39 protein-coding genes and 1 pseudogene are annotated in these 51,371 nt (G+C 73.1%); 16 read left to right on the forward strand and 24 right to left on the reverse strand.

Going from position 1 to position 51,371, the window contains the following annotated elements:
• The first annotated feature begins 478 nt into the window (after positions 1 to 478).
• Together ACZ4XD_RS30710 and ptsP are read left to right on the forward strand one after the other, a co-directional pair.
• A complete protein-coding gene (locus tag ACZ4XD_RS30710) occupies positions 479 to 928 on the forward strand; it encodes a PTS sugar transporter subunit IIA (RefSeq protein WP_018090628.1) in 450 nt (149 codons plus the stop codon).
• Between the two features lie 79 nt (positions 929 to 1,007).
• Complete coding sequence (ptsP, locus tag ACZ4XD_RS30715) at positions 1,008 to 2,678, forward strand: phosphoenolpyruvate--protein phosphotransferase (protein ID WP_468047414.1); 1,671 nt, start codon at positions 1,008 to 1,010, stop codon at positions 2,676 to 2,678.
• 88 nt (positions 2,679 to 2,766) lie between these two features.
• On the opposite strand, the gene ACZ4XD_RS30720 is transcribed toward ptsP, so the two are convergent.
• The gene (locus ACZ4XD_RS30720; RefSeq protein ID WP_468047416.1) at positions 2,767 to 3,684 is read right to left on the reverse strand and encodes a hypothetical protein; all 918 of its coding nucleotides are present in this window, start codon (positions 3,682 to 3,684) and stop codon (positions 2,767 to 2,769) included.
• 146 nt (positions 3,685 to 3,830) lie between these two features.
• Entirely contained in the window at positions 3,831 to 5,861 is a 2,031-nt protein-coding gene (locus tag ACZ4XD_RS30725) for an acetoacetate--CoA ligase (RefSeq protein ID WP_468047484.1), read from the reverse strand.
• A gap of 386 nt (positions 5,862 to 6,247) precedes the next feature.
• Here ACZ4XD_RS30725 and ACZ4XD_RS30730 point away from each other — a divergent pair, with 386 nt between their 5' ends.
• Together ACZ4XD_RS30730 and ACZ4XD_RS30735 are read left to right on the forward strand one after the other, a co-directional pair.
• Positions 6,248 to 8,644 (forward strand): glycoside hydrolase family 31 protein, encoded by a 2,397-nt coding sequence (locus ACZ4XD_RS30730; protein WP_468047418.1) that lies wholly within the window; start codon positions 6,248 to 6,250, stop codon positions 8,642 to 8,644.
• A gap of 58 nt (positions 8,645 to 8,702) precedes the next feature.
• Complete coding sequence (locus ACZ4XD_RS30735; RefSeq protein WP_468047420.1) at positions 8,703 to 9,509, forward strand: M15 family metallopeptidase; 807 nt, start codon at positions 8,703 to 8,705, stop codon at positions 9,507 to 9,509.
• Positions 9,510 to 9,832: 323 nt separating this feature from the next.
• Here the strand turns inward: ACZ4XD_RS30735 and ACZ4XD_RS30740 are convergent, their stop codons facing one another.
• From ACZ4XD_RS30740 to ACZ4XD_RS30755, 4 genes are all read right to left on the reverse strand, one after another.
• The gene (locus tag ACZ4XD_RS30740) at positions 9,833 to 10,645 is read right to left on the reverse strand and encodes an ABC transporter permease (RefSeq protein WP_468047422.1); all 813 of its coding nucleotides are present in this window, start codon (positions 10,643 to 10,645) and stop codon (positions 9,833 to 9,835) included.
• 23 nt (positions 10,646 to 10,668) lie between these two features.
• A complete protein-coding gene (locus ACZ4XD_RS30745; RefSeq protein WP_468047424.1) occupies positions 10,669 to 11,517 on the reverse strand; it encodes an ABC transporter permease in 849 nt (282 codons plus the stop codon).
• Positions 11,518 to 11,530: 13 nt separating this feature from the next.
• Positions 11,531 to 12,709 (reverse strand): ABC transporter substrate-binding protein, encoded by a 1,179-nt coding sequence (locus ACZ4XD_RS30750; RefSeq protein WP_468047426.1) that lies wholly within the window; start codon positions 12,707 to 12,709, stop codon positions 11,531 to 11,533.
• Positions 12,710 to 12,823: 114 nt separating this feature from the next.
• Positions 12,824 to 13,936, reverse strand: a complete 1,113-nt coding sequence (locus tag ACZ4XD_RS30755) for an ABC transporter ATP-binding protein (protein ID WP_468047428.1) — start codon at positions 13,934 to 13,936, stop codon at positions 12,824 to 12,826.
• 195 nt (positions 13,937 to 14,131) lie between these two features.
• On the opposite strand from ACZ4XD_RS30755, the pseudogene ACZ4XD_RS30760 reads away from it, so the two are divergent.
• The 4 genes and pseudogenes from ACZ4XD_RS30760 to glpK form a co-directional block, all read left to right on the forward strand.
• Positions 14,132 to 14,563, forward strand: a pseudogene (locus tag ACZ4XD_RS30760) (Zn-ribbon domain-containing OB-fold protein); the annotation flags it as partial.
• A 249-nt stretch (positions 14,564 to 14,812) separates the two neighbouring features.
• The gene (locus ACZ4XD_RS30765; RefSeq protein WP_468047486.1) at positions 14,813 to 15,991 is read left to right on the forward strand and encodes a lipid-transfer protein; all 1,179 of its coding nucleotides are present in this window, start codon (positions 14,813 to 14,815) and stop codon (positions 15,989 to 15,991) included.
• A gap of 354 nt (positions 15,992 to 16,345) precedes the next feature.
• Complete coding sequence (locus ACZ4XD_RS30770) at positions 16,346 to 17,113, forward strand: MIP/aquaporin family protein (RefSeq protein WP_468047430.1); 768 nt, start codon at positions 16,346 to 16,348, stop codon at positions 17,111 to 17,113.
• 78 nt (positions 17,114 to 17,191) lie between these two features.
• On the forward strand, positions 17,192 to 18,730 hold the full coding sequence (glpK, locus tag ACZ4XD_RS30775; RefSeq protein ID WP_468047432.1) for a glycerol kinase GlpK: 1,539 nt from the start codon (positions 17,192 to 17,194) through the stop codon (positions 18,728 to 18,730).
• A 66-nt stretch (positions 18,731 to 18,796) separates the two neighbouring features.
• Here the strand turns inward: glpK and ACZ4XD_RS30780 are convergent, their stop codons facing one another.
• The 3 genes from ACZ4XD_RS30780 to ACZ4XD_RS30790 all read right to left on the reverse strand — a co-directional run bounded on the left by ACZ4XD_RS30780 (position 18,797) and on the right by ACZ4XD_RS30790 (position 21,159).
• Complete coding sequence (locus ACZ4XD_RS30780; protein WP_432146160.1) at positions 18,797 to 19,408, reverse strand: GTP-binding protein; 612 nt, start codon at positions 19,406 to 19,408, stop codon at positions 18,797 to 18,799.
• Between the two features lie 209 nt (positions 19,409 to 19,617).
• Complete coding sequence (locus ACZ4XD_RS30785; RefSeq protein ID WP_468047435.1) at positions 19,618 to 20,229, reverse strand: TetR/AcrR family transcriptional regulator; 612 nt, start codon at positions 20,227 to 20,229, stop codon at positions 19,618 to 19,620.
• 60 nt (positions 20,230 to 20,289) lie between these two features.
• The gene (locus ACZ4XD_RS30790; RefSeq protein ID WP_468047437.1) at positions 20,290 to 21,159 is read right to left on the reverse strand and encodes an alpha/beta fold hydrolase; all 870 of its coding nucleotides are present in this window, start codon (positions 21,157 to 21,159) and stop codon (positions 20,290 to 20,292) included.
• A gap of 214 nt (positions 21,160 to 21,373) precedes the next feature.
• On the opposite strand from ACZ4XD_RS30790, the gene ACZ4XD_RS30795 reads away from it, so the two are divergent.
• Both ACZ4XD_RS30795 and ACZ4XD_RS30800 read left to right on the forward strand, forming a co-directional pair.
• On the forward strand, positions 21,374 to 22,198 hold the full coding sequence (locus ACZ4XD_RS30795) for a PP2C family protein-serine/threonine phosphatase (protein ID WP_468047439.1): 825 nt from the start codon (positions 21,374 to 21,376) through the stop codon (positions 22,196 to 22,198).
• A 28-nt stretch (positions 22,199 to 22,226) separates the two neighbouring features.
• Positions 22,227 to 23,228 carry an MASE1 domain-containing protein gene (locus ACZ4XD_RS30800; RefSeq protein ID WP_468047441.1) on the forward strand — a complete coding sequence of 334 codons (1,002 nt, stop codon included), beginning with the start codon at positions 22,227 to 22,229 and terminating at the stop codon, positions 23,226 to 23,228.
• 13 nt (positions 23,229 to 23,241) lie between these two features.
• On the opposite strand, the gene ACZ4XD_RS30805 is transcribed toward ACZ4XD_RS30800, so the two are convergent.
• The 3 genes from ACZ4XD_RS30805 to ACZ4XD_RS30815 form a co-directional block, all read right to left on the reverse strand.
• Positions 23,242 to 23,655, reverse strand: coding sequence for a DUF742 domain-containing protein (locus tag ACZ4XD_RS30805; protein ID WP_468047443.1), 414 nt, complete (start codon positions 23,653 to 23,655; stop codon positions 23,242 to 23,244).
• An 84-nt stretch (positions 23,656 to 23,739) separates the two neighbouring features.
• Positions 23,740 to 24,180 carry a roadblock/LC7 domain-containing protein gene (locus ACZ4XD_RS30810; RefSeq protein WP_423608363.1) on the reverse strand — a complete coding sequence of 147 codons (441 nt, stop codon included), beginning with the start codon at positions 24,178 to 24,180 and terminating at the stop codon, positions 23,740 to 23,742.
• Entirely contained in the window at positions 24,177 to 27,014 is a 2,838-nt protein-coding gene (locus ACZ4XD_RS30815) for a sensor histidine kinase (protein WP_468047446.1), read from the reverse strand. Before ACZ4XD_RS30815 ends, ACZ4XD_RS30810 begins: the two co-directional genes overlap by 4 nt.
• Positions 27,015 to 27,328: 314 nt before the next feature.
• Here ACZ4XD_RS30815 and ACZ4XD_RS30820 point away from each other — a divergent pair, with 314 nt between their 5' ends.
• Entirely contained in the window at positions 27,329 to 27,772 is a 444-nt protein-coding gene (locus ACZ4XD_RS30820) for a hypothetical protein (RefSeq protein WP_468047488.1), read from the forward strand.
• An 11-nt stretch (positions 27,773 to 27,783) separates the two neighbouring features.
• Here ACZ4XD_RS30820 and ACZ4XD_RS30825 read toward each other — a convergent pair whose 3' ends face one another.
• On the reverse strand, positions 27,784 to 28,113 hold the full coding sequence (locus ACZ4XD_RS30825) for a bifunctional 3-phenylpropionate/cinnamic acid dioxygenase ferredoxin subunit (RefSeq protein ID WP_042160182.1): 330 nt from the start codon (positions 28,111 to 28,113) through the stop codon (positions 27,784 to 27,786).
• Positions 28,114 to 28,273: 160 nt separating this feature from the next.
• Here ACZ4XD_RS30825 and ACZ4XD_RS30830 point away from each other — a divergent pair, with 160 nt between their 5' ends.
• Both ACZ4XD_RS30830 and ACZ4XD_RS30835 read left to right on the forward strand, forming a co-directional pair.
• Complete coding sequence (locus tag ACZ4XD_RS30830; RefSeq protein ID WP_468047448.1) at positions 28,274 to 29,080, forward strand: IclR family transcriptional regulator; 807 nt, start codon at positions 28,274 to 28,276, stop codon at positions 29,078 to 29,080.
• Positions 29,081 to 29,309: 229 nt separating this feature from the next.
• Positions 29,310 to 30,395, forward strand: a complete 1,086-nt coding sequence (locus ACZ4XD_RS30835) for an S-(hydroxymethyl)mycothiol dehydrogenase (protein ID WP_468047450.1) — start codon at positions 29,310 to 29,312, stop codon at positions 30,393 to 30,395.
• Positions 30,396 to 30,422: 27 nt separating this feature from the next.
• On the opposite strand, the gene ACZ4XD_RS30840 is transcribed toward ACZ4XD_RS30835, so the two are convergent.
• From ACZ4XD_RS30840 to ACZ4XD_RS30870, 7 genes are all read right to left on the reverse strand, one after another.
• Positions 30,423 to 35,102: a coiled-coil domain-containing protein gene (locus ACZ4XD_RS30840; RefSeq protein ID WP_468047452.1), complete on the reverse strand. Its 4,680-nt coding sequence runs from the start codon at positions 35,100 to 35,102 to the stop codon at positions 30,423 to 30,425.
• A 316-nt stretch (positions 35,103 to 35,418) separates the two neighbouring features.
• Entirely contained in the window at positions 35,419 to 36,504 is a 1,086-nt protein-coding gene (locus ACZ4XD_RS30845) for a hypothetical protein (RefSeq protein WP_468047454.1), read from the reverse strand.
• 136 nt (positions 36,505 to 36,640) lie between these two features.
• Positions 36,641 to 38,164 carry a hypothetical protein gene (locus ACZ4XD_RS30850; protein WP_078886050.1) on the reverse strand — a complete coding sequence of 508 codons (1,524 nt, stop codon included), beginning with the start codon at positions 38,162 to 38,164 and terminating at the stop codon, positions 36,641 to 36,643.
• Positions 38,165 to 38,345: 181 nt separating this feature from the next.
• The gene (pcp, locus tag ACZ4XD_RS30855; RefSeq protein ID WP_468047456.1) at positions 38,346 to 38,990 is read right to left on the reverse strand and encodes a pyroglutamyl-peptidase I; all 645 of its coding nucleotides are present in this window, start codon (positions 38,988 to 38,990) and stop codon (positions 38,346 to 38,348) included.
• Positions 38,991 to 39,079: 89 nt separating this feature from the next.
• The gene (locus ACZ4XD_RS30860) at positions 39,080 to 40,048 is read right to left on the reverse strand and encodes a DUF979 domain-containing protein (protein ID WP_468047458.1); all 969 of its coding nucleotides are present in this window, start codon (positions 40,046 to 40,048) and stop codon (positions 39,080 to 39,082) included.
• Entirely contained in the window at positions 40,045 to 40,755 is a 711-nt protein-coding gene (locus ACZ4XD_RS30865) for a DUF969 domain-containing protein (protein ID WP_468047460.1), read from the reverse strand. Before ACZ4XD_RS30865 ends, ACZ4XD_RS30860 begins: the two co-directional genes overlap by 4 nt.
• A gap of 158 nt (positions 40,756 to 40,913) precedes the next feature.
• Positions 40,914 to 41,657, reverse strand: a complete 744-nt coding sequence (locus ACZ4XD_RS30870; RefSeq protein WP_468047462.1) for a GntR family transcriptional regulator — start codon at positions 41,655 to 41,657, stop codon at positions 40,914 to 40,916.
• 198 nt (positions 41,658 to 41,855) lie between these two features.
• Here ACZ4XD_RS30870 and ACZ4XD_RS30875 point away from each other — a divergent pair, with 198 nt between their 5' ends.
• Genes ACZ4XD_RS30875 through ACZ4XD_RS30885 form a run of 3 tightly spaced genes read left to right on the forward strand, consistent with a single transcriptional unit; the run spans position 41,856 to position 44,136 of the window.
• Positions 41,856 to 42,656: a LamB/YcsF family protein gene (locus ACZ4XD_RS30875; protein WP_468047464.1), complete on the forward strand. Its 801-nt coding sequence runs from the start codon at positions 41,856 to 41,858 to the stop codon at positions 42,654 to 42,656.
• Entirely contained in the window at positions 42,653 to 43,273 is a 621-nt protein-coding gene (gene pxpB / locus ACZ4XD_RS30880; protein WP_468047466.1) for a 5-oxoprolinase subunit PxpB, read from the forward strand. Before ACZ4XD_RS30875 ends, pxpB begins: the two co-directional genes overlap by 4 nt.
• The gene (locus ACZ4XD_RS30885; protein WP_468047468.1) at positions 43,273 to 44,136 is read left to right on the forward strand and encodes a 5-oxoprolinase subunit C family protein; all 864 of its coding nucleotides are present in this window, start codon (positions 43,273 to 43,275) and stop codon (positions 44,134 to 44,136) included. The genes pxpB and ACZ4XD_RS30885 overlap by 1 nt, the downstream gene beginning before the upstream one ends.
• Before the next feature lie 26 nt (positions 44,137 to 44,162).
• On the opposite strand, the gene ACZ4XD_RS30890 is transcribed toward ACZ4XD_RS30885, so the two are convergent.
• From ACZ4XD_RS30890 to ACZ4XD_RS30905, 4 genes are read right to left on the reverse strand one after another with little or no spacing between them, the layout of a single operon-like run.
• Complete coding sequence (locus ACZ4XD_RS30890; protein ID WP_468047470.1) at positions 44,163 to 47,777, reverse strand: hydantoinase B/oxoprolinase family protein; 3,615 nt, start codon at positions 47,775 to 47,777, stop codon at positions 44,163 to 44,165.
• Positions 47,774 to 48,733: an SGNH/GDSL hydrolase family protein gene (locus ACZ4XD_RS30895; RefSeq protein ID WP_468047490.1), complete on the reverse strand. Its 960-nt coding sequence runs from the start codon at positions 48,731 to 48,733 to the stop codon at positions 47,774 to 47,776. Before ACZ4XD_RS30895 ends, ACZ4XD_RS30890 begins: the two co-directional genes overlap by 4 nt.
• Complete coding sequence (locus tag ACZ4XD_RS30900) at positions 48,730 to 49,959, reverse strand: glycosyltransferase (protein ID WP_468047472.1); 1,230 nt, start codon at positions 49,957 to 49,959, stop codon at positions 48,730 to 48,732. Before ACZ4XD_RS30900 ends, ACZ4XD_RS30895 begins: the two co-directional genes overlap by 4 nt.
• On the reverse strand, positions 49,956 to 51,083 hold the full coding sequence (locus tag ACZ4XD_RS30905; RefSeq protein ID WP_468047474.1) for a glycosyltransferase family 4 protein: 1,128 nt from the start codon (positions 51,081 to 51,083) through the stop codon (positions 49,956 to 49,958). Before ACZ4XD_RS30905 ends, ACZ4XD_RS30900 begins: the two co-directional genes overlap by 4 nt.
• Positions 51,084 to 51,371: the final 288 nt, after the last annotated feature.

Below are 51,371 nucleotides of genomic sequence, written 5' to 3' on the forward strand. Positions count from 1 at the left end.
CTCATCTCCATGATGGAGACGGGGTATCAACATATCTGGCGTTGACTTTTGGCACGCTGTTGAGTTCTCAAGGAACGGACGCTTCCTTTGTGCCTTATCGGTTCTGATTGACTCAGTACCGGGCTCTCCGGGCGCTTCCCTTCGGTGTTTCACACTCTATCAGGTCCTTTTCCCGCTTTCGAACCGCTGCTTTTCTGCAAGCATGCAGAAAGCGCAATTCTTGAGTCGCGATCAAGACGCTAGGAGTGCCGCCCACCTCAACCCGACGCGTTGATTGCGTCCTGGCTGTCCGGGGCAGGTGTCAGACAGTACAGCTCTGGTGTGGGCGAGGCAAATCGATTCAGCGGGACTCGCGGACGGCAACCGGCGTCTCTCATGCGGAACCGTCAGTTCTTATGACTTACGCTTCTGAACGGTGCGCCGTCCAGGACAGGTAGTGACGGCGGCCTGATGAATCTCCACCCCTGGGAGGCTTCCCATGACCACCGTGACGTCCCCTCTTGCCGGACGCGCCATCGGACTCGCGGCTGTGCCCGACCCGGTGTTCTCCGGAGCGATGGTGGGTCCCGGTACCGCCATCGATCCGGTGCGTGAGCCGTCCGCCGCTGTTTCGCCCGTGGACGGTGTCCTTGTATCGCTGCACCCGCACGCGTTCGTCGTCGTCGACTCGGAGGGGCACGGGGTGCTCACCCATCTCGGTATCGACACCGTGCAGCTCAATGGCGAGGGCTTCGAGCTGCTCGTGAACAAGGGCGACACCGTGACCCGCGGCCAGGAGGTCGTGCGCTGGAACCCGGCGGCCGTGGAGCAGGCCGGGAAGTCGCCGGTGTGCCCGGTCGTCGCGCTGGAGGCCACTGCGGACTCGCTCGGCGAGGTGCGCGAGGACGGCGACGTCAAGGCGGGCGACCAGCTCTTCTCCTGGCAGTAGCCGGCGGGGCTCGGCCCCACGGCAGGTACGACATTCATCGAGGCGGCCGCGGCCGTCGCATCAACCGGAGACGGGTGCAATGGAGACAACGCTGCGAGGCGTCGGCGTCAGCCACGGTGTGGCGATCGGCGAGGTGCGGCACATGGGTACGGCGGTTCTCGAGCCGCCGGCCAAGCAGATTCCGGCGGACGAGGCGGAGCGCGAACAGGGGCGTGCCCGTCAGGCCGTGGAGGCTGTCGCTGCTGATCTGATGGCGCGGGGAAACCTGGCGGGCGGTGAGGCGCAGGCCGTGCTGGAGGCACAGGCCATGATGGCGCAGGACCCCGAGCTGATGGCGGATGTCGAGCGGCGGATCGCCGTGGGCAGCACCGCCGAGCGCGGTGTGTATGACGCGTTCGCCGCCTATCGGGCGCTGCTGGCGGGTGCGGGTGAGTACCTCGCGGGCCGGGTGGCCGACCTCGATGACGTGCGGAACCGGATCGTCGCGCGGCTGCTGGGTGTGCCGATGCCGGGTGTGCCGGACAGTGACGAGCCGTATGTGCTGATCGCGCGGGATCTGGCGCCGGCCGACACCGCGCTGCTCGACCCGACGCTGGTGCTCGGGTTCGTGACCGAGGAGGGCGGGCCGACCAGCCACAGCGCGATTCTCGCGCGGGCACTGGGGGTGCCGGCCATCGTGGCGCTGCCCGGCGCGGGTGAGCTCGTCGAGGGCACGGTCATCGCCGTCGACGGCAGCACCGGTGAGGTCTTTGTGGAGCCGGACGCCGAGAAGCGGGCGGCGCTGGAGCAGGCCGCGGCGGAGCGGAAGGCGGCGCTGGCGGCGTCGTCCGGTCCGGGTGCCACCTCCGACGGGCACAAGGTGCCGCTGCTGGCGAATGTCGGCGGGCCCGGTGATGTGGCCGCGGCGGTCGAGGCCGGGGCCGAGGGTGTGGGCCTGTTCCGTACCGAGTTCCTGTTCCTGGACGACAGCAAGAACGCACCGTCCGAGGAGAAGCAGGTCGATGCGTACCGCAAGGTGCTGGAGGCCTTCCCCGAGGGGCGGGTCGTGGTGCGGGTGCTCGACGCCGGTGCCGACAAGCCGCTGGATTTCCTGACGCCGGCCGATGAGCCGAATCCCGCGCTGGGTGTGCGGGGGCTGCGGACGCTGCTCGACCACCCCGACGTGCTGCGTACCCAGCTGACGGCGCTGGCGAAGGCGGCCGAGGGGCTGCCGGTCTACCTTGAGGTCATGGCGCCGATGGTGGCGGACCGGACCGATGCCAAGGCGTTCGCGGATGCGTGCCGGGAGGCCGGGCTCCAGGCGAAGTTCGGGGCGATGGTGGAGATTCCGTCCGCGGCGCTGCGGGCGCGGTCGATTCTGCAGGAGGTCGAGTTCCTTTCGCTGGGGACCAATGACCTGGCGCAGTACACCTTCGCCGCTGACCGCCAGGTCGGTGCCGTCTCGCGGCTGCAGGATCCCTGGCAGCCGGCGCTGCTGGACCTCGTGGCGGCTTCGGCCGAGGCCGCGAAGGCCGAGGGCAAGAGCTGTGGGGTGTGTGGTGAGGCGGCCTCCGATCCGCTGTTGGCGTGTGTGCTGACGGGGCTCGGTGTCACCAGCCTTTCGATGGGTGCGGCGTCGATTCCGTATGTGCGCTCGACGCTGTCGAAGCACACGCTGGCGCAGTGTGAGCGGGCGGCGGCCGCGGCGCGTGCCGCGGACACCGCCGACGATGCGCGGGCCGCCGCGCAGGCGGTGCTCTCCGGGGAGTGACCTCGCGCGGCGCGGTGCGTCGCTCAGGAGTGTTGATGGCCGTCCCGCCCTTTGTGGCGGGGCGGCCATGCTGCTGTGTGCGGGGCGGTCAGCCGTGGTCGTGGGGGTCGGGTGGCGGTGTGAGGGGAAGGCCGGGGGCGTAGTCGACGCCGTGCTCGGGTGGGATCGGCTCGCCGGTGTCGGCGTCGGTGCAGTAGGCGGTGAAGACCTCGGCGGCGCTGAGGGCGCGGGGCCAGGAGTCGCGGAAGGACCAGCCGCGGACCGTGTCGTGGGCGGGGTCGCCGGTGGTGTCGTGGCCGGTGGTGGTGCGGGAGACGATGCCGCCGGGGGTGCGCAGGGCGAAGCCGGCGGCGAGGACCGTGCAGAAGACGAGGGTGTCCGATTCGGCGAGCTGGGGGCGGGCGCCCTCCTGGGCGGTGGCATGCAGCACCGCCAGCAGGGACGGGTCTCCGGCCGCGACGGAGCAGACGAGGTGGTGGGGGCCGCTGCCGAGGGCTTCGAGGAGCTGCTGGAGGGCTTGGGTGGCGCGGGCGAACGCGGCGTGGGCGAGGTCTTCGCCGCACTCCGGGCAGTCGCCGGCGCGAGCCAGGACGGCGGAGGCGTGGTCCCAGGTGGCCTGGCGGTCGGCTTCCTCGACGAGCAGCGGGAGCAGCCGGTTCAGGGGTTCGCCCTGGTAGGTCAATGTGGCGCCGGTGCGGGCGACTTCGGCGGTGTAGCGGCTGCGGCTCTCGGGGCGGTCGGGATCGAGGGCGAGGTCGGCGCAGTATTTCTCGTAGGCGACCGGGTCGAAGAGGCTGAGGGTCGTGAGCACGCCCTGGGAGGCGAGGGTGCGCAGCAGGTTCTCCATCTGCTGGAGGTAGCTGCGGTGGTCGTCGAACGGGAAGGTGCGGTAGCGGCTCATGGCGCGGAAGTCCTGCTCGTCGGCCAGGACGGCGGCGGCGCTGGGGACTTCGCGGCGGAGCTTGCGGCGGGCGGACTGGTCGGTGTACTTGGCTGTGGATGTCATGACTCCCCCTGGTGAGATGTGTCCGGCGCTGAGCGTGGGCCGGCCGGACACCACTTGTCACTGAGAGTAATCGAGGGGTCTGACAATGCGGCCGGGCGCCGGACCGGAGGCCGTGCGGGCCTTCGGCGGTCCGGCGCCGGGCGGGCTTACTGCATACGGTCGGTGGCGCGGTCGCGGGCCACCCGCTCGTAGAAGCGGAGCAGGTCGAGGTTGTCGACGGAGCCGGGGTTGACGGCCTTGTCGAGGGGGGTGCCCTGGAGGAGGCGCTTGACCGGGACCTCGATGCGCTTGCCGGTGAGGGTGTGCGGGACGCCGGGGGCTTCGATGATGTCGTCGGGGACGTGCCGCGGGGAGAGCTGTTCGCGGATGGTGTGCTTGATGCGGTCGCGGAGGGCGTCGTCGAGAGTGGCGCCGGGGGCGAGGTGGACGAAGAGCGGCATCCAGTAGCCGCCGTCGGGGAGTTCCAGGCCGATGACGAGGGACTCGCGGATCTCGGGGAGCCGTTCGACCGCCTCGTAGATGTCGGCGGAGCCCATCCGGACGCCCTGGCGGTTGAGGGTGGAGTCGGAGCGGCCGTGGATGACGACGCTGCCGCGGGGGGTGACGGTGATCCAGTCGCCGTGCCGCCAGACTCCGGGGTACATGTCGAAGTAGCTGTCGTGGTAGCGGGTGCCGTCGGGGTCGTTCCAGAAGCGGGTGGGCATGGACGGCATGGGGTTGGTGACGACGAGTTCGCCGACTTCGCCGATGACCGGTTTGCCCTGCGGGTCCCAGGCTTGCAGGTCGGTGCCGAGGCACGGGGCCTGGAGCTCGCCGATGTGGACGGGGAGGGTGGGGACGGCGCCGGCGAAGCAGCTGCAGACGTCGGTGCCGCCGCTGACGGAGGCGGTCCACAGGTCGGCGCCGCCCTCCGCGAAGGAGTCGTGCAGCCAGCGGAAGCCGTCCGGCGGGAGCGGGGAGCCGGTCGTCGCGACGCAGGTGATGGCGGAGAGGTCGAGGTCGCGGGCCGGGTGGATGCCTGCCTTGCGGCAGGCCATGACGTAGGCGGCCGAGGTGCCGAAGACGGTGGCGCGGGTGGTTTCGGCGACCCGCCACTGGGCCGAGACGTCGGGATGGCCGGGGCTGCCGTCGTAGAGCACGATCGTGGAGCCCACCAGCAGGCCGGCGACGAGGAAGTTCCACATCATCCAGCCGGTGGAGGTGTACCAGAAGAACCGGTCCTCGGGGCCGAGGTCGCAGTGCAGGCCGGTCTGCTTGAGGTGTTCGAGCAGGATGCCGCCCTGGGACTGGACGATGGCCTTGGGCAGGCCGGTGGTGCCGGAGGAGTACAGGACCCACAGCGGGTGGTCGAAGGGGACCTGCTCAAAGACCGGTTCGGTGTCGTTCGAGGTCAGATCCGACCAGTTCACGGCGCCTTCGGGGGCGGGGGTGCCGAGCAGCGGGATGTGGACGACGGCGCGCAGGGTGGGCAGTTCGTTGCGGAGTTCGGCGACGGCGTCGCGGCGGTCGTGTTCCTTGCCGCCGTAGTGGTAGCCGTCGACGGTGAACAGCACGACCGGTTCGATCTGCTGGAAGCGGTCCAGCACGCTGCGGGCGCCGAAGTCGGGGGCGCAGGAGGTCCATACGGCGCCGACCGCGGCGGTGGCGAGGAGCGCGACGACGGCCTGCGGGATGTTGGGGACGTAGGCGCTGACGCGGTCGCCGGGGCGGACGCCGAGGCGGCGGAGTTCGGCGGCCAGCGAGCCGACCTGGGCGCGCAGCTCCGTCCAGGTGACGGGGGTGGGCTCATGGGTCTCGTCGACGTACAGCAGCGCGGGGGCGTCGGCGCGGGCCGGGTCCTCGGCGGCGCGCAGGGCGTGCTCGGCGTAGTTGAGGGTGGCGCCGGGGAACCAGCGGGCGCCGGGCATCGTGCGGTCGGCGAGGACGGTCTCATACGGGGTGGCGAAGCGGACGTCGAACCACTCCGCGGTGGCCTGCCAGAAGGCGGGGAGGTCGCGGACGGACCAGTGGTGCAGGTCGGCGTAGCTCCGCGCGGGGTCGCCGGGGGTGGGGGCGGGTGCGCCGTGGTGCGCGGCCGCCCAGGTGTGGAAGCGGGTGACCTGTGCGCCGGCGATGCGGTCCGGGCCTGGTTGCCAGAGCGGTTCCGGCTGGTGGGCGGACTGCGGTGCGGTGGTCATCATGCGGCTCCCGGGCGATACGCGTGGTGGGCGTCGGGCGCGCACAGCGGTGGGGGTCCCCCGGCCCAATGGGTGGGCGTGTGCGCGTGACACGGCTTGCCTGGACGATGCCATGTGATCGACTTGTGCACCAGGGTGGACTCCCCACATTCGGTGGGTGGCGGATGTGGTGCCGCCATGGGAGCGCGGGGCGGGCGGCGGGCCCCGGCAGGATTCGGCCATTGGGGGCCGTGGCCCCAAGGGGACGCCGTAAGCCTGGTCCTCCGGGGGACGCCGGGACTTTGCGGACACGTCTTGGGCTGAGGGTGGCCGAGCGTGACCCCGCGCAGGTGAACGGCAGTTGAACGGTTCCCCCGCACCTGCCCGTCAATGGCAGGCTGACCGGCATGGACGGGCGGGATCTGGTGCGGTCGGTACGGATGATCAGGGCGGTCGGGCCGGCGCAGGGGCTGCGGTCCGTGCGCTCGGCGTGGCGGGCGCGGAGAGCGGATGCACAGGCGCTGCCGGGGCGCGGAGCGGAACGGGCGCGGGTCCCGGGGGCGGCGCTGAGCGCGGAGCCCCAACCGGGCGGCGGGATGATCCATTTCGCACGGTCGTCGCTGCGGGTGCGGGTGGCCGCGGGCGGCGCGGTGTTCTGCGGCTGGGACGGTGCCGAGCCGGAGCCGTCGTACGCGCTGGCCGGGGCGTGTCCCGAAGTGGATGCGCGGGCGATGCTGGAGCCCGATACGGAGGGCGGCTGGCGGGTGGTCTCCGAGCGGGTCCTGGTGGTGGTGTCCCGGCACGGCGCGGTGGAGGTGCGGACGCCCGGCGGGGCGGTGCTGCGGCGGGAGTTGCCGCCGCGCTGGTGGGACCGGACGGGTGACCAGGGAGCGGACGAGCGCGCCGGGCGGCCGGAGGGGTGCGGCGGCTCGCGCTGGGTGCAGCGCTCGGAGGTGGCGGCCGATGCCCGGTTCTTCGGGCTGGGCGGCCGGGCGCACGGGCCACGCCTGCGGGACGGGGCGTACCGGCTGTGGAACACCGATCCGGGCGGCACGTTCCGGCCGGGCGACGATCCGCTGTCGCTGACCATGCCGGTGCAGCTGGTGGTGGCGGACGCCGGTACGCATCTGGTCTTTCACGACAATTCCTGGGACGGCCGGGTCACGCTGCACGAGGGCACGGAGGGGGCGGGCTCGGGTCATGACCGGCCGGGCACCTGTGAGCTGCGGATGGACGGCGGGCCGCTGCGCTACTGGGTGCTGGCGGGGTCCCCGGCCCGGGTGCTTCAGGTCTGGACGGCGCTGACCGGTGCGCCCGCGCTGCCGCCGCAGTGGGCGCTGGGGTATCAGCACGCCCGTTGGGGTTTCAGCGGGGAGACCGAGGTGCGCCGGGTGGTGGCCGGCTACCAGGAGCGCGAACTCCCGTTGTCCGCCGTCCATTTGGACATCGACCATTACGACCGGCACCGGGTGTTCACGGTCGACCGGCAGCGCTATCCGGATCTTCCGGGGCTGGCACGGGATTTGCGCGCGGACGGGGTGCGCCTGGTGTCGATCGTGGATCCGGCGGTGAAGGCCGAGCCGGGGGACGCGGTGTACGAGGGCGGGGCGGCGGCGGACGCCTTCGTACGGGACGCGCGGGGGCGCGAGGTGCGCGGGGTGGTGTGGCCGGGTGAGTCGGTGTACCCCGACTTCACCGATGCGCGGGTGCGCAAGTGGTGGGGCGCGCTGTACGCGGAGCGGCTGGCCCAGGGCTTCGCGGGGTTCTGGCACGACATGAACGAGCCGGTCTCCTTTGCCGCGTTCGGGGAACGGACCCTGCCGCGCTCGGCACGGCACGCGCTGGAGGGGCGGGGCGGCGACCACCGGGAGGCGCACAACATCTACGGCCTGGCGATGGCCCGGGCCGGCTTCGAGGGGCTGTGTGAACTGCGGTCGTACGAGCGGCCGTTCCTCTTCTCACGTTCGGGCTGGGCCGGGATGCAGCGCTACGGCGGCAGCTGGTCGGGCGATGTGGCGACGGGCTGGCCGGGGCTGCGGGCGTCACTGTCGCTGGTGCTGGGGCTGGGGCTCTGTGGGGTCCCGTACAGCGGCCCCGATATCGGCGGGTACTCCGGGGTGCCGTGCCCCGAGCTGTATCTGCGGTGGTTCCAACTGGGCGCCTATCTGCCGCTGTTCCGTACCCACTCGGCAATCGGGGCGGGGCGGCGGGAGCCCTGGGAATACGGGAGCGAGGTGCTCGGTCATGCCCGTACGGCGCTGCGTGAGCGGCAGCGGCTGCTGCCGTACTTCGAGACGCTGGGGCAGTTGGCCCGGCTGACCGGGGCGCCGTATGTCCGGCCGCTGTGGTGGAGCGCGCCGCGGGACCGGGCACTACGGGACTGCGAGGACGCGTTTCTGCTGGGGGATGCGCTGCTGGTGGCACCGGCGCTGGCGGCGGGGGTGACCCGGCGGCCGGTGCGGCTGCCGCGCGGCCGGTGGTACGACACCGCCACCGGGCGGGCGTACGACGGACCCGGGCAGGTGTGGGTGGAGGCGCCGCTGTCGCGGATTCCGGTGCTGGCGCGGGCCGGTGCGGTGCTGCCTGTGGCGGGGGCGGACGGCGGGACGGAGCTGGAGGTGTGGGCGCCGGTCGCCGGGCGCGGGGGCAGCGGGCTGGTGGTGCCGGACGCCGGCGACGGCTGGCAGCGGCCGACGGTGGAGCGCTTCACCTCGCGACGCACGGGCGACCGGGTGGTCGTGGAACGGCGGGACGGGGGCGCGGTGGGGTATCCGGTGCGGGTGCGGGGGCTGGCGGACGGGTAACGGCTGGGGGCGCGCAGGGGCTTCCCCTCCAGCTGCCGCGGCTGGTAGACGGAGGGCCATGCCGAGACTTGCTGCCGCACTGCGCGGCGTGGCCCTCACTGCCGCCGCCTTGTTGACCGTCGCCGTGGTGCCGTCGCCCGTCGCGGGGGCCGGGGGAGCCCGCCGGCCGGTGTCGTCGTCCGGGATGCCGAAGGAGTTCGTCGCGCTGCGCGAGGTGGATCCCACGATCATCCAGGAGATGCGCTACCCGACCCCGCACAACTTCATGGGGGTGCCGGTGGACGGCTACCGCAGGCCGGTGTGCCTGCTGACGCGGGACGCCGCAACGGCCCTGCACCGGGCCCAGCGCTCCTTCCTCCGGCGCGGACTGTCGCTCAAGGTGTACGACTGCTACCGGCCGCAACGCGCCGTGGACCACTTCGTGCGGTGGGCCAAGGACCTCGGCGACCAGCGGATGAAGGGCGAGTTCTATCCACGCGAGGACAAGACGAAGCTGTTCGACGACGGCTATATCGCGGCCAAGTCCGGTCACAGCAGGGGCAGTACGCTCGATGTGACGCTGGTGCGGCTGCCGGCCCCGCCGACCCGCCCGTATGTGCCGGGCGAGCCGCTGACGTCCTGTTACGGGCCGCAGGCGGCACGGTTCCCGGACAACTCGCTCGACATGGGGACCGGCTTCGACTGCTTCGACACGCTCGCGCACACCCTCGACCCGCGCATCCACGGGCGGCCGCGAGCGAACCGGTTGCTGCTCAAGCACGGGCTGGAGCGGGCCGGCTTCGTGAATCTCCCGGAGGAGTGGTGGCACTTCACCTTCACCCCGGAGACCTTTCCGGACACCTACTTCGATTTTCCCGTGCGGTGACCGGGTGGGGGCCTTACCGGGGGCCCGATCGCCGGGACCGGTCGGCGGGACCGGTCGGCGGGACCGGCCGGGCGGGCCTGTGGTGCACGGCCTGAGGTGCACGGCCTGAGGTGCACGGCCTGGGGCGCACGGCCTGTGGTGCACGGCCTGAGGTGCACGGGCAGCGCCCACGGGCGTCGTCCCAGGTGTGGTCCGGGGCACGGAATCACCCCCGTGGACCCCGTGCCCCGAACCCTGCTGTGAGGGACGCGGGCAGGCCGCGTCCGGTTGCGGGACCGCGAAGTCGTCCGTTCGGCTGATTCACCGGTGTTTCGCCGGTGCCCTCAGAGGCGGCCGCCGGCCGGGTCCGACGAGAGCCGCTGGGCCGCCCGGACGGGGAGCACGGACAGCGCGATGAGCAGCGCGGCCACCACGTTGACGACCGGGGCCTGGTGCGGGCGGGCCAGGTTCTCGTAGATCCAGATCGGGAGGGTCCGAGTGCCCGCGCCCGCCGTGAAGGTGGTCACCACGACCTCGTCGAAGGAGAGCGCGAAGGCCAGCAGGGCCCCGGCGAACAGCGCGGGCCGCAGCGCCGGGAAGGTGACGTGGCGCAGGGTCTGCCAGGGGCCGGCTCCCAGGTCGGCGGAGGCTTCGGCCAGTGACGGGCCGATCCGGCGGAGCCGCGCGGCGACGTTGTTGAAGACGATCACGACGCAGAAGGTCGCATGGCCGACGACGACCGTGAACAGGCCGAAGCCGATCCCCAGCGGCGTCAGGACGGTGCGGAACGCGGCATTGAGGGCGATCCCGGTGACGATGCCGGGCAGCGCGAGGGGCAGCACGATCAGGAACGAGACGGTCTGCCGGCCGAAGAAGCGGTGGCGGTGCACGGCGAAGGCGGCGAGCGAGCCGAGGACCAGGGCCAGGGCGGTGGCCCACAGGCCCGCCTGGAGCGAGGTCCACAGCGCGTCGCGGGCGCCCGCGCTGTGCAGTGCGCGCCGCCACCACTCGCCGGTCAGCGCGCTGGGCGGCCAGGCGAACGAGGGGTCGGCGTTGAGGGAGTTGAGCAGGACCAGGAGCAGCGGGAGGTAGATCAGGGCCAGGCCGGCGGCCGTGACGCAGCCGAGGACGATGCGGGCGGTGCGGGTGAGATGCATCCGGCTGCCTCCTGCGGGACCGGTCAGAGCGAGTCGAGTGCGCCGGCCCGGCGGACCGCGGCCAGGTAGCAGACGACGAGGACGACGGGGACCGCGGACAGCGCCGCGGCGAGCGGCAGATCGAGGGTGACCTGGGAGGCGATGACATTCCCCAGCAGCTGGGTGCGGCCGCCGACGATCTGCACGGTGAGGTAGTCGCCGAGGCTGAGCGAGAAGGTGAAGACCGAGCCGGCCAGGAGCGCCGGGCGGACGGCGGGGGCGACCACGGAGCGCAGCGTGCGCAGGGTGCCCGCACCGAGGTCGGCGGACGCCTCCAGGTGGTGGGCGGGCAGCCGCTCCAGGGCGGCGTGCAGCGGCAGGATCATGTACGGCAGCCAGAGGTAGGCCAGCACGATCACGACGGCGGTCGTGCCGTAACCGGGTCCGTGCAGGCCCAGCGGGGCGAGTGCCGCATTGACGATGCCGTGCTCGCCGAGCATCATCCGCCAGGCGTACGCCTTGACCAGATAGCCGGCCCACAGCGGGGTGAGCACCGCCACCAGCAGGGCACGACGCAGCCGGCCGGTCGCCACCCACGCCATGAAGAAGGCCATGGGCAGCGCGAGCAGGGCGTCGAGGAGCGTGACGGCGACGGCGATGCCGAGGGTGCGCAGCGCGACGGTGCGGTACACGGGGTCGGTGAGGATCTCCCGGAAGTTGTCGGCGGTGAAGGAGTGCACGACGTCCGAGGTGAAGGGGTCGGTGGTCCAGAAGGCCGAGAGGAGGAGGACGGCGAGGGAACCGAGGTAGGCGAGGATCAGCCAGAGGAGGGGCGGGGCGAGGAGTGCGGCGAGCCGGGCCCGGGCGCCCGGCTCGCGTTCGGTGACGGACACCGGCTGCCCCGGCTCAGCCCTTGATCTCCGTCCAGGCACGCGTCCATTGCGCGTAGTCGGTGCACGTGACGTTCTTGCGGCCGTCGAGGCACTGCGGGACGGGGGTGGTCCAGAAGTGGACACGGCGGTAGTAGGCCTCGTCGTCGGCGTGGTAGACGGCGCAGTGGTGGGGGTCGGCGGTCTCCCGGCAGGCCTTGGCGTTGGCGGGTGCCTCGCCGAAGTACTCGGCCACCTGGGCGTTCACCTTCGGTGAGACGATCCAGTTGAGCCACTTGTAGGCGCAGTTGGGGTGGGCGGCCTTGGCGGAGACCATCCAGGTGTCGGACCAGCCGGTCGCCCCCTCCTTGGGGAGGACGGCCTTGACGGCGGCCTTCTGCGCGGTGGCGGTGTTGGCGATGACCTGCCAGGTGGTGCCGATGACGCTGTCGCCGCCCTTGAAGGCCGTGACCTCCTTCTGGTAGTCGCTCCAGTATTCGCCGACGTGCTGCCGCTGTTTCTTCAGCAGGGCCACGGCGGCGTCGAGTTGGGTGCGGTCCAGGGCGTAGGGGTCCTTGATGCCGAGTGCCGGGCGGGTCTTCATGAGGTACAGGGCGGCGTCGGCGATGTAGATCGGGGAGTCGTAGGCGGTGACCTTGCCCGAGTATTTCGGGGCGCCGTCGAAGACGGCCTTCCAGGAGTCGGGGGCCGGGGAGACCTTGTCGGTGCGGTACATCAGCAGATTGGCGCCACGGCCGTGCGGAATGCCGTACATCTTCCCGTTCTTGGAGTTGAACGGGCGCATCTTGAGGCCGCTGAAGATGTCGCGGTAGTTCGGGACCAGACGGGTGTTGACCGGCGCCACGTCCCCCGCGGCGATCAGCCGCAGGGTGGCGTCGCCGGATGCGGACACGGTGTCGTACTGCCCCGTCTTCATCAGCGAGACCATCTCGTCGGAGGTCCCGGCGATCTTCGTGTTGACCTTGCAGCCGGTCTGCTTCTCGAACGGGTGCACCCAGTCGGCCCGGGGATCGTTGGAGCCGTCCTCGGCGTATCCGGCCCAGGCGATGAGGTCGACGCGGCCCTCGCCCTTGCCGACGCTCTTCTGCTCGGCGGCTCTCCCGCCGCCCGTTCCCCCGCCACCGGAGCCGCAGGCCACGGCCAGCAGCAGTACTCCGGCCGCCACAGCGGCCTGCCACGGATTCGCGTTGCGCATGGTGAACTCCCGCTGTCGCACACGGCTGTCGAGCACCGCCAGTATCCGGAAGCTGACCATCTGCCACCAGGGCGCGTCGTCGGCAAACGCATCCGTGCGGTGCCCGACGGCGGTTCAGCCGGGCACCGCCGACGCATCGTCGACGCGCCACAGCAGGTGCACGGCGGCGCCCGGACGGACGGCCGGCGGAAGCGGCGCGGAGTTCAGCCGCAGTGCGGTGAGCCGGTCGTCGCCGCCGTCGAGGTGGACCACGCAGCGGAGGTGGGCGCCGGCGTGCACGATCTCGGCGATCCTGCCGGGCACGCTCCGCTCCCCCGGCCCCGGGGTGCTGTCCGGGCCGTCGGGAGCCGCGATCCGGATCCGTTCGGGGCGGATGCTGTAGGTGCCCGGGGCGCCGACGACGCGGACCGCGGCCGGGCCGCTCAGCAGGTTGGTGGTGCCGACGAATCCCGCGACGAACGCGGTGGCCGGGCGCTCGTAGATCTCCAGCGGCGGGCCGGTCTGCGCGATCCGGCCGCGGTCAAGGATCGCTAGGCGGTCGCTGAGGGTCAGCGCCTCCTCCTGGTCATGGGTGACGAGGAGGAAGGTGACGCCGGTGGCGCGCTGGATGCGCGCCAGTTCGCGCTGCATCTCCTGGCGCAGCTGGAGATCGAGCGCGCCGAGGGGCTCGTCGAGCAGCAGCAGTCCCGGGCCGTCGATCAGCGCGCGGGCCAGGGCGACGCGCTGGCGCTGGCCGCCGGAGAGTTCGGCCGGGCGGCGCGGGCCGTGGTCGTCGAGCCGTACGGTGCGCAGGGCCTCGCGGGCGCGGGCGAGGCGTTCGGACTTGCGCACCCCGGCGACGGTCAGCGCGTAGGCGACGTTCTGTTCGACGGTCATGTGCGGGAAGAGCGCATAGTCCTGGAAGACGGTGTGCACGTCGCGCCGGGCGGGCGGGAGTGCGGTGACCTCGCGACCGGCGAGTTCGATACGGCCCGACGTGGGCCGCTCGAAGCCGGCGATCAGCCGCAGCAGGGTGGTCTTGCCGGAGCCGGAGGGGCCGAGGAGGGAGAAGAACTCCCCCTGGTGGATGGTGAGTTCGGCGTGGTCGACGGCGCACACCGGGCCGAACTCCTTGCGGACGGCGGCGAGCCGTACGGCGGGTGCGGTGGCCGTGCGGACGGGCCGGGCGTCGGTGCGGGCGTCGGTGCGGGCGTCGGCATGGGCGTCAGGGCGGGCGGCTTCAGCCACGGGCGCTCCCCCTCGTGTACGACGTGACCGCCCGGACTGTACCGGGGTTCCGCGCCGGGCCACACCGTGCCACACTCCTGACGTTCCGTCAGTTCTGGGTTTCCGGGAGGGCCGCGAGAGCCGCGCCGCCGGTCCGCGGCCGGCTGGCTCGCCGTTGCCGGCTCGCCGTTCCCGGTCCGCGCTTGGGGAGGGTCCGTGACACGTACGCGGAAGCCGGCGGTGCCGGGGTGGTTCGATCAGGACGCGGCGGACTTCCGGCTGCTGGGTACGCGGTGCCGGGCCTGCGGCGCGGTGTTCTTCCCCCGCGAGGACACCTTCTGCCGCAATCCCGCGTGCGGCGGCGACGAGCTGCTGGAGGTGCCGCTGTCCCGGCACGGCACCGTCTGGTCGTACACCGATGCCCGCTATCGGCCGCCCGCCCCGTACGTCTCCGACCCGGACGCCGCATGGGAGCCCTACCTGCTGGTCGCGGTGGAACTGGCGGAGGAGCGGATGGTGGTCCTCGGGCAAGCCGCGCCCGGCGTCCGCGCCGCGGACCTCACCGTGGGCACGGAGGTCGAGCTGGTGCCGGGGGTGCTCCACGAGGACGAGGAACACACCTGGACGACTTGGCAGTGGCGGGTGGCGGAGGGCGGGCGTGGGGGCGGGGATGGGGGTGAGGGTGGGGCGATGTCCGCGTCGCGAAGGCCGGGTAGGCCCGGGGCGGTGTCCCCTGCCCCGGAAGCGGTAACCGCGTCTCTACACCCGCCCACCCCCCGAAGGGGGGTGGGCGGCGGGGAAAAAACTAACGCCGTGGGTGGGCGGCGGGTAGATAGGCGGCCCCAAGCGTGCCCCGCCCCAGGGGCGGCGAGCGGAAGCAGTCCGAGTGGTGGCGACGTGGCCGTGCTCGGCGCCGGGATGCACCCCTGGGGCAAGTGGGGGCGCAGCTTCGTCGAGTACGGGACGAAGGCGGCCCGGGACGCGCTCGCGGACGCCGGGCTCGACTGGCGCGCCGTGCAGAGCGTGGTCGGGGCGGACACGGTGCGCGGCGGCTACCCCGGGTATGTGGCGGGGGCGACCTTCGCCAAGGCGCTGGGCTGGCAGGGCGCCCGGGTGACCAGCGTCTATGCGGCCTGCGCGTCGGGCGCCCAGGCCATCAACACCGCACGGGCGCAGATCCTTTCGGGGATGGCGGACGTGGCCCTGGTGGTGGGCGCCGACGCCGCGCCCAAGGGGTTCTTCACCCCGGCGGGCGGCGAACGGCCCGATGACCCGGACTGGCTGCGGTTCCGGTTGCTGGGCGCCACCAACCCGGCGTACTTCGGGCTGTACGCGCGCCGCCGGATGGCGCGGTACGGCGACACGGCCGACGACTTCGCGCGGGTCAAGGTGAAGAACTCAGCGGCGGGTGCGGCCAATCCGTACGCCCGCTACCGCAAGGCGGTCACCGTGCAGGAGGTCGCGGCGTCCGCCGTGGTCGCCGATCCACTGCGGCTGCTGGACATCTGCGCCACCTCCGACGGCGCCGCGGCGCTGGTCCTGACCAGCATGGACTTCGCGCGGCGGCACGGCGCCACGGACCCGGTCCGGATCCGTGCGGTCTCCACTGCCACCCCGCACTATCCGCGGACCGTATTGGATCTGCCGGACATCGCCACCGATTCCGCGGCCGCCGTACCGGAGCCGGAGACCGGCTTCCGGGCGTCGATCGCGCGCACCGCGTACGAGGAGGCCGGGATCGGCCCGGAGGATCTCTCACTGGCCGAGGTCTACGACCTGTCCACCGCCCTGGAGTTGGAGTGGTACGAGGATCTGGGGCTGTGCGGCGCCGGTGAGGGCGCCAAGCTGCTGCGGGACGGGGCGACGGCACTGGGCGGGCGGCTGCCGGTCAATGCCAGCGGTGGTCTGGCCTCCTTCGGCGAGGCGGTGCCTGCCCAGGCCCTCGCTCAGGTCTGCGAGCTGACCTGGCAGCTGCGGGGGCAGGCGGGCGCGCGTCAGGTGCCCGGTGCCCGGGTGGGGGTGACCGCCAATCAGGGGCTGTTCGGGCACGGATCGGCCGTGGTCGCCGTGCGGTGAGAGCGGTCGGGCAGTCGGACAGACGAACAGGCGGCAGACCAGCAGACGGGCAGTACCCCTGGCGCCCCGCCCCGCCCCGCCCCGTCCGACCAGGACAGCGTGGCACCCCACAGCTGACGCAATCGTCCGCACCACACGGCCCGCCCCAGTGCACCCGACCGCTCTCCTCAACACCCCCCGCCGCACGCGACCTTGACGCCCCCTCACCACCGGTGAACACTTCCGGATGCCAGTCGGCATCGCCGTACTCAGGCACCCCGGCCGGGTGGCAGCGGCTGTCCGCTGCCCGCCGGTGGCACGCACCCTGCACGGAGGACCGGGGGGACGTCCCCGGGCGAGGGACAAGGAGCCGCCATGTATTCCAATGGGGACATCGTCGTCGGTGAAGTGATCGGCACCGCGATTCTCATTCTTTTCGGCGCCGGTGTCTGCGCCGCCGTCACCCTGCACCATTCCAAGGCGAAGAGCGCCGGCTGGGTCGTGATCGCCTTCGGCTGGGGCATGGCCGTACTGGCCGGTGCCTACACCGCGGCGCCGCTGTCCGGCGGGCATCTCAACCCCGCGGTGACGCTGGGCTCGGCGGTCGCGGGCGGTACCGAGTGGTCTAAGGTGCCGCTGTACGTCCTGGCGCAGATGGTCGGCGCGGTGATCGGAGCCGTACTGGCCTGGGCGCTGTATTACGCGCAGTTCGCCGCCAACGCCGAGCAGAGCAAGGCCCAGCCGACGCTGGGGATCTTCTCCACCGCCCCGGAGATCCGCAAGCCGGCCGCCAACCTGGTGACCGAGATCATCGCGACCATCGGGCTGGTACTGCCGCTGCTGTTCTTCGGTCAGAACAAGGGCATCGGTATCGGCCAGGTCCCCGGCGAGCAGGCCGGGATCTATGGCTCCGGGATCAATGTGCTGCTGGTCGCGCTGCTGGTCGTCGGCATCGGGCTGTCGCTCGGCGGACCCACCGGCTATGCCATCAACCCCGCCCGGGACCTCGGCCCGCGTCTGGTACACGCCCTGCTGCCGATCCCCAACAAGGGTTCCTCCGACTGGGGTTACTCCTGGATACCGGTGGCCGGTCCGCTGATCGGCGCGGTGCTGTCCGGTCTGGTCTTCAACGCGGCGTTCTGACCCGGCCGGGGCGTGGCCACCGGGACCGGCCGGAGCCCCGCTGCATCCACTCACCAGGACTTCAGGAGGCGTGACGGCATGACGGAGCGAACCGGGAAGACCGAGAAGTATGTAGCCGCGATCGATCAGGGCACCACGTCGAGCCGCTGCATCATCTTCGACCACGGCGGGGCGATCGTCGCCGTCGACCAGCGCGAGCACCGGCAGATCTTCCCCAAGCCGGGCTGGGTGGAGCATGACGCCACCGAGATCTGGTCGAAGGTGCAGGCGGTGGTGGCGGGCGCGCTCGCGAAGGCGGGGCTGCGCGCGGACCAGCTCAGTGCCCTGGGCATCACCAACCAGCGGGAGACCACGGTTCTGTGGGACCGGGCCACCGGCCGGCCGGTGCACCACGCGATCGTCTGGCAGGACACCCGTACGTCCCAGCTGTGCGCCGAGCTGGGCGGCGCGGACGGTCAGGACCGCTTCCGTGAGGCCACCGGACTGCCGCTGGCCAGCTACTTCTCCGGGCCGAAGGCCGCCTGGCTGCTGGATGAGGTGCCGGGGCTGCGGGCCCGTGCCGAGCGCGGGGAGATCGCCTTCGGCACCATCGACTCCTGGCTGATCTGGAATCTGACCGGTGGCACCGACGGCGGGGTGCATGTCACGGATGTGACCAACGCGGGCCGCACGATGCTGATGAACCTGTCCACTCTCCAGTGGGATCCGGCGATCCTGTCGGCGATGGACGTGCCGGCCGCGATGCTGCCGGAGATCAGGTCGTCGTCGGAGGTGTACGGCACGGCCGTGGGCCAGCTGCACGGGGTGCCGGTGGCGTCCGCGCTCGGCGACCAGCAGGCGGCCGTCTTCGGCCAGACCTGCTACGGCGTCGGCGAGGCCAAGAACACCTACGGCACCGGCTCGTTCCTGCTGCTGAACACCGGCAACCGGCCGGTCCCGTCCAAGAACGGGCTGCTGACGACCATGGGCTACCAGCTCGGCGGGGAGGCCCCCGTCTACTGCCTGGAGGGGTCCATCGCCATCACCGGCGCCCTGGTGCAGTGGTTCCGCGATCAGCTGGGCCTCATCGCCTCGGCCGACGAGATCGAGGCGCTGGCGGCGAGCGTCCCGGACAACGGCGGGGCGTATGTCGTGCCGGCGTTCTCCGGTCTGTTCGCACCGTATTGGCGCTCCGACGCCCGTGGCGTCATCACCGGTCTGACCGGCTTCGTCACCAAGGCGCATCTGGCGCGCGCCGTCCTGGAGGCGACCAGCTGGCAGACCCGGGAAGTGGTGGACGCCATGTACCAGGACTCGGGTGTGCAGATCACCCAGCTGAAGGTCGACGGCGGGATGACCGCCAACCAGCTGCTGATGCAGCATCAGGCGGATGTGCTGGGGGTGCCGGTGATCCGTCCGGTGATCTCGGAGACCACCTGTCTGGGGGCGGCGTACGCGGCCGGGCTGGCGACCGGTGTCTGGCAGGACCTGGACGAGCTGCGGAGCCACTGGCAGCGGGACACGGAGTGGACGCCGCGGATGGACGGGGCGGCCCGCGACCGCGAGTTCGCCAACTGGCGCAAGGCCGTGGAGCGGAGCTTCGGCTGGCTGGCCGAGGACGGCTCGGCGGCCTCGTAGCGCGGCGGGACCAAGACGTACGGCCGGTGCCCGGACGGCGGGTACCGGCCGTACTTTCCTGCCCGGTCAGGGCAGCGCGGGCTCCCGCCGGCGGGCGCCGGTCCGCATCGCATGCTCGACGACGGCGATCAGCACATCCCGTGCGGAGTCCTTGAGCCGGGCGTCGCACAGCATCACCGGCACCTGGGGGTCGAGGTCCAGGGCGTCCCGTACGGCCTGCGGCGGATAGCGGTCGGCGCCGTCGAAGCAGTTGACCGCGACGGTGAAGGGCAGGCCGCGCCGCTCGAAGTAGTCGATCGCGGCGAAGCTGTCGGCGAGCCGGCGGGTGTCGGCGAGCACCACCGCGCCGAGCGCCCCGCGCGCCAGCTCGTCCCACAGGAACCAGAAGCGGTCCTGGCCCGGGGTGCCGAAGAGATAGAGGACCAGTTCCTCGTTGACGGTGATCCGTCCGAAGTCCATCGCGACGGTGGTGGTGGTCTTGGCCTCCACCCCGTCGAGGTCGTCGACCGGCCGGCCCGCCTCGGTGAGCCGTTCCTCGGTACGCAGCGGTTTGATCTCGCTGACGGCGCCGACCAGGGTGGTCTTACCGACCCCGAAGCCGCCCGCGACCAGGATCTTGAGCGTCACCGGTTCGACGGCGGCGGACCGTCGGCGGCGATCGGAACGCCCGAAGGCCATGGGATTCTTCTCCTGAATTGCCGTGTATACGGGTGGAGGTCACGCTTGGTCCCGAGCCTCGGCGCACGGGCAGCAGGTGCAAGGGAACGGTACAACGTGCTCAGCACGGCGCCCACTTGAGATGTGTCACGCTCGGGACACGCCGTGGGGCAGAGGTCGCCAACCTGCCCAAATGGGCGGTGGAGGCAGCGGCGCGGAGCCGCGGGCGGTCAGCGGGGGCTGAGGACGCCGGGCCGGTCGAGCAGTCCCAGCACGCTCACGAGGCTGGATTCGATGAAGGCGCAGAGCTCGTCCTGGGCGCCGGGCTCCTCGGCGGGCCAGTTGATGACCGCCTCCTCGGCGAACGCCATCCAGGCGCGGGAGGCCAGCGCGAGCCGCGGGGCGTCCGGCATGCCGAGCCGCCGCTGGCCGTCACGCACCCTGCGGGCGAGGGTCTCCCGGGTCGCGCCGACGATGTCGGTGACGGCGGGGTGGCTGCCGGCGGCGCCCCGTACCAGGGCGAGATACACCTGACGGTGTTCCAGGACGTAGGCCACGAAGCCGGCGATGAAGGACCGCATCCAGGCGACCGGCTCCAGTGAGCCGTCCGGTTCCGTCGCGGCGGTGAAGCGGTCGCAGGCGGTGCGGACCACCGCGCGGTAGAAGTCGCGCTTGGAGTCGAAGTAGTGGAAGAGCAGCCCGCGGGAGATCCCGGCCCGGCGGGCGACCTCGTCGGTCGACAGCTCGTCCAGGGAGCGGTCGGCGAGCATCTCCAGACCGATGCCGACCAGCTGCTCCCTGCGCTGGTCGGGCGTGAGGCGGGTGGTTCGCTTGCCGGACATGCCCGCAGTTTACGGCGGCGGGGGGCCGGGACGGCCGCGATGTCCCGGCCCGCCACGGCGTCAGACGTACTGTCCGAGGTGCGCCAGGATCGGCGGCACGACGAGGCCGGGGGCCTCTTCGGGCAGCCAGTGGCTGGCCCCCTCCAGGGCTTCGAAGCGGTACGGGCCGTCCACCCACTCCCCCGTCGACTCGGCCGCGCCACGGCCCAGGGCGACGTCCTCGCTGCCCCACAGGAAGAGGGTGGGGACGGTGATCCGGCCGGCCGGTACCGAGATCACCGACTCGGGGGCGCGGTACCAGTTCAGCGTGGCGGTGAGCGCGCCCGGCGCGGCGAGACGGCGGACGTTGTCGTCCACCAGGGTGGCGGGCACCTTGCCGCCGTACGCGGCGCGCAGCCGGGCCGCGTCATCGGCGAGCAGGGCGGCCTCCGCGGCGCCCTCGCCGCTGCGGAAGAAGCGGACGTAGTCGAGCATGTGGTGCTGGGTGGGGTCCTCGGCGGCGGCGCGGTTGAGCGCGTCCGGGTGCGGAGTGGCCAGCACGGTCAGGGACTTCAGCCGCTCGGGGTGGGCGCCGGCCAGCGCCCAGGCGACCATGCCGCCCCAGTCGTGCGAGACCAGGTGGAAGCGGCCCGCGCCCTGGGAATCGGCGAAGGCCAGGGCGTCGGCGACGAGTTCGGGCACGGCGTAGTCGGCGATCCGGGGCGGGCGGGCGCGCGGGGAGTAGCCTCGCTGGTCGACGGCGACGGCGCGGTAGCCGGCCGTGCCGAGGGCGGTGAGCACGGCGCTCCATGAGTCGGCGAATTCGGGCCAGCCGTGCAGCAGCAGGACGAACTCTCCGTCGGTGGGCCCGCAGGCCAGGGCGTCGTAGGTGTGCGGGCCGACCTGGATCTCCAGGTGGTCGAAGGGTGCCGGGGTCGCGTCCGGGGCCATGGCGGCGGATCTCCTTCTGTTGACAGCTGCTCAATAGGCACCGTACCGCGCCGTTGAGCGTTGCTCGACAAACCTCTCCCGTCATGGCCGGGGCGGGCCGGGTGCCCCTCCCCCGGGCCGCGGCTCGGCCGTCAAGACCCCACCCGTCGGCGGTAATCTGAAACCCAGCAGCGTGTCGCCGTACCGGGGGGCCGTTCCGGAGCGGAAGTGCTGGATGGAGCAACGCCACACCACCCCGACCCCGCCGCCCGACGAGCTGCTGCGCCGCCTCGGCCACCTCACCGGCCAGGTGATGGCACGGATCAAGCTCCAGCAGGCACGGGTGGCGCTGGCCGTGGAACTCCAGCGGCACATGCTGCCGCCCGAGCTGCCGGGACTGCCGGGCCTCCAGACCGCGGCCCGCTACGTACCGGCGCAGACGGGCCTGGACATCGGGGGCGACTGGTACGACGCGTTCGTGCTGCCGGACGGCTCGCTCGGCTTCGCCATCGGCGACGTCCAGGGCCATGACGTCGAGGCCGCCGCCTTCATGGGCATGGTCCGCACCGGCCTGCGCGCCATAGCGGGCGCCACCACCGATCCTGGCGACGTGCTGAGCCGGGCCAACGACCTGCTGGTGTCGATGAGCTCCGATCTGCTGACGACCTGCACCTTTCTGCGCTTCGATCCGGTGGCCGCGGAGCTGGCCGCCGCCCGTGCCGGACATGTACCGGCGATCTGGGGCACCGCCGAGGGAGCGCAGGTGATCCAGGATCCGGGGGGCCTGCCACTGGGCCTCTTTCCCGACGCGGCGTACCCGGTCACCCGCCGCCGGCTGCCGCAGACGGGAGCGTTCGTGCTGGTCACCGACGGGGTGGTGGAAGGGCCGAGCTACCCGATCGAGAAGGGGCTGGCGCGGGTGGCCGCGCTGGTCGGCGCTGCGTACGACGCGGACGCCGATGAGCTGGCCGGCGAGGTGATCGCGGTGGCCGATCTGACCGGGCACCGCGATGACGCCGCCGTGCTCGTCCTGCGCCACAGCGGCGGTCCCTACACCTAGCGGCGGTCCGGCAAGGAGTGGAGGTCCGGTGAGACACACGGAGTGGCTCGGGCGTCATGGCGCCACCGCCGCGTGGATCCTCGGCGTCGCCGCCGTCTACTACGGCAGTGCCGAGCTCGGGCTGCTCCAGGAGCTGGTCCGCGGGCAGGTCACCCCGCTGTGGCCGCCGACCGGTATCGCGCTGACCGCGCTGCTGCTGCTCGGGCCGCGCATCTGGCCGGGGATCGCGCTCGGCGCCTTCCTGGTGAATGTGTCGCTGGGCCCGTCGCCGGCCGTGGTCCTCGCGATCGTCGCGGGCAACACGCTCGGTCCGCTGCTCGCCTACCGGCTGCTGCGCCGGGCGGGGTTCCGCGTCGAGCTGGACCGGCTGCGGGACGCCGTCGCGCTGGTCTTCCTCGGCGCGCTGACCGGGATGCTGGTGAGCGCGACCATTGGCAGCGGCGCTCTGGTGCTCTCCGGGACGCTGCCTGCGGGGGAATTCTGGCCGACATGGGCGGTGTGGTGGACCGGCGACGCGATGGGCGTGCTGGTGATCACGCCGGTGCTGCTGCTCCTCAGCGCCGCCCGATGGCCGGGGTGGGACCGGATCCATCCGCTCCGGTGGCTGGAGGCGGCACTGCTGGTGGCCTGCACCTGCACGGTCACCCTGCTGGCCGTGAGCAGTTCGATGAATCTGCTCTATCTCGTCTCACCGTGTCTGATCTGGGCCGCGTTCCGCTTCCAGCGGGCGGGCGCCGCCCCGTGTGCGCTGCTCGTCTCGACGATCGCGATCGTCGCGGCCGCCGAGGAATGGGGGCCGTTCGCGCACCACGAGCTGCTCACGAACATGGCCACCCTCCAGGCCTTCAACGGGATCACCGCGCTGACCGCGCTGCTGCTCGCGGCGGTCGTCACCGAGCGGCGCAACACCCATGAGGAGATCCGCCGGGTCTGCGCCCAACTGACGGAGGCGCTCTCCCGGCTGGATCCGGGCGCCGTCGTCGAGCAGTGGCCGCCGCCGCGGAAGCGGAACCCGGACGACGACGGCTGAGCCGCCCGGCAGATCACAGCGCGCGCAGGCCCTCGATGACCTCGCGCAGCACCTTCTCGTCCGGCAGCTCGGCGGGCGGCACCGGCCGGCTGACGTGGACCAGCTCCGCATCCAGCAGATCCCCGATCAGGACCCGTACGACGCCGACCGGCAGATCGAGTTCGGCCGCCAGCTCGGCGACCGACAGCGGCTCCTGCCGGCACAACGCGACGATCTCGACATGCTCGGGCGAGAGCATCTGGTCGTCGACGGCCTCCTCCGCGCGGCTCTCGGCGATCACCAGCGCGATCAGATCGAGGCGCCCCTCCGCCGCCGTACGGGTGCGCCCGCGCGTCATGGCGTACGGCCGGACGACCGGGCCCGCGTCGTCGTCGAACCAGCGCGCCGCCTCCCGGTCCCGCGCCGTCCGGCCGTCCTGCTCACTCATGCCGCAACCTCGCCGCGCCCGCGGGGCGCGCATCTCTGCACGAGGAGCCCGCTACCCGCGCTCATGGCGTCACCCTCGTCGTTCTCAGGGGGTCAGGCCGGACCGGGGCGCGGTACCCAGGTGCGTGCCCACGCGCTTGACCAGCAGCGTCATCTCGTACGCGATCAGCCCGACATCGGAGTCCGCATCGGCCAGTACGGCCAGGCAGCTGCCGTCGCCGGCCGCGCTGACGAACAGGAACGCATCGTCCAGTTCGACCATGGTCTGCCGGACCTGGCCCGCGTCGAAGTGCCGGCCGACGCCCTTGGCCAGGCTGTGGAAGCCGGACGCGACCGCGGCCAGATGCTCACCGTCCTCGCGGGTCAGGTCCTTGGAGGCGCCGGTGGCCAGGCCGTCGCTGGAGAGGATGAGTGCCTTGCGGATGGAGCCGACCCGCTCGACCAGTTCGTCCAGAAGCCAGTTCAGCTCGCCGACTCCCTTCGCCGAGACCGGTGCGGTGGAAGCTGCTGCCTTCGGTGCGGTCATGGACCGTCCCCTCCCGATGTGGTTCCTGGTGGTGCTGTGCTGCCCGTGGCGTCGCCGTCGTGATCAACGGTGTCACGGGCGTCCGGGCCTGTGCGGTCCGGGCCTGTGGGGTCCGCGGCCGGGTCCTCGCCCCGCGGCGGTGTGCCGGTCTCGCGCGGGTCCTCGCCGTTGTCGCGCCGGCCGCGCTGCCAGCCGCGCTGGAGCGAGGCCATCTTGGCGCGCACCGCCTCGGCGTCCCGGTCGTCCGCGGCCGGCGCGGTGCCGCGCGCCTCGGCCTGCTCTGCGGAGTCGGCCCTGAGCTGGGGCGCGAGGCTGGCCTGCCGCACCCGGCGGGGCAGACCGGTGGACGTGGTCCGCGCGGGCGTGTCCGGTCCCTCGGCGGGCTGCGGGTCATCGGGCGCCGGGCCCTGGGGCGCGCCGGACGACGACGGCCGGTCCGCGGCCCGCCCGGAGTCCTCGGGGGCGGGGCGATCGGAGCCCTCGGGGGCGGGGCGTTCGGTGTCCCGCTTGCGCTGGGCGTCGCGGTCGTCGACCGTTCTGCCGTGGTCGGAGACCAGCACCGGCGGGCGTCGGCGGCGCGGCAGCGGGGCCGGTCCGCCGGGCGCCTGATCCCGGGTCTGCTGGTGCTGCTCGCCCTCCGGGGCGGGCGGCACGGGGGCGATGCCGCGCGGCGCCGAGGACGATCCGGCCGGTGCGGCGGGGCCCTTCGGGTCGCGGCCGCGTTCCCGCTTCCGGAAGAGGCCGTCCTCAGGGCCCACCTCGTCCGGGCCGAGCGGCGCCTCCAGTTCGACCGGTCCGTCGATGACGGCCGGGTCCCGCTCGCGCTCGGGCCGCGGCACCGGCAGCTGCGCCAGCGCGGCCAACTTGCCCGCCGCGTGCTCCAGTTCGTTGCCGACGGAGGCGCCGGGGGCCGGTTCGTCGTCGTCCCGGCCGCCGTCGGCGGTCTCGGTGAGGAGCGTGCCGGGGAGGAAGACCACGGCGGTGGTGCCGCCGTACGGCGACGGCTGCAAGGAGACCCGCACGTTCTGCCGCTGGGCGAGCCGGCTGACCACGAACAGCCCGAGCCGGTCGGTGTCGGACAGCTCGAACTCGGGGGTCTCGGCGAGCCGGAGATTGGCCTCCAACAGCAGGTCGGGCGCCATGCCCAGACCGCGGTCGTGGATCTCCAGGGTGTAGCCGTTGGCGACCCGCTCGCCCAGCACCTGCACGGCGGTGTGCGGCGGGGAGAAGACCGTGGCGTTCTCCAGGAGTTCGGCGATCAGATGCGTCAGGTCGGACACCGCGGGGCCGTCCACCGCGAGCCGCGGCATCCGGCGCACCTCGATCCGCTCGTAGTCCTCCACCTCGGCGACCGCCGCGCGCACCACGTCCATCAGCTGGATCGGCTTGCGCCACTGCCGGGAGGGGGCCGCGCCGGAGAGGATGACCAGGCCCTCGGCATGCCGGCGCATACGGGTGGTCAGATGGTCGATGCGGAAGAGGTCGGCGAGCTCGTCGGTGTCCTCGGTGCGCCGTTCCATGGCGTCCAGCAGGGTCAGCTGACGGTGCAGCAGGACCTGGCTGCGGCGGGCGAGGTTGACGAACACCTCGGAGACCCCGCGGCGCATCTCGGACTGCTTGACCGCGGCCTCGATCGCGGCCCGCTGGAGGGTGTTGAGCGCCTGGCCGACCTGGCCGGTCTCGTCCTGGCCGAAGACGAGCCGGGGCGCCTCGGTCTCCACATCGATCTGTTCGCCCGCCGCCAGCCGGCGTATGACGCTCGGCAGCCGGACGCCGGAGACGTCATGGGCGGCCTTGCGCAGCCGGATGAGGTCGCGCACATGGCGGCGGCCGATCCGGAACGAGACGACGATCGAGACCAGCACCGCGACAAAGCCGAGGACACCGGCGATGGCGGCCTTGAGCAGGATGTTGGTGGCGACCGGGGCGACCCGCTCCTGGTAGCGGTCGCCGGCGGCCTTGCCCATCCGCTGGAGGTCGCCGAGGACCTTCTTCGCCGCGGTGTTCCAGCGTTCGGCGTTGACCGTCCCCGGTCCGCCCTGGGCGCCGGCGGCGATCACCCGGTCCTCGTAGGACGTCAGCTCGCGGGCCGGTGCGGAGCGCCAGTAGTCCTGGTAGAGGCCGCGGTCCTTCGCGGGCAGCATGGGGAGGCTGGTCTCGTAGAGGACCCGGCGCTCGGCCACCCGGTCGGACAGCGCCCGCAGATCGCGCTTGCTCATGCTGCCGGAGGCGAGCACCGCGGACATCAGGGCGTCCTCGCGGGCGACGGCCTCCCTGGCGCGGGTGACGATGACCAGCGCCCGGCCCTGCTTGTCCATCTCCACGTTCTCCAGGGCGTGGAGCGCGGAGAGGAAGTCATAGCTGGGGTCGACGAGGGAGTTGTAGCCCTCCAGGGCCTCGTCGCGGGAGACGGTGTTGTCCTCGACCTGGGCGCGCAGCGACCCGAGCCCGGACAGGCCCTTGAGGATGCCGCGCATCCGGCGGCCGGTGTCCCCGGTGAGGTCCTCGCGGACGTCACGGGTGCCGGCGTCGGTGCGGAGCCGGGTGACGGCCTCGTCGGTGGCCCGGGACCGTGCCCGCAGCTCACCGAGCGCGTCGGCGCCGCGCCGGTCGGCGAGGTACAGCAGGCTCTGCCGGCGCTCGCGTTGCAGCGCCTGGACGACGTCCTCGACCGGATACCCCAGCTTCTGTACGACGTTGCCGACGTCCAGCAGCTGGTCGGCCTCCCGCCCGGTGAGGTAGGTCATGAACGCCCACATGGACGTCAGGGACACCAACGGTACGAGCAGCAACGCCACGATCTTCCGGCGGACCGACTTCCCGCGAAAGCGCATGGCCTCCCCTACGTCAACCCCGGCGCACGGGGGTGGTGTTCCGTCAACAAACGGCGCGAGCCTACTACTCTCGGGTGACCGAGCCGAAGGCCTCTTCGGAGGTCGGGACGGGTGCGGGGGAGAAATCGTCATGAGTTGTCCGGTGATTCCCGGACAACCCGCCCGTGTTTCCGGGACCGGCCGATGCCATCGGTGTCCGGCGGCAAGCCGGTCGGTTGGCCGGTTTTGCTCTGCCCCCCGGGGAACCCTGAACGCGCCCGGTACGTGACCATGGAAAGGGACGGGGTGCGGCACCAGGGGCGTGTACCGGGGAAATCCGGGCAGCCACCAAGGAGCCGGACACGCGGGGAGAGTGCGGGGAGAGTGACGCGGTCATGGACACCGGCAGACAGCCTTTGTGGCAGGAGGAACCGGCGGCCCGGCCCCGGATGGCGGAGCCGGTACGCACCGCCGCCGTGCGTGCCGTCATCATCGTGGCGCTCACGCTGATCCAGGCCATGGTGGCGTTCCTGAGCACCCTGGCGGGCTCCTGGCTCGCGTTTCCCGCGGTGCTCAGCACGGTCGCCAGCACCGTGGTCGCCACCTGGGGCGTGCTGGATGTCTGGGTGACCCGCCAGGTGTGGGTGCAGCGCAACGGGGTGTGGTCGCAGCCGAGCAGTACGGCCCGGGAGCTGCGCCGCGAGCGGCGCCGGGCCCGGCGCCAGCAACGCCGGGAGACCCGGAAGGCTTCGTCGGGGGTCGACCGCGCGGCCGCGTGACCGACGGGTTTTTACGCCACCGCCTCTTCCCGCACGGCGGGCCGCACATGAATGATGCCGTCCAGGACGTCCACCTGGTGCGTGCGCACCGGCCGGCGGGCGGGCAGGCAGGTCGGGGCCCCGGTGCGCAGGTCGAACAGGGCCGCATGCAGCGGGCATTCGACGAAGCAGCCCTCGACCCAGCCTTCGGAGAGCGAGGCGTCCTGGTGGCTACAGGTGTCATCGACGGCGTAGTAGCCGCCCTCGGCGTGGAAGACGGCGATGGCCGGTGTGGCGTCGTCGATCTCGATCCGGACGGACTCGCCCTCGGGCAGGTCCTCGATACGGCAGACGGGAATCATCTGGCCCCCCTCTCGCTGATCGGTATCATGTGTTCTGAATAACGCACCGCAAAGCGCGATGCGCAACAGAATCCAAGCCGGGGAGCGGGCCGTCAAGGGCTTCCCGGCAGATGCCTTCAGACGTGCCCCGCGGGGCCACCGGGTGGTGACACAAAGACCCATGTCGAAGACTTCCGATACGGCAGACGACCGGTCCGAGGAACGGCGCGGCGGGGCGGGATCCGTCCAGTCCGTGGACCGCGCGGTGAGCGTGCTGGAGATCCTGGCCAAGCTGGGCGAGGCCGGGGTGACCGAGATCAGCGAGGAGTTGGGCGTCCACAAGTCGACCGCGTTCCGGATCCTCGGAGTGCTGGAGAACCGCGGGCTGGTGGAGCAGGAGAGGGAGCGCGGGAAGTACTACCTGGGCGCCGGGGTGCTGCGGCTGGCGGGTGCCGCGGCGATCCGGCTGGACATCTCCCAGGAGGGCCAGCCGGTGTGCCGGGCGCTCGCCGAGGACACCGGGGAGACCGCCAACATCGCGGTGCTGGACGGCGATGCGGCGGTCAACATCATGCAGGCCAGGGGCTCCGCTGCGGTCACCGCGTACAACTGGCTGGGCCGCCGCACCCCGCTGCACGCCACCGCCAGCGGCAAGGTCCTGCTGGCGTATCTGCCGGCCCCGCGCCGGGACACCCTGGTGACCCGCAAGCTGCCGCGGTTCACCGAGCACACCCTGACCACGGCGGCCGGTCTGCGCGAGCAGCTGACCGCGGCACTGGAGGACGGATTCGCCTGCACCAGCGAGGAGTTGGAGATCGGGCTGAACGCGGTGGCGGCGCCGGTACGGGCCCACGACGGCGCGGTGATCGGCGCGATCGGCGTCTCGGGACCGGCGTACCGGATGGAGCGTCAGCTGCTGCCGGAGCTCGCCGAGCGGGCCGCGAAGGCGGCCGCCGACCTCTCCCGCCGGATGGGCTACCCGGGTTGAGCCGGTAGCGGAAAATCCCCCTTGACGTATCCCTGGCGGACTTCCAGCATGTCTCCTATAGCGCAACCAAGCGCACTATAGGCAACACGGCGACGGAGGCGGACCGTCCTCCACCACCGTCCCCGTTCTCAGCACAGCGCACCACTCCAACCCCTCACCGGCATCCGTGCCACCTCACGCGTGCTACCCGCCCTGCCGCCGCCGGCAGGCGCTGTTTTAGGAGTGAGACATGCCGCACGAAGCCCGCGCCGTCGTCGCCCTCAAGAAGGGCGCCCCCGTCGAGGTGCTGCCGATCCGCGTGCCCGACCCCGGTCCGGGCGAAGTGCTCGTGACCGTCCAGGCCTGCGGGGTGTGCCACACCGATCTGCACTATCGCGACGGCGCGATCGGCGACGACTTCCCCTATCTGCTCGGCCACGAGGCGGCCGGCGTCATCGAGGCCGTCGGCCCCGGCGTCACCGAACTCGCGCCCGGCGACTACGTGGTGCTCGCCTGGCGGGCGCCCTGCGGCCGGTGCCGCGCCTGCCGTCGCGCCCGCCCCTGGTACTGCTTCGCCTCCCGTAACGCCGCTCAGCCCATGACCCTGCTGGACGGCACCGAGCTGACGGCGGCCCTGGGCATCGGCGCCTTCGCCGAGAAGACGCTGGTCGCCGCCGGGCAGGCGGTGAAGGTCGATCCGTCGGCGCGCCCGGAGGCCGCCGGGCTGATCGGCTGCGGGGTGATGGCCGGGTACGGCGCGGCGGTGCACACCGGCGGCGTGGGCAGCGGGGACACCGTCGCCGTGATCGGCTGCGGCGGCGTCGGCAACGCCGCCATCGCGGGCGCCTCCCGGGCGGGGGCGCGACGTGTCATCGCCGTGGACCTCGACGACGGCAAGCTGGACGCCGCCGAGCGGTTCGGCGCCACCGACACCGTCAACTCCCGTGGCACGGACCCGGTCGAGGCGGTCCGGGCGCTCACCGGCGGGTACGGCGCCGATGTGGTGATCGACGCGGTGGGCCGCCCGGAGACCTACCGGCAGGCGTTCTACATGCGGGACCTGGCCGGCACGCTGGTCCAGGTCGGCGTGCCCGAGCCGGACATGCGGATCGAGCTGCCGCTCATCGATCTCTTCTCGCGCGGCGGTGCGCTGAAGTCGTCCTGGTACGGCGACTGTCTGCCCAGCCGCGACTTCCCGGTACTGATCGATCTGTTCCTGAGCGGCAAGCTCGATCTGGAACGGTTCATCAGCGAGACCATCGCACTCGACGACATCGAACCGGCCTTCGCCAAGATGCAGCGCGGGGAGGTCCTGCGGTCGGTCGTGGTGGTCTGACCGCCCGCAGGCCCCCTGCGCCGCCGGTCACCCGCCGGCCGGGTCCGCCGGCTCCTCGGGAGCCGGGTCCTCCGGACGGCGGTACATCCGCGTCGCCGTGATCTGTCCGTGCACCGCCTCGCCGGACGGGTCCGGCTGCGGCAGGCCCGGCCGCAGATGCTCCTCGACGCTGATGTACTTCAGCCCGGCCCGCAGATCCGCGTCGTTACGCAGCCGGATGACCAGCGGGAACTCCGCGAGCGCGGTGGTGTCGAACAGGCCGGTGGTGTACAGCAGCTGGACGCCCAGCGCATCGGCGACGGCGCGCTGGAGCTCCAGCAGATAGGTCGCGTTGGCGCGGCCGATGGGGTTGTCCAGGAACAGCGTGCCGGCGTGCCGCTGCTTGTCGCGGCCCCGGTCGTTGCTGCGCAGCGCCGCCATCGTGCAGTAGAGCGCGATGGCGGCGGTCAGCAGCTGGCCGCCGGAGAAGACATCGCCCATCTGCCCGACCGGCACCCGCTCGGCACGCAGCACCGCATCCGGCTTGAGGATCTCCACGGCCACCCCGCGCGGCTGGAGCGCCGCACTGACCCCGCGCAGCAGCAGGGACATCCCGTCCCGCCGCAGGTCGCTGTTCTTCTTCACGGCCGCCCGGGTCGCCTCGTCGATCACCTCGCCGAGCCGCTCGGTGAGCGTGGCCTGGTCGGGGTCCTCGAACCGGATCCGCAGGAACTCCTGCCCGGACCACTCCCCCAGCCCCTCGGGCAGCCGTGACAGCCGCTGGGCGGAGCGCAGCGTCGTCAGCGACGACTCGACCAGCCCGCGCAGCCGGTCGACGATGGAGTCGCGGTTGCGCTCCAGCTGCTCCAGCTCGTCGGTGAGCACCCGCAGCCGGGGCGCGAACGCCTCCGCCCACTTGGCGGCGTGGTCCGGGAGGGCCGAGGCGGGCAGTTCGCGGATCTGCTGCCGGGCGGGGGTGCGGACCTGTTCGTAGCGGGTGGAGTTGGCGTGCCGTACGAGGATGTCGCTCGCCTCGCGCACCGCGGACTCGGCGGTGGACAGATCGGCGGCGCAGCCGCGCAGTGAGCGGCGGGACTCGGCGGCGGCCTGCCGGGCGTCCGCCAGCTGTCCGGCGTACGCCTCGATCCGCCCGTCCGCCGGGTCCTCGGCATCCTGGTGGTCACGGAGCAGATCGCGCAGCAGAGCGGCGGTCTCGTCGAAGCCGCCGGCCGCGTCCTCGGCGGCGCGGTGGCCGCGCAGCAGCTCCTCGTGCCGGTCGCGGGCGGCCGTCAACGCCTCGGTGGCGGTGGCCAGTTCGCCCGCCGCGGTGCGCAGCAGCTCCTTGGCACGGTCGGCGTCCGCGGGCACCAGCTCCTCGGGCAGCTCGGTGTGCGCCTCGCCGTCCGTGGGGGCGAGCCGCTCGGCCTCACCGCGCAGCCGGCCCAGCTGTTCACTGGCCGCCGAGGCACGGGTCTCCAGCATGTGCACCAGCGACTCGGCGCGCGCCGCGGCGGCCTGCCGGGACGGGCCGTCGGCGGCGTCCGGGCTCTCCAGGAGCGCCTCGGCGCGGGTGCGGACCTTGTTGGTGAGACGGTTCAGCTCGGCCAGGGCGGCGCTCTCATCGCCCTCGGCACGGGCCTGTTCGGCACGCAGATCGGCGCCGACGCCGACCTTCTCGTAGAGCTGGGAGGCGGCGCGGTAGGCCTCGCGCAGCGCGGGCAGCGAAGCGCTCGCCCCCTCGGGGGCCTCCCCCAGGTCGTCCGGGACACCCGCGATCTCGGCACGCTCGGCACGCAGCGCGCGGGCGGTACGACGGGCGTCATCGGCGGCGCGCTGGGCCGCCCGGCGGTCCTCGTCGGCGGCCCGCGCGCGGTCCACACACTCCTCGGCACGGGCCTCGAACTCGGCCGCCTCGTCCGCGAGTTCCCGCATCCGGGACTGCCAGGAGGCGCGCTCCCGCAGCCGGTGGGCGAGCCCGGCCAGCAGATCGGCGGCGCGGCGGGCACGCTGCGCGGCCTCCTGGCGCTCGTCGCGCACCCGGGTGGCCTCGGCCGCGGCCTCATCCGTCTCGGCACGCGCGGCACGGGCCTCGGCCAGCTCCGCCGCGGCCTCCTCCGCCGCCGTCCGGGTCTCCTGCGCGGCGGCGGCCAGTTCACCGAGCCGGCCGGCCGGGCAGCCCGTACGCCACGACCCGAGCCGGGCGGCCAGCGCACGGTCCCCGGCGAGCCGGGCGGCCAGCGCCCGGATCTCCTCGTCACGCTCTATGGCGCGCGCCCGCAGCGCCTGGCGCTCCTCGTCGGCGGCGGACTCGTCGTGCATCGCCGGGTTCGGCGGGACGAGGAAGACGCCGGTCTCCCGCTCGTCGGGCGCGGGGGTGGGCGCGAGCAGCGCGGCGGCGGTGCCGACCGCGACGGCCGAGCGCGGCAGCAACGCGGCCTGGGCGAGCACCTCACGGGCCCGCGCATGGGTCTCCGGGTCCGTGATGATCACGCCGTCGACCAGCTCGGGGCGGGCGGCCAGCACCCGGGTGTGGTCGGCGGGGTCGACGGACTGGGCAAGATAGCGCCAGCCCGGCAGCGCGGGCACGCCGTGCTCACCGAGATACTCCACGGCTGCCAGCACATCGGGCCCCGGGGGCAGCAGACCGCCGTCGCCCAGCGCGCCCAGGATCCGGGCGTCGTCGGCCGCGGCCGTACGCAGGTCGAACAGCTGCCGTTCGGCGCCGGCGACGCCCTCCTCCAGCAGCTCGCGCAGCTCGTCGGCGTTGCGGTCCAGCTCCTCGGCGGTCAGCGGGCCCGCGGTGGGACGGCGTGCGGCGCCCGGGTCCGTACCGGACGTGGCCGTACGGGGGCCGGGCACGGACTTGGCCTCGGACTGCGGGAGGCCGAGGAGGTCGGCGAGCCGCTGCTCGGCGCCGATGGACTCGGCGGCCCGGCGCTCGGCCTCGTAGGCGCGCTCGGCGGCCTCGGCGGCGTCCTCGGCACGGGCCGCCGCCAGCTCGGCGGTGGAGTGCCGGGCGGTGGCCGCACGGGCGCGGTCGGTGGCCTGCCCGGCGGTTTCGCGGGCCGAGTCCCAGGCCTCGACGGCGGTCTTCTCCGCGTCCGAGGCGGCGAGCGCGGCACGGGCCGGGTCGGCGTCGGGGGCACTGTCGTCCAGCCAGCCGGCCCGGACGGCCTCGGCGGTCTCCTCGGCGACCTCGGAGAGCCGCTGCTTGAGGTGCTCGGCCTCGCTGCGGGCGCGCTGGGCGTGGGTGGCGGCGCTGGTGGCGTCGCGGTGTGCCGACTCGCCGGCCTCCTGGAGGGCGGCGGAGCGTTCCTCCTCCTCATTGGCGACCCGTTCACCGGCCTCGGCCGCCGTGTGCAGCGCGCGGACCAGGTCGGCGGCGGCGGTGGCACGGGCGGCGAGCGCGGGCGCGGCGTCCCGCTCGGCCTCACGGATGGCGGCGGCGACCCGGGCGGAGCGGTCCGCGGCGGCACGGTGCCGCAGTGCGGTCTCGGCGGCCTGCCAGGCGCTGTGCAGCGTACGGGCGTCGTTGAGCTCCCGGCGCTGGGCGGCGGCGCCCTTCTCCGCGGCGGCCAGCGCCAGCGAGGCGTGCCGGTAGGCGAGTTCGGCGGAGACCAGGGAGCGGCGCTCGCGGACCCGCTCGGCGTCGGTGACGCGGTGTGCGGCGGCGGCGACCTGCTCGGCGAGTTCGGCGGCGCGGCCGCGCTCCTCGGTGCCCCTGGCGTGCAGCCGCTGGGCGAGGCCGCGGGTGCGGCGCTCGGCTCCCGCATGCACCTCGCGGGCGCGTTCACGCTGCTCGGCGGCGTCGGCGATGCGCGAGAGCAGATCGAGGGAGCCGGCCGTGAAGTCCCGTTCGGCGGTGAGTTCGGCGCGCCGGCCGAGCTTGTGGGCGAAGCCGTGCACCAGATCGGCGAGCCCGTCGGTGTCGCGGGTGTCCGTGACGGCACGCAGCAGCAGGTCGGTGAAGTCCGAGTCGTTCTTGACCGCGAAGAGGCCGGCCGCCTCACCCTCGTCGGCGTTCATCTCCCGCTGGTAACGGAAGAGCTCCGGGTCCAGGCCCAGCTCACCGAGGTGCTCGTTCCAGCGCTCGTGGATCTCTTCCCAGACGACATCCAGATTGGGGTAGTTCTTCCCGGCCTCGGTGAGGATGTCGCGGAAGCCCTTCATCGTACGGCGGCGGCCCTGGGCGCCGGAGCTGCCCTCGCCGCTCTCCTGACGCGGGCGGACGACGGTGGCCTCGGCGACCGGGAGCGAATCCAGGCTCATACCGGGGCCGGGCCGGAAGCTGTACCACGCCTCGGCGAACTTCCGCGGGTCGTTGGAGACCTGCCGCCCACGCCACTCGCTGACCTTGCCGACGACCACGCTCTCGCCGGTGAGGACGTGCTGCCACTCCAGGGCGACATGGCCGCAGTCGTCGGCGAGCAGGAACTTGCGCAGCACGCCGGAGCTGGCGCCGCCCAGGGTGTTGCGGTGGCCGGGCAACATCACCGAGAAGATCAGCTTGAGCAGGACGGACTTGCCGCCGCCGTTCTCCAGGAAGAGCACGCCCGCGGGCGCCGGCCGGCGCGGCGGGCCGACCGGTTCGTCCTCGAAGAAGTCCGCCTGGGCCGGGGCCGGTTGGGGTACGGGCGCACCGACTCCGCGCAGGTCCATGACGGTGTTGGCATAGCGCGCACCGGCGGGCCCGATGGAGTAGAGGCGGACCCGGGACAGCTCGTACATGGCGGACTCTCGTTGTCGTGGTCGGGAGGGGCGGGAAGGCGGGGAGGGGCAGGAAGGGGCGGGAGGGGCAGGGAGGTCAGGGAGGGCGGGCAGGTCGGCGAGGGCGGGAGGGGCGGCGGCGCTCCCCCGCCCCCTCCCCCTCTCCCCCTTCGGGGGAGGGGGCGGGGGTGGGTTCGGGGGTGGGGGGAGCCTCGGTCGTGCGACGGTCGGGGATCGGTTCGGGAGTAGGGGAAGCCTCGGTCGTGCGGCGGTCGGGGGCGGAATGATCACCAGGCGGTCCGGACGGCCGCCGGGGCATCAGCAGTCGAATGCCCCCTCAGCCCGAGTGGAACGGCAGTCCGGCGTCGGCGACCAGGGCGAGGTCGTCGGTGTCCTCGCCCGGCAGCAGGGCGGCGCTGCCGTCGGTGACGGGGACGATGCCCAGCTCCAGGAGTTCGGCCATGGCGGCGCTACCGGCCATGTCACGGACCTGGAGCTGATAGCGGGCGGTGGTGCGGTAGGCGCCGCCGGCGTCGTCACCGGTGCGCTGGAGGAAGCCGGAGTCGACGAGGAAGGTGACGGCCTTGGCGATGATGCCGGTGGTCGAACCGGCCAGCCGTCGGGCGTCCTTGGTGGCGCCGGTCGCACTGCGCCGGGCGTAGATGCGCCAGGCGGACTCCAGGCCGGGGGCGTCGGTGGCCGGGTCGGTGTTCTCGCCCTCCTGTTCGGCACGCTCCTCCAGCCGGCGGCATGCCTGCCGGACGAAGGCGTCGACGCCGTTGACCGTGATCCGGCCGATGTAGCCGTCGTCGGCGAGGTCCTCCGGACGCGGGAAGGCCAGCGCGGCGACCGCCAGATGGGCCAGGCCGTGCAGGAAGCGGTCGGCGGAGTCGGCGGAGGCACGGCGGGCGTAGTCGCCCATCCGTACGGCGAAGACGGAGTCCTCGTCGGCGGTGACGGCCATCCCGGCGCGGGTGGACACCTCCAGGACGACCAGGCCGAGGCCGGTGGCGACGGCGTCGGCGAGCCGGGCGAAGGCCGGGTCGTCCCGGTAGCGGCGCAGGAGTTCGCCGTATTCGGCGTCGCGGGCGGGCAGCAGCTTCGGCTGGAGGCCGAAGGAGACCAGCCGCGCGGCGTCGGCGGCATCGGCGGGGGTCAGGGGGTGGGAGCTCGGCGGCTCCTGGCGGTCCCCCCGCTCGGCCGAAGGCGGGAACGGGAACGAAGCCGAGGGCTTGGATGGGGGTCCCCCCTGCTCGAGCGAAGCCGAGGGCTTGGATGGGGGTCCCCCCTGCTCGAGCGAATCCGAGAGCTTGGGGGAGGGTCCCGCCGCGCCCATATCGGCGTCGGCGGTGGGCGCACCCCAGCCCGGCTCGCCGGCCCCGGACGCCGGGTCCGGCTGCGGCGTCTCGTCGTACTGGGTCACGGAACAAGCTCCTTGCGAGGGACGGTCGGGGACATCTCGGGCCGGTGCGACGGCGGACGGCCGCCCGGCGCGCCGCGGCCCTGTCGGACCGGCCGCGCCCCGCCGTTCTCCGGCCGCTCATCCTGGGCGCGGGGCATCAGGCCACCTCCGAGCGGTCCGCGGCCATGCCGGCGGAGTCCAGCAGCGCCGTGCCGACGATGAGGTCGGCGCCGCCGAACTCGGGGTCTATCAGCTCCGTGCCGTCGTCGACGGCGAACAGCAGCTGTTGTTCGCCCTGGCGGTAGGCCGTGCCGACGGGCGGGCTGGCGGCGTGTACGGCCAGCAGGGCAACGAGGTAGGGGAGTTCGGGATCGCTGCGGCGCGCCTCGGCGAGCAGGCCGGAGAGCCTGCGGGGCGCGTCGGCGGGCAGGTCGAGCAGCGCCATCGCGGCGTCGAGCTGGGCCTCGCTGAAGCGGCTGTCGTCGGGGGTGGCCACCAGGTCGGGCTCGGGCATCTCGGCACCGAGGTGCTCCCGCTCCATGGGCGGGGTGAGCAGCATCTCGACGAGGTCCCCTATGCGCGCGGCCGTCGGGGTGCGCAGTCCCGTGCCCTTGGCGAAGAAGGCGTCGGTGACGCGGATGGCCTGCTCGGCGGGGAGCGGCAGCAGGGGGGCGACCAACTGGCCGTAGAGGTCGAGTCCGGCGCGGGCGACGGGGGTGGCGAAGGCCTGCCGGTCCTGCTCGGCGCGGAACAGCGGCCCCGCCTCCAGCAGCCGGGACTGGAGCTGGGTGTGGCGGCGGATGCAGTCCTTGACGATGTCGACGAGCTCGGCGGCCCGCCGCTTGTGCTCGGGCTCCTCGGTCTCGTCGCGGGCCTTGCGGATGTTCGTCAGGATGGCGTTCTCGTGGCGATAGCGGTCCGCGACGTGGTCCAGCGCCTCGGTGATCATGTCGGGGACGGTCTCCAGCCAGTCCACGGCGCGGACGTTGCGGCGGGTGGCGTCCAGGGTCCTGCGGAGCGTCTCCGCGTACTGCACGGTGCGGTAGCGGGCCTGTTCGGCGGCGAGCTGGGCGTCGGCCAGCCGGCCGCGGTTGATCAGCACCTCCAGCTTGACCTCGGCGGCGATCTGGGCGCTGGTGACGTCCGTGTCGAGCGCGCCGACCAGGACGTTGACCGCTTCGTCGGTGGCCCGGAGGTAGACGCTGCCACCGCCGCCGGGCACCTCTTCGATGAGCTTGAAGTCGTAGTCGCGGCGGACGTACTCGCCCTCGGTGTTGAAGGTGCCGTAGACGGCGCGGAAGCCGCGGTCCACGCTGCCGACGTTGATCAGATTCTCCAGCACCCAGCGGGCGACCCGCTCATGCTCGCCCGCGGGACGGCGGGGGGCCTGGGCGGCGACCCGGGGGAGCACCTTCGCCACTATTTCCTCGTGGTCGGCGCCGGTGTCGAAGTCCATGTTGAGGGTGACGAGGTCGATGACGGCGAGCGCCACCTCCGCCATGGCGTAGACGCCGTACTCGCCCGCGAGGTTGGCCTTGCGCACATCGAGATCGTGCAGCGGCGCGGTGCATGCCAGGGCACGCAGCCGACGGGCCAGGCCTTCGTCGGCGGCCGGGCCCGGCGCAGGCCGGTGAGGGCCGTTGAGCTGGGGCGCAGCAGCCCCCGGGGCGGAAAAAGTCACGTCGCACAGAGTAGGCGCTCGCACTGACAACGGACGAAACGGCGCGGATCCGTTCATGGGTGGAACCGCAGGTGAATCCGTTGACGGACCGGTCGCGGACCACTCCCGGACCGACGCGACAGTCTACGGCGTGGCCTGCGAGAGCCGGCCGCCAGGTCCCGGAGGGGCGCCGGTGCCGGTCTCAGTGGGTGGCGCCTCCGGCGACGCGGATGTCGGTGCGGGTGCGCGCGGCGGTGAGGGCGATTTCGTGCAGGGCCCGGGTGACGGCCTCGGACGGGAGCGACGGCTGGGAGCGGTCGACGACCTGCTCCGGTGCGTAGGGGACGTGCACGAATCCGCCGCGTACACCGGGCAGTTCGGTGGCGATGAGATGGGCGAGGCCGTAGAAGACGTGGTTGCAGACGAAGGTGCCCGCGGTGTTGGAGACGGAGGCGGGCAGTCCGGCGGCGCGGACGGCCGCCACACAGGCCTTGATCGGCAGGGTGGAGAAGTACGCGGCGGGGCCCCCGGGCACGATCGCCTCATCGATCGGTTCGGCGCCCGAGGCATCGGGGATCCGGGCGTCGTCGACGTTGACGGCGAGGCGTTCCACGGTGATGTCGGGCCGGCCGCCCGCTTGGCCGACGCACACCACTATCTCGGGGCGGACCTCCTCGATCGCGGCGCGCAGTACCGCGATCGAGGCTCCGTAGACACAGGGCAGTTCGATGGCGGACGCCTCGATGCCGGCCGGCGGTTCGGCCGCGGCGGCGCGGACGGCCTGCCAGGAGGGGTTGAGGGTTTCCCCCTCGAAAGGGGCGAATCCGGTCAGCAGTACCCGGGTCATACGGTCATCCTTGGTGCGAGGGTGGGGGGACGGAGCGGACCGGGCCCCGGGGGTACCGCCCGGCGGAGCGGCGGCACCCGGGGCCCGGCTCAGAAGGCGAACAGCGCCATGATCACGATGTTGCAGCCGAGCAGTACACCCGCGGTGGGCAGCTGCGCCTTGATGGGCCCGTACTGGTCCTTCAGTTCCAGCAGCGCCGCCGGGACGATGTTGAAGTTGGCGGCCATGGGCGTCACGAGGGTGCCGCAGAAGCCGGCGAGCATGCCGATGGCCAGCACGGCGGGGGCGTTGCCGTCGAAGTGCCCGACCAGCACGGGCCAGCCGACGGCCGCGGTCATCACGGGGAAGGCCGCGAAGGCGTTGCCCATGATCATGGTGAAAGCGAACATTCCCACGCAGTAGACGACGACCGCGATGTAGAGCGAGTCCTCGGGCAGGACGGACGTGGTGAGCTTGCCGACCTGGTCGCCGACGCCGGAGACCTGGAAGATGGCGCCCAGGGTGGCCAGCATCTGCGGCAGCAGCATGGCCCAGCCCATCGCCTCCAGCATGGAACGGCCGGACTGCACGGGCACCGAGACCCGCTTCTCCCGGAGGATGACCATGCCGACGACGAGGGCGACGACGGCTCCGATGCCCAGGCCCAGGATGGTCTCGCTGCCCTCTTCGAGGACCGGTTCGCCCCCGAAGGACAGGTGCTTGACGCCGATGGCGCAGGCCATCGCGACGACCGGAATGGTGAGCGCCGGGACGAACAGCCGGTTGCCGAGCTTGGCGGCGCTCGCGACGCGCTGCTCGGCGGTGGTCGTGCGCGGGGTGCCGCGTCCGGTGCAGCCGAAGCCGGCCAGACAGGCCATGACCAGCACCGCGACGCCCAGGGGCTCGGCCGGTGCCTGCTTGGCGACGACCCAGCTGCTGTAGATGAAGCCGGCGCCGATCAGGCCCCAGAAGGCGCCGGTACCGAAGCGCTTGGGGTTGCTGCGGTCGGCGACCATCTGGGCCGCCATCACCAGGAAGCTGAGGCCCACCAGCCAGTAGAACCACTCTGCCTTGATCACTTGGCGGCCTCCACTACGGCGTTGTCGTGGACGTGGGCGGTGAGCAGTTCGCGTTCCAACCGGCGGTCCAGGCGCAGCAGTCGCCAGCCGTGGACCACGAAGGCGCACACCGCGGTGGGTATCGCCCACAGCGCGAGCTGAAGCGGTTCGAGATGGGTGTCGTAGGTGGTGTTGACGAAGCCGGTGATCAGCAGGATCGAGCCGACGGCGAGGAAGACGTCCTCCCCGAAGAAGAGGCCGACGTTGTCCGCGCTGGCGGAGAACGACCGGACCTTCTCCCGGGTCCGTTCCGGGAGTTGGCCGAATTTGCGCTCGGCCGCACCCTCGGCCATCGGGACGGCGAGCGGGCGGACGGTCTGGGCGTGACCGAAGACATTGGTCAGTCCGACCGCCGCACCGATCTGCCGCAGACCGAGGTAGAGCGCGAGGAAGCGGCCCGTGGTGAGCCTGGCGAACCGGGCGATGAGGTTACGGGCCTGTTCCTGGAGGCCGTAGCGCTCCAGGAGGCCGATGACCGGGAGGGTGATCGCGAAGATCGTCACCGCCCGGCTGCCGGCGAAGCCGTTGCCGAACGCGGCGAGCACCTTGCCCGGTGACAGCCCTCCGAGGAGGCCGGTCGCGATGCCGGCCACCCCTACGACCAGCAAGGGATTGCGCTTCGTGGCGAAGCCGATCACGACCACGAGCACGCCGAGGAGCACGATCATGGATCCGCCTTCCGCGTACGGGGACCCCACAGGGCCCGTGAGGAGATGAACAGATTGCAGCGGAGGCTATGGGATTGTTCAACGATCCGACAAGGGTTGTGCAGCAACGGATCCGCGGCGCTTCCCGGAGCGACCCTCAGGGGCGGCTCCCCCGCCGCTCACCCCTCCGCGATGCGCTGCGCGTACGCCCCTGACAGCTGACTGCGCGAATCCTCCAGGTAGGACCGCAGCAGCCGCTCGGCCTCGGCGGCATCGCCCGCCTGGAGCGCCTCGGCGATCTGGCGATTACGGGTCAAATAGGGCGCATGGAAGCGCCGGGGGTCGGCCATGACATGGAAGACCAGCCGGAGTTCCGCGAGCACGCCCCGCATCAGCTCGTCCGTGCGCGGACTGCCCGCCAGGGCCACGATGCCCTGGTGAAAGCGGATGTTGGCGGTCGAGAGCGCCTGCCACTCCCGGTCCGCCGAGGCGGTCTCACCGGCCCGTACAGCGGCTTCGATCGCCGCGACGGCCTCGGTGACCCCGGCGTCGTACGGCCCCTGCCCCAGCCCCCGTACCGCCGCGCACTCCACGAGGATGCGCACCCGGTAGATGTCCTCCAGGTCCTCGACCGTCACCACCCGGACGAAGACCCCGCGGTTGAGTTCGTGCACCAGCAGCCGCTCATGGGTCAGCAGCCGGAACGCCTCCCGCAGGGTGTTGCGCGAGACGCCCAGCGCTCCGCCGATGCTCTCCTCCGAGAGCCGGGCACCGGGCGGGAAGTAGCCCTCGGCGATCCGGTCACGCAGGATGTCGGCGACCCGTTCGGCCGTACTGGAGCGGCCCAGCAGGGGGCGGTCCCGCTCCAGGCCCGCGACCTCGGTGAGCCGCCCCTGATCGCTCTTCGCCACTCCGCCGGCCATTCCGCTCCCCGCTCTCGCGCCGTACCGGGCGGCGGGTTCGGGCCGCCCCGGTGTCATGCAGCGAGAGTCAATCCCAGATGAGGGGACAAAACAACGCACCCTCGACCAGCGCGCATCCACCCCTTGTCGGATCGTTGAACAATCCCTTACGTTGTCCCCGACGCCGGCCGGCCCCGAGCACCTCTGGAGCGGACGTACATGAGCGAGCGCAGCGAGGGAGCCATCGAGAGCATGGGCGGTCCCCCCGTCATCGACCTCAACGCCGACCTCGGCGAGGGCTTCGGCCGCTGGCAGCTCACCGACGACGAGGCGCTGCTCTCCGTCGTCACCAGCGCCAATGTCGCCTGCGGCTTCCACGCCGGCGACCCGGCCACGATGCGCCGGGTGTGCGAACTGGCCGCCGAGCGCGGTGTGGTCATCGGCGCCCAGGTCTCCTACCGCGATCTGGCCGGCTTCGGCCGCCGCGCGATGGAGGTCCCGCCGGACGAGCTGGCCGCCGAGATCACCTACCAGATCGGCGCCTTGGAGGTCTTCGCGCGCGCCGCCGGTGCCCGCGTCGGCTACGTCAAACCGCATGGCGCCCTCTACAACCGCTGTGTGCACGACGAGGAGCAGGCCCGCGCCGTCGTGGACGGCATCCGCGCCGCGGGCGGCGGCCTGCCGGTCCTCGGGCTGCCCGGCTCCCGGCTGCACGAGGCCGCCGCGCGGGCCCAACTCCCGGTCGTGGAAGAGGCGTTCGCGGACCGTGCCTACACCCCCGAGGGCACCCTGGTACCGCGCCGTGAACCGGGCGCGGTGATCCACGACCCCGACGAAGTCGTCAAGCGCGCCCTCGGCATGGCCCGCGACCGCGCCGTCACCGCCCGCGACGGCCGGCGGGTGGCCGTCCCGGCCCGTTCGCTGTGTCTGCACGGCGACACCCCCGGGGCCGCAGAACTCGCCCGGCGCGTCCGGTCCGAACTGACCGCGAGCGGCGTCCACGTACGGAGCTTCGTATGAGGCCGCTGCCGGTCGGTGAACACGGGCTGCTCATCGAGCTGGACAGCGCCGAGGAGGTCGAGGCGCTGCACGCCGAACTGCTGCGCCGGGCCGCCGACGGCGACCTGCCGCCGCTGCGCGAGATCGTGCCGGCCGCCCGTACGGTGCTCCTCGACGGCCTCGCCGACCCGCGTGGCCTCCTCGCCGAACTGGCCACCTGGGACATTCCGCCGCTCACCGCCGGCGACCGGCCCACCGTGGAGATCCCGGTCCGCTACGACGGCCCCGACCTCGCCGATGTCGCCGCCCTGTGGGGCGTCACCCCCGACGAGGTGGTACGGCGGCACTCCGCCACCGAATTCCATGTCGCCTTCTGCGGTTTCGCGCCCGGGTTCGGCTATCTGACAGGTCTGCCCGAGCCGCTGCACGTACCGCGCCGGGACACGCCCCGTACCAAGGTCCCGGTCGGCTCGGTCGCCCTCGCGGGCCCGTACACCGGGGTCTATCCGCGCTCCTCCCCCGGCGGCTGGCAGCTGATCGGCACCACCGACACCGTGCTGTGGGACCCGCGCCGCGAACCGGCGGCGCTGCTCTCCCCCGGCACCCGCGTCCGCTTCGTCCCGCAGGAGACCGCCTGATGACCGACCGCGCCTTCTCGGTCGTCCGGGCCGGTGCGCTCACCACCGTTCAGGACCTCGGCAGGCCCGGACACGCTCACCTGGGGGTGCCGCGGGCCGGCGCCCTCGACGCGCCCGCCCACCGGCTCGCCAACCGCCTGGTGGGCAACCCCGGATCCGCCGCCACCCTGGAGACCACGCTCACGGGCTGCGCCGTACGGATGCGTACGGCCACCACCGTCGCCGTCACGGGCGCCCCCTGCCCGGTGACCGTGGACGGCCGCCCCGCCCCCTGGGGCGCCCCCTTCCGGGTGCCGGCGGGCGCCCTCCTGGACGTGGGGCCCGCCACCCACGGTCTGCGCTCGTATCTCGCCTTCGCCGGGGGCGTCGACACCGAACCGGTCCTCGGCAGCCGGGCCGCCGATCTGCTCTCCGGCCTGGGCCCGGACCCGCTCAGCGACGGCGCGGTCCTCCCGCTGGGCGCCCCGCACGGCCCGCCGGCCCGCGCCGATGCCGTCCCGCACCCCGGCCCGGTGCCGGAACTCCTGCTGCCGTTCCTGCCCGGCCCGCGCGACGCCTGGTTCACCGAGACCGGGCTGCGCACCCTCACCACCGGACGCTTCCGGGTCTCCCCCGCCAGCAACCGCATCGGTCTGCGCACCGAGGGGCCGCCCCTGGAGCGCGCCCGCAGCGGTGAACTCCCCAGCGAGGGCATGCCCCTGGGCGCCCTCCAGGTCCCGCCCAACGGCCTGCCGGTCCTCTTCCTCCACGACCACCCCACGACCGGCGGCTACCCGGTCATCGGTGTCGTCCCCGAGCGCTGTCTGGCCCCCGCGGCCCAGGCGGTACCGGGCACACCGGTGCGCTTCCTGCGCCTGCGCTGACGAGCCCCCGGCCCGCCGTACGCCGCTCAGCCACCGTCCGGTGTCCCGTATCCCCCGCCGCCCGGGGTGCGCAGCACCAGCACATCGTCCACGCCGACGTCCGCCGCGTCACACCCCGCCAGGTCCTCGTGCGTACCGTCCGCCCGCTCGATGGAGTTGACGCCCAGCGCACCGGGCGCGCCGCCCGCCATGCCGTAGGGGGCGACCCGGCGGTGGTTGGTCAGCACGGCGATGGTCATCGGCTCCAGGAAGCGCAGCCGGCGCTCGACGCCGCAGCCGCCGTGCCAGCGGCCCCGGCCGCCGCTGCCGGAGCGGATGGCGAAACCGTCGACGCGGACGGGGTAGCGCCACTCCAGTACTTCGGGGTCGGTCAGCCGGGAGTTGGTCATATGGGTCTGTACGGCATCCGCGCCGTCGAAGCCGTCGCCGGCGCCCGCACCGCTGGCGACGGTCTCGTAGTACTGCACCCGGTCATTGCCGAAGGTGAGGTTGTTCATGGTGCCCGAGCCCTCGGCCTGGACGCCGAGCGCGGCGTAGAGCGCGCCGGTGACCGCCTGGGAGGTCTCCACATTGCCCGCGACGGTGGCCGCCGGGAAGACGGGGGCGAGCATCGAGCCCTCCGGGATGCGGACCTCCACGGGCTTGAGGCAGCCGCTGTTGAGCGGGATGTCGTCGGCGACCAGGGTGCGGAAGACGTACAGCACGGCCGCCATCACCACGGAGCTGGGCGCGTTCGCGTTGCCGGGCTGCTGGGGTGAGGTGCCGGCGAAGTCCAGTACGGCACTGCGGGCGGCGCGGTCGACGGTCAGCGCCACATGGATCTCGGCGCCGCTGTCGGTTTCGTAGCGGTAGCTGCCGTCCGACAGCCCGGCGATGATCCGCCGGACCGATTCCTCGGCGTTGTCCTGGACGTGCCCCATATAGGCCCGTACGACGTCCAGGCCGAACTGCTCGGTCATCCGCCGGAGTTCCTGGATGCCCTTCTCGTTGGCGGCGATCTGGGCGCGGAGATCGGCGAGGTTGGCGTCCGGCGCGCGGGAGGGGTACGGGCCGGCGGCGAGCAGGTCGCGGGTCGCGCGCTCGCGCAGTTCACCGTCGCGCACCAGCAGCCAGTTGTCGAAGAGGATGCCCTCCTCCTGGATGGTGCTGCTGAAGGCCGGCATCGAGCCCGGGGTGATGCCGCCGATCTCGGCGTGGTGGCCGCGGGAGGCCACCAGGAACAGCAGGGTCTCCCCGTCGGGGTCGAAGACGGGAGTGACGACAGTGACGTCGGGGAGATGAGTGCCCCCGTGGTACGGATCGTTGATCGCATACACATCACCGGGCCGCATGTCGTCACCGCGGCGCCGGAGCACCTCCTTGATGGACTCCCCCATCGAGCCCAGGTGCACGGGAATGTGCGGGGCGTTGGCGATCAGATTGCCGTCGGCGTCGAAGAGCGCACAGGAGAAGTCGAGGCGCTCCTTGATGTTGACGGAGTGTGCGGTGTTCTCCAGGCGGACGCCCATCTGCTCGGCGATCGCCATGAAGAGGCTGTTGAAGACCTCCAGCATCACCGGGTCGGCCGCCGTGCCGACCGCCGCCCGGCCGGTGCGCGGCCGGGTCCGGCTCAGGGTGAGATGTCCGCGGTCGCCCATGGCGGCCTGCCAGTCCGGGTCGAGGACCGTGGTCGCGTCCTCCTCGGCGATGACGGCCGGGCCGGTGAGGGTGTCACCGGGGCTCAGGTCGGTGCGCCGGTAGAGGCCGGTGTCCTGCCAGCGGCCTTCGGTGTACATCCGGATCGTCGCGGTCGGGGTCAACTCCCCTCCCCTGCTTCCGGGTTGCGTCTCATAGTCACCGGCGCCGCCGGCCGCTCCCAGCGCCTCGACCGACACCGCCTCGGCCACCAGGGGCTTGTCCATGGTGAAGGCGTAGCGCTCGCGATGTGCCCGGACGAACTCCGCGGCCATGGTGTCCGCGTCGGCCAGCGGGACGCCGAGGGTGGAGTCGGTCCCGGCGTAGCGGATCAGCACCCGGGCGCGGGTGCTGACGGAGTCGTCCGGCACCCCGTCGTCGAGGAGTTCGCGCCGGGTCTGCGCGGCGAGGGTGTCGCACACCTCCTGGACCCGGCCGACGGCCCCGGGGTCGGTGAACTCCGCCTCGACGGCCTGCTCACGCATCGCGGTGGCGTCGGCGACCCCGATGCCGTACGCGGAGAGCACCCCGGCCAGCGGCGGGACGAGCACCGTGTCGATGCCCAGCGCGTCGGCGACCGCGCAGGCGTGCTGGCCGCCGGCGCCGCCGAAGCTGGTGAGGGCGTAGCGGGTGATGTCGCGGCCGCGCTGGACGGAGATCTTCTTGACGGCGTTGGCCATGTTGAGCACCGCGATGTCCAGGAAGCCGGCCGCGACCTCCTCGGGTCCGCGGTCGTCCCCGGCCTCGGCGGCGGCCCGCGCGGCCAGTTCCGTGAAGCGGGTACGGACCACCTCGGCGTCCAGCGGCTGGTCACCGTCCGGCCCGAACACCGACGGGAAGTGCGCGGGCTGGATACGGCCGAGCATGACGTTGGCGTCGGTGACGGTGAGCGGGCCGCCGCGCCGGTAGCAGGCCGGCCCGGGGTCCGCGCCGGCCGAGTCGGGGCCGACCCGGTAGCGGCGGCCGTCGAAGTGGAGCACGGAGCCGCCGCCGGCCGCGACGGTGTGGATGTTCATCATGGGGGCACGCATCCGTACGCCCGCGACCTCGTTGCCGAAGACCCGCTCGAACTCACCGGCGTAGTGCGACACATCGGTGGAGGTGCCGCCCATGTCGAAGCCGATCACCCGGCCGTACCCGTCGCCGGCCTCGGCGGACGTCCGGACCATGCCGACGACACCGCCCGCGGGCCCGGACAGCACCGCGTCCTTGCCGCGGAAGTGCGCGGCCTGCCGCAGCCCCCCGTTGGACTGCATGAACATCAGCCGAATGCCGGGGAGTTGGGCAGCGATCTCGTCGACATAGCGGCCCAGGATCGGCGAGAGATAGGCGTCGACGACGGTGGTGTCGCCGCGCGGCACCAGCTTCATCAGCGGGCTGACCTCGTGCGAGCAGCTGACCTGGGCGAAGCCGGCGCGCCGGGCCAGCTCGGCGACCGCCCGCTCGTGGTCGGCGTGGCGGTAGCCGTGCAGCAGGACGACGGCGGCGCTGCGCAGACCGTCCGCGCGGGCCCGGACCAGCGCCCGGCGGACCTCGTCCACGTCCAGCGGCCGGACCAGCCCGCCCTGTGCGCCGATCCGCTCCGGCACCTCGATCACCCGGTCGTAGAGCGCCTCGGGCAGCAGGATCCGCCGGTCGAAGATTCGCGGCCGGTTCTGGTAGGCGATCCGCAGCGCGTCCCGGAAACCTTCGGTGATCAGCAGCACCGTCGGTTCGCCCGTGCGCTCCAGCAGGGCGTTGGTGGCGACGGTGGTGCCCATCTTGACGACCGACACCCGGTCGGCGGGCACCGGTTCGTCCGGGCCGAGCCCCAGCATCAGCCGGATGCCGGCCACCGCGGCGTCCCGATAGCGCTCCGGATGGTGCGAGAGCAGCTTGGTGGTGGCCAGCCGCCCGTCCGGCCGCCTGCCGACGACGTCCGTGAACGTGCCACCGCGGTCGATCCAGAACTCCCAGCGTCCGGTCACCCCGCCATTGTCGCAGCGCCCCTCGCCGTCCCGGTGTCTTTGCCGGTGCCCGCGCCGTTCGGCCGGGTCAGCGCGGCGAGTGCGGAGCGGGTGGCGTGCTCGGCCGCGGCGTCCAGCAGACGCCCGGAGCCGGCCAGGCCGTGCCGGCACTCCTGGACCGCCAGACCGAGCAGCCCGGGCAGCAGATCCGTGCACCGGTCGGCGACCCAACGGGTGCCCCGGGTCGCCATCCACAGCGCGGCTCCGGCACGGGTCGGCGCGGGCCCGTCGAGGGTGAGCGCGGGCGGCGGTCCGACGGGCAGGCCGACGGTGGCGAGCGCCGTGTGGAAGCCACGGGCCAGCAGCCGGTGGCCGCGCTCACTGGGGTGCAGCCGGTCCACGCTCCAGGAGGCGCGTTCGGTGACCCAGGGGTACTCGGCGAGGTGCAGATGCACGCCCTCGTAGCGGGCGGACACCGCGTGGACGACGGTGTTCACGGCGCGCATCCGGCGCCCCAGCGGGCGGGCCAGCGGCGCGGGCAGCCCCAGCATCCGGCCCGGATCGGGCAGACAGGCCGTCAGCACCACGGCCCCGTCGGCACTCAGCGCGCCGTGCGCCCGGTCCAGCGCGGCCGCCACCCGCTCGATGGCGAAGGCGGCACGCAGGGTGTCGTTCGCCCCGACGAGCAGTGAGGCGAAGCGCGGCCGGAGCGACCGGGCCACGGGCAGCTGCCGTTCGGCGACATCGGCGGCCAGCGCCCCGCTCCGCGCCAGCTTCACCAGCGGGACGCTCCCGGGCCGCTCGCCCAGCGCCTCGGCCAGCAGCGCGGCCCAGCCACGCCAGCCGCCGCCCGGGACCGGGTCGCCGAGCCCCTCGGTCAGCGAATCACCGAGCGCGACAAAGCAGCCCGGGGCCGGGGCACACCCACCGCCCGGCACCTGCGCCGGTATCACCACCCCCTCGGAGGCCATCGTCACCACCCGCCCAACGGCCGCGCCGGGTGCGGTACGGCCGCGGCGGCGAGCGCCCGGCCGGCCGGTACGGGCGCGTCGTGCGCCGCCAGGAAGGCGTCGACGGCGGGCTGCCAGCCATAGCCCTCGGCCCGCCGGCGGGCGGCGGCGCGCCGGGCGGGCGCCGGCCGGGCCAGCACCCGCTGGACCGCGTCGGCGAAGGACGGCCCGTCGTCGAGCGCCGTGTCCCCGCCGCTGCCGACCAGGCTCGCCAGCGCGGAGGCCGCACTGGCCACCACCGGGGTGCCACAGGCGAGCGCCTCCAGGGCCGCCAGTCCGAAGGTCTCGGCCGGGCCGGGCGCCAGCGCGAGGTCGGCGCCGGCCTGGAGCGCGGCGAGCCGGGAGCGGTCGGCGAGATGCCCGAGGAACGCCACGGGCAGCCGCTCGGTCCGCGCCCGGACCTCCAGCCGCGCCCGCAGCGGCCCGTCACCGGCGACCACCAGCGCCGCGTCGACCCCGCGCCGCCGCAGCTCCGCCAGCGCGTCCAGGGCCCGGCCCGGCCGCTTCTCCTGCGACAGCCGGGAGCAGAGCAGCAGCAGGACCTCCGCCCGTCCCGCGCACTGCCGCCGCAGCTCGGCGCTGCGGCAGTCCGGGTGCCAGGCCGCGAGATCGACACCGAGCGGCGCACGCACCACATTGCGGGCGCCGGCCCGGACGAACTCCGCCGCCGCCCACTCGGTGGTGCACACGACCCGGCTGTAGGCGTGCGCCGTACGGCGGTTGAGCCGGTCCGCGGCCGCACGGGCGAGCGGCTGCGGCACGCCCCAGGTGCGCAGCACCCCGTCCACGCTCTCGTGGGAGACCATCACCGCGGGCACCCGCGCCCGGCGCGCCCACTCCCCCGTCCAGCGCAGCGTCGTACGGTCGGAGACCTCCAGTCGGTCGGGGGCCAGTGAGTGCAGCAGCCGCTCCAGCCGGCGGCGGTCGGTCAGCATGCGGTAGCCGCCGCTGCCTGGCAGCTCCGGCCCCGGCACGGTGATCACCCGGCCCTGTGCGGTGCGTTCGTCGCGGAGCCCGGCCGCCCCGTCCGCCCCCGGCGGTCCCGGCACGATGAGCACCGGCTCGTGCCCGGCGGCCCGGTAGCCCGCGCCGAGTTCGCGCAGCGCGGTGCGCAGCCCGCCGGAGGCCGGGGTGACGAAGTTGGCGATCCGGACGATCCGCAGACCCGTCCCGGTGGTGCGTCGCGCGGTCATGCCGCCACCGCCGGACGGTCGCTGAGCACGGCCTCGTAGTGCCCCAGCAGCTGGTCGCCGACCGCCTCCCAGGAGCGGTCAGCGACGGCGCGGCGGGCCGCGGTGCCGAACCGGACCCGCAACTCGGCACTGCCCGCGAGGAAGCGCACCGCGTCCCGGAACGCCCCGCCGTCGCCGGGCGTCACCAGCAGCCCCGTACGGCCGTGATCCACCAGGTCCAGCGGGCCGCCCGCCCGGGGCGCCACCACCGGCACACCGGAGGCCATCGCCTCCTGCACGGTCTGGCAGAACGTCTCGTACGGCCCGGTATGGACGAAGACGTCCAACGACGCATACAGGCGCGCGAGTTCATCCCCGGTGCGGCGGCCGAGGAAGCGGACCTCCGGCAGCGCGGTGCGCAGCCCGGCGGCGCTGGGGCCGTCGCCGATGACGACGGTGCGGACGCCCGGCAGCCGCGAGGTCTCGGCCAGCAGCCGGACGTCCTTCTCCGGCGCCAGCCGCCCCACGTACCCCACCAGCAGCTCCCGCCCCGCGGTCAGCGAGCTGCGCAGCACCGCGTCACGCCGCCCCGGGTGGAACCGCTCGGAGTCGACACCGCGCGGCCAGAGGTGGACCCGCGGCACGCCGTGCTCGGTCAGGTCCAGCAGTGCCGCACTGGACGGCGCGAGGGTGCGGTCGGCGGCGGCATGCACCGCCCGGATGCGCCGCCAGGCCGTGGCCGCGCCCCCGCCGAGGTAGGTGCGGGCATAGCGGCCCAGATCGGTCTGGTAGACGGCGATCGCGGGCACCTGCCGACGGGCGGCGGCCGCCATCCCGCGGGCGCCGAGGACGAAGGGACTGGCCAGGTGCACCAGGTCAGGGCGGTGCCCGTCGAGCGCCGCGGACAGCCGTCGCCCCGGGAGCGCGATCCGCACCTGCGGATAACCGGGCAGCGGCATGGAAGGCACCCGGACGACGGGGCAGGGACTCTCGTCCGTATCGGCGGCCGCCGAAGCGCCACCGAGCGGCGCGATGACGAGCGGATCGTGGCCACGCCGGACGAGGTGCCGGGCGGTTTGCAGGGCGCAATGGGAAACGCCGTTGACATCGGGCGGGAAGGATTCGGTGACGAGGACGACACGCATACGGCTGTTGTCGGCGCACCGTGCGTGGAGGGAGCCAAAGGGATCTTTCCTGCCGGAGAACGTCTTCCCACGTTTTCGGCTGGCCCGCCGTGGTGGTTGCTCGCCGTCTGTTGCCCGCTGCGCGGTGCCCCCGCCGTTGCTCCCCCACTGCCTGAAGGGCGTGGGAGGTACCCCCACGCGGCGGGCGTTGCCGCTGCGCGGGGCTGTCGGGGTGCGGTGACGGGCCTCCGCGGGGGGGGGGGGGGGGGGGGGGGGGGGGGGGGGTGGTTGGGGGGGAGAAACCCCACA

It is taken from the genome of Streptomyces sp. NPDC029466 (assembly GCF_055574515.1).

What these genes read in the sequence shown, in the direction of transcription:
- ACZ4XD_RS30720 (WP_468047416.1), bottom strand. Translation starts at nt 3,684, where the DNA reads ATGACATCCACAGCCAAGTACACCGACCAGTCCGCCCGCCGCAAGCTC.
- ACZ4XD_RS30780 (WP_432146160.1), bottom strand. Translation starts at nt 19,408, where the DNA reads ATGGCCTTCGGGCGTTCCGATCGCCGCCGACGGTCCGCCGCCGTCGAA.
- ACZ4XD_RS30900 (WP_468047472.1), bottom strand. Translation starts at nt 49,959, where the DNA reads ATGACCGCGCGACGCACCACCGGGACGGGTCTGCGGATCGTCCGGATC.
- ACZ4XD_RS30770 (WP_468047430.1), top strand. Translation starts at nt 16,346, where the DNA reads ATGTATTCCAATGGGGACATCGTCGTCGGTGAAGTGATCGGCACCGCG.
- ACZ4XD_RS30795 (WP_468047439.1), top strand. Translation starts at nt 21,374, where the DNA reads ATGGAGCAACGCCACACCACCCCGACCCCGCCGCCCGACGAGCTGCTG.
- ACZ4XD_RS30735 (WP_468047420.1), top strand. Translation starts at nt 8,703, where the DNA reads ATGCCGAGACTTGCTGCCGCACTGCGCGGCGTGGCCCTCACTGCCGCC.
- ACZ4XD_RS30865 (WP_468047460.1), bottom strand. Translation starts at nt 40,755, where the DNA reads ATGATCGTGCTCCTCGGCGTGCTCGTGGTCGTGATCGGCTTCGCCACG.
- ACZ4XD_RS30825 (WP_042160182.1), bottom strand. Translation starts at nt 28,113, where the DNA reads ATGATTCCCGTCTGCCGTATCGAGGACCTGCCCGAGGGCGAGTCCGTC.
- ACZ4XD_RS30740 (WP_468047422.1), bottom strand. Translation starts at nt 10,645, where the DNA reads ATGCATCTCACCCGCACCGCCCGCATCGTCCTCGGCTGCGTCACGGCC.
- ACZ4XD_RS30875 (WP_468047464.1), top strand. Translation starts at nt 41,856, where the DNA reads ATGAGCGAGCGCAGCGAGGGAGCCATCGAGAGCATGGGCGGTCCCCCC.
- ptsP (WP_468047414.1), top strand. Translation starts at nt 1,008, where the DNA reads ATGGAGACAACGCTGCGAGGCGTCGGCGTCAGCCACGGTGTGGCGATC.
- ACZ4XD_RS30710 (WP_018090628.1), top strand. Translation starts at nt 479, where the DNA reads ATGACCACCGTGACGTCCCCTCTTGCCGGACGCGCCATCGGACTCGCG.
- glpK (WP_468047432.1), top strand. Translation starts at nt 17,192, where the DNA reads ATGACGGAGCGAACCGGGAAGACCGAGAAGTATGTAGCCGCGATCGAT.
- ACZ4XD_RS30870 (WP_468047462.1), bottom strand. Translation starts at nt 41,657, where the DNA reads ATGGCCGGCGGAGTGGCGAAGAGCGATCAGGGGCGGCTCACCGAGGTC.
- ACZ4XD_RS30810 (WP_423608363.1), bottom strand. Translation starts at nt 24,180, where the DNA reads ATGACCGCACCGAAGGCAGCAGCTTCCACCGCACCGGTCTCGGCGAAG.
- ACZ4XD_RS30815 (WP_468047446.1), bottom strand. Translation starts at nt 27,014, where the DNA reads ATGCGCTTTCGCGGGAAGTCGGTCCGCCGGAAGATCGTGGCGTTGCTG.
- ACZ4XD_RS30830 (WP_468047448.1), top strand. Translation starts at nt 28,274, where the DNA reads ATGTCGAAGACTTCCGATACGGCAGACGACCGGTCCGAGGAACGGCGC.
- ACZ4XD_RS30885 (WP_468047468.1), top strand. Translation starts at nt 43,273, where the DNA reads ATGACCGACCGCGCCTTCTCGGTCGTCCGGGCCGGTGCGCTCACCACC.
- ACZ4XD_RS30790 (WP_468047437.1), bottom strand. Translation starts at nt 21,159, where the DNA reads ATGGCCCCGGACGCGACCCCGGCACCCTTCGACCACCTGGAGATCCAG.
- ACZ4XD_RS30785 (WP_468047435.1), bottom strand. Translation starts at nt 20,229, where the DNA reads ATGTCCGGCAAGCGAACCACCCGCCTCACGCCCGACCAGCGCAGGGAG.
- ACZ4XD_RS30805 (WP_468047443.1), bottom strand. Translation starts at nt 23,655, where the DNA reads ATGAGTGAGCAGGACGGCCGGACGGCGCGGGACCGGGAGGCGGCGCGC.
- pxpB (WP_468047466.1), top strand. Translation starts at nt 42,653, where the DNA reads ATGAGGCCGCTGCCGGTCGGTGAACACGGGCTGCTCATCGAGCTGGAC.
- ACZ4XD_RS30730 (WP_468047418.1), top strand. Translation starts at nt 6,248, where the DNA reads ATGGACGGGCGGGATCTGGTGCGGTCGGTACGGATGATCAGGGCGGTC.
- pcp (WP_468047456.1), bottom strand. Translation starts at nt 38,990, where the DNA reads ATGACCCGGGTACTGCTGACCGGATTCGCCCCTTTCGAGGGGGAAACC.
- ACZ4XD_RS30840 (WP_468047452.1), bottom strand. Translation starts at nt 35,102, where the DNA reads ATGTACGAGCTGTCCCGGGTCCGCCTCTACTCCATCGGGCCCGCCGGT.
- ACZ4XD_RS30835 (WP_468047450.1), top strand. Translation starts at nt 29,310, where the DNA reads ATGCCGCACGAAGCCCGCGCCGTCGTCGCCCTCAAGAAGGGCGCCCCC.
- ACZ4XD_RS30725 (WP_468047484.1), bottom strand. Translation starts at nt 5,861, where the DNA reads ATGACCACCGCACCGCAGTCCGCCCACCAGCCGGAACCGCTCTGGCAA.
- ACZ4XD_RS30905 (WP_468047474.1), bottom strand. Translation starts at nt 51,083, where the DNA reads ATGCGTGTCGTCCTCGTCACCGAATCCTTCCCGCCCGATGTCAACGGC.
- ACZ4XD_RS30750 (WP_468047426.1), bottom strand. Translation starts at nt 12,709, where the DNA reads ATGCGCAACGCGAATCCGTGGCAGGCCGCTGTGGCGGCCGGAGTACTG.